This window comes from Halogeometricum sp. S3BR5-2 (assembly GCF_031624635.1).
Taxonomy (GTDB): domain Archaea; phylum Halobacteriota; class Halobacteria; order Halobacteriales; family Haloferacaceae; genus Halogeometricum; species Halogeometricum luteum.
On the sequence record NZ_JAMQOQ010000001.1, the window covers coordinates 446,726 to 502,123 of the forward strand.

58 protein-coding genes and 1 tRNA gene (2 of these 59 only partly in view) are annotated in these 55,398 nt (G+C 67.9%); 30 read left to right on the forward strand and 29 right to left on the reverse strand.

All coding sequences use genetic code 11. From position 1 onward, the window contains the following. Both NDI79_RS02230 and NDI79_RS02235 read left to right on the forward strand, forming a co-directional pair. A protein-coding gene (locus tag NDI79_RS02230) for an SDR family oxidoreductase (protein ID WP_310926820.1) crosses the window boundary here: on the forward strand, positions 1-237 show its 3' end. It extends 609 nt beyond the left edge of the window; 237 of the gene's 846 nt are visible here — the last part of the coding sequence; the start codon falls outside the window, past its left edge; it ends in the stop codon at positions 235-237. A gap of 266 nt (positions 238-503) precedes the next feature. Continuing rightward, a complete protein-coding gene (locus NDI79_RS02235; RefSeq protein ID WP_310926821.1) occupies positions 504-1,016 on the forward strand; it encodes a hypothetical protein in 513 nt (170 codons plus the stop codon). Positions 1,017-1,046: 30 nt separating this feature from the next. On the opposite strand, the gene NDI79_RS02240 is transcribed toward NDI79_RS02235, so the two are convergent. Further along, a complete protein-coding gene (locus NDI79_RS02240; RefSeq protein WP_310926822.1) occupies positions 1,047-2,219 on the reverse strand; it encodes a M24 family metallopeptidase in 1,173 nt (390 codons plus the stop codon). A gap of 138 nt (positions 2,220-2,357) precedes the next feature. Here NDI79_RS02240 and aroA point away from each other — a divergent pair, with 138 nt between their 5' ends. Next, complete coding sequence (aroA, locus tag NDI79_RS02245; protein ID WP_310926823.1) at positions 2,358-3,659, forward strand: 3-phosphoshikimate 1-carboxyvinyltransferase; 1,302 nt, start codon at positions 2,358-2,360, stop codon at positions 3,657-3,659. A 3-nt stretch (positions 3,660-3,662) separates the two neighbouring features. Here aroA and NDI79_RS02250 read toward each other — a convergent pair whose 3' ends face one another. Continuing rightward, entirely contained in the window at positions 3,663-4,145 is a 483-nt protein-coding gene (locus NDI79_RS02250; RefSeq protein ID WP_310926824.1) for a DUF6653 family protein, read from the reverse strand. A gap of 144 nt (positions 4,146-4,289) precedes the next feature. On the opposite strand from NDI79_RS02250, the gene NDI79_RS02255 reads away from it, so the two are divergent. From NDI79_RS02255 to NDI79_RS02285, 7 genes are all read left to right on the forward strand, one after another. Next, positions 4,290-4,757 (forward strand): hypothetical protein, encoded by a 468-nt coding sequence (locus tag NDI79_RS02255; RefSeq protein ID WP_310926825.1) that lies wholly within the window; start codon positions 4,290-4,292, stop codon positions 4,755-4,757. Between the two features lie 99 nt (positions 4,758-4,856). Further along, positions 4,857-6,008, forward strand: coding sequence for a chorismate synthase (gene aroC, locus NDI79_RS02260; protein WP_310926826.1), 1,152 nt, complete (start codon positions 4,857-4,859; stop codon positions 6,006-6,008). Positions 6,009-6,215: 207 nt separating this feature from the next. Continuing rightward, the gene (locus NDI79_RS02265; protein ID WP_310926827.1) at positions 6,216-8,114 is read left to right on the forward strand and encodes a 2-oxoacid:acceptor oxidoreductase subunit alpha; all 1,899 of its coding nucleotides are present in this window, start codon (positions 6,216-6,218) and stop codon (positions 8,112-8,114) included. Positions 8,115-8,117: 3 nt separating this feature from the next. Next, positions 8,118-9,056: a thiamine pyrophosphate-dependent enzyme gene (locus NDI79_RS02270; protein WP_310926828.1), complete on the forward strand. Its 939-nt coding sequence runs from the start codon at positions 8,118-8,120 to the stop codon at positions 9,054-9,056. A 95-nt stretch (positions 9,057-9,151) separates the two neighbouring features. Further along, positions 9,152-9,580 (forward strand): HTH-type transcriptional regulator LrpA1, encoded by a 429-nt coding sequence (gene lrpA1 / locus NDI79_RS02275; RefSeq protein ID WP_310923428.1) that lies wholly within the window; start codon positions 9,152-9,154, stop codon positions 9,578-9,580. Between the two features lie 168 nt (positions 9,581-9,748). Continuing rightward, positions 9,749-11,068 (forward strand): DNA polymerase IV, encoded by a 1,320-nt coding sequence (gene dinB / locus NDI79_RS02280; RefSeq protein WP_310926829.1) that lies wholly within the window; start codon positions 9,749-9,751, stop codon positions 11,066-11,068. Positions 11,069-11,179: 111 nt separating this feature from the next. Further along, positions 11,180-12,997: a helicase HerA domain-containing protein gene (locus NDI79_RS02285; protein WP_310926830.1), complete on the forward strand. Its 1,818-nt coding sequence runs from the start codon at positions 11,180-11,182 to the stop codon at positions 12,995-12,997. A gap of 25 nt (positions 12,998-13,022) precedes the next feature. Here NDI79_RS02285 and tpiA read toward each other — a convergent pair whose 3' ends face one another. After that, positions 13,023-13,667, reverse strand: coding sequence for a triose-phosphate isomerase (tpiA, locus tag NDI79_RS02290; RefSeq protein WP_310926831.1), 645 nt, complete (start codon positions 13,665-13,667; stop codon positions 13,023-13,025). Positions 13,668-13,745: 78 nt separating this feature from the next. Between tpiA and NDI79_RS02295 the strand changes: the two genes are divergently transcribed. Then, entirely contained in the window at positions 13,746-14,192 is a 447-nt protein-coding gene (locus NDI79_RS02295; protein ID WP_310926832.1) for a hypothetical protein, read from the forward strand. 27 nt (positions 14,193-14,219) lie between these two features. Here NDI79_RS02295 and NDI79_RS02300 read toward each other — a convergent pair whose 3' ends face one another. The 6 genes from NDI79_RS02300 to NDI79_RS02325 all read right to left on the reverse strand — a co-directional run bounded on the left by NDI79_RS02300 (position 14,220) and on the right by NDI79_RS02325 (position 18,970). Further along, entirely contained in the window at positions 14,220-14,750 is a 531-nt protein-coding gene (locus NDI79_RS02300; RefSeq protein ID WP_310926833.1) for a multiprotein bridging factor aMBF1, read from the reverse strand. Between the two features lie 93 nt (positions 14,751-14,843). Beyond that, complete coding sequence (locus NDI79_RS02305) at positions 14,844-15,446, reverse strand: CDP-alcohol phosphatidyltransferase family protein (protein ID WP_310926834.1); 603 nt, start codon at positions 15,444-15,446, stop codon at positions 14,844-14,846. A 10-nt stretch (positions 15,447-15,456) separates the two neighbouring features. Next, positions 15,457-15,972 carry an adenylate kinase family protein gene (locus NDI79_RS02310; RefSeq protein ID WP_310926835.1) on the reverse strand — a complete coding sequence of 172 codons (516 nt, stop codon included), beginning with the start codon at positions 15,970-15,972 and terminating at the stop codon, positions 15,457-15,459. Next, on the reverse strand, positions 15,969-17,066 hold the full coding sequence (hisC, locus tag NDI79_RS02315) for a histidinol-phosphate transaminase (protein WP_310926836.1): 1,098 nt from the start codon (positions 17,064-17,066) through the stop codon (positions 15,969-15,971). Before hisC ends, NDI79_RS02310 begins: the two co-directional genes overlap by 4 nt. 419 nt (positions 17,067-17,485) lie before the next feature. Further along, positions 17,486-18,217 (reverse strand): fumarylacetoacetate hydrolase family protein, encoded by a 732-nt coding sequence (locus NDI79_RS02320; RefSeq protein ID WP_310926837.1) that lies wholly within the window; start codon positions 18,215-18,217, stop codon positions 17,486-17,488. Positions 18,218-18,289: 72 nt separating this feature from the next. Beyond that, complete coding sequence (locus NDI79_RS02325) at positions 18,290-18,970, reverse strand: TIGR00266 family protein (RefSeq protein WP_310926838.1); 681 nt, start codon at positions 18,968-18,970, stop codon at positions 18,290-18,292. A gap of 154 nt (positions 18,971-19,124) precedes the next feature. Between NDI79_RS02325 and NDI79_RS02330 the strand changes: the two genes are divergently transcribed. Together NDI79_RS02330 and NDI79_RS02335 are read left to right on the forward strand one after the other, a co-directional pair. Next, entirely contained in the window at positions 19,125-19,841 is a 717-nt protein-coding gene (locus NDI79_RS02330; protein WP_310926839.1) for a metal-dependent hydrolase, read from the forward strand. A 146-nt stretch (positions 19,842-19,987) separates the two neighbouring features. Continuing rightward, complete coding sequence (locus NDI79_RS02335) at positions 19,988-21,670, forward strand: sensor histidine kinase (protein ID WP_310926840.1); 1,683 nt, start codon at positions 19,988-19,990, stop codon at positions 21,668-21,670. A gap of 224 nt (positions 21,671-21,894) precedes the next feature. On the opposite strand, the gene NDI79_RS02340 is transcribed toward NDI79_RS02335, so the two are convergent. Continuing rightward, positions 21,895-23,598, reverse strand: a complete 1,704-nt coding sequence (locus NDI79_RS02340) for a PGF-pre-PGF domain-containing protein (RefSeq protein ID WP_310926841.1) — start codon at positions 23,596-23,598, stop codon at positions 21,895-21,897. Positions 23,599-23,743: 145 nt separating this feature from the next. On the opposite strand from NDI79_RS02340, the gene NDI79_RS02345 reads away from it, so the two are divergent. Continuing rightward, on the forward strand, positions 23,744-24,142 hold the full coding sequence (locus tag NDI79_RS02345) for an OsmC family protein (protein WP_310926842.1): 399 nt from the start codon (positions 23,744-23,746) through the stop codon (positions 24,140-24,142). Between the two features lie 134 nt (positions 24,143-24,276). On the opposite strand, the gene NDI79_RS02350 is transcribed toward NDI79_RS02345, so the two are convergent. From NDI79_RS02350 to NDI79_RS02360, 3 genes are all read right to left on the reverse strand, one after another. Next, positions 24,277-24,447 (reverse strand): hypothetical protein, encoded by a 171-nt coding sequence (locus NDI79_RS02350; RefSeq protein ID WP_310926843.1) that lies wholly within the window; start codon positions 24,445-24,447, stop codon positions 24,277-24,279. Positions 24,448-24,580: 133 nt separating this feature from the next. Continuing rightward, positions 24,581-25,171, reverse strand: a complete 591-nt coding sequence (locus tag NDI79_RS02355; protein WP_310926844.1) for a DJ-1/PfpI family protein — start codon at positions 25,169-25,171, stop codon at positions 24,581-24,583. A 62-nt stretch (positions 25,172-25,233) separates the two neighbouring features. Beyond that, positions 25,234-26,025, reverse strand: coding sequence for an HAD-IIA family hydrolase (locus tag NDI79_RS02360; protein ID WP_310926845.1), 792 nt, complete (start codon positions 26,023-26,025; stop codon positions 25,234-25,236). A 114-nt stretch (positions 26,026-26,139) separates the two neighbouring features. On the opposite strand from NDI79_RS02360, the gene NDI79_RS02365 reads away from it, so the two are divergent. Next, a complete protein-coding gene (locus NDI79_RS02365; protein WP_310926846.1) occupies positions 26,140-26,418 on the forward strand; it encodes a hypothetical protein in 279 nt (92 codons plus the stop codon). Between the two features lie 83 nt (positions 26,419-26,501). Next, complete coding sequence (locus NDI79_RS02370) at positions 26,502-27,284, forward strand: GTP cyclohydrolase III (protein ID WP_310926847.1); 783 nt, start codon at positions 26,502-26,504, stop codon at positions 27,282-27,284. 36 nt (positions 27,285-27,320) lie between these two features. Here NDI79_RS02370 and NDI79_RS02375 read toward each other — a convergent pair whose 3' ends face one another. The 5 genes from NDI79_RS02375 to NDI79_RS02395 all read right to left on the reverse strand — a co-directional run bounded on the left by NDI79_RS02375 (position 27,321) and on the right by NDI79_RS02395 (position 29,503). Further along, positions 27,321-27,620: a HalOD1 output domain-containing protein gene (locus NDI79_RS02375; protein WP_310926848.1), complete on the reverse strand. Its 300-nt coding sequence runs from the start codon at positions 27,618-27,620 to the stop codon at positions 27,321-27,323. A 126-nt stretch (positions 27,621-27,746) separates the two neighbouring features. Then, positions 27,747-27,925: transfer RNA gene (locus NDI79_RS02380), tRNA-Trp, on the reverse strand. A 57-nt stretch (positions 27,926-27,982) separates the two neighbouring features. Then, complete coding sequence (locus NDI79_RS02385; protein WP_310926849.1) at positions 27,983-28,207, reverse strand: DUF5795 family protein; 225 nt, start codon at positions 28,205-28,207, stop codon at positions 27,983-27,985. 132 nt (positions 28,208-28,339) lie between these two features. Then, a complete protein-coding gene (locus NDI79_RS02390) occupies positions 28,340-29,284 on the reverse strand; it encodes a DUF5794 domain-containing protein (RefSeq protein WP_310926850.1) in 945 nt (314 codons plus the stop codon). Positions 29,285-29,290: 6 nt separating this feature from the next. Then, on the reverse strand, positions 29,291-29,503 hold the full coding sequence (locus NDI79_RS02395; RefSeq protein ID WP_310926851.1) for a DUF8099 family protein: 213 nt from the start codon (positions 29,501-29,503) through the stop codon (positions 29,291-29,293). A gap of 329 nt (positions 29,504-29,832) precedes the next feature. Here NDI79_RS02395 and guaB point away from each other — a divergent pair, with 329 nt between their 5' ends. From guaB to NDI79_RS02415, 4 genes are all read left to right on the forward strand, one after another. Beyond that, entirely contained in the window at positions 29,833-31,332 is a 1,500-nt protein-coding gene (gene guaB, locus NDI79_RS02400) for an IMP dehydrogenase (protein ID WP_310926852.1), read from the forward strand. Positions 31,333-31,548: 216 nt separating this feature from the next. Next, positions 31,549-32,625 carry a TrmB family transcriptional regulator gene (locus tag NDI79_RS02405; protein ID WP_310926853.1) on the forward strand — a complete coding sequence of 359 codons (1,077 nt, stop codon included), beginning with the start codon at positions 31,549-31,551 and terminating at the stop codon, positions 32,623-32,625. Positions 32,626-32,819: 194 nt separating this feature from the next. Next, complete coding sequence (locus tag NDI79_RS02410; RefSeq protein ID WP_310926854.1) at positions 32,820-33,422, forward strand: HalX domain-containing protein; 603 nt, start codon at positions 32,820-32,822, stop codon at positions 33,420-33,422. 210 nt (positions 33,423-33,632) lie between these two features. After that, positions 33,633-33,776, forward strand: coding sequence for a DUF7503 family protein (locus NDI79_RS02415; protein WP_310926855.1), 144 nt, complete (start codon positions 33,633-33,635; stop codon positions 33,774-33,776). On the opposite strand, the gene NDI79_RS02420 is transcribed toward NDI79_RS02415, so the two are convergent. The 3 genes from NDI79_RS02420 to NDI79_RS02430 all read right to left on the reverse strand — a co-directional run bounded on the left by NDI79_RS02420 (position 33,777) and on the right by NDI79_RS02430 (position 37,355). Continuing rightward, entirely contained in the window at positions 33,777-35,942 is a 2,166-nt protein-coding gene (locus tag NDI79_RS02420) for a hypothetical protein (protein WP_310927617.1), read from the reverse strand. A 67-nt stretch (positions 35,943-36,009) separates the two neighbouring features. Continuing rightward, positions 36,010-36,801, reverse strand: coding sequence for a DUF7504 family protein (locus NDI79_RS02425; RefSeq protein WP_310926856.1), 792 nt, complete (start codon positions 36,799-36,801; stop codon positions 36,010-36,012). Positions 36,802-36,908: 107 nt separating this feature from the next. After that, complete coding sequence (locus NDI79_RS02430; protein WP_310926857.1) at positions 36,909-37,355, reverse strand: universal stress protein; 447 nt, start codon at positions 37,353-37,355, stop codon at positions 36,909-36,911. 167 nt (positions 37,356-37,522) lie between these two features. Between NDI79_RS02430 and NDI79_RS02435 the strand changes: the two genes are divergently transcribed. The 3 genes from NDI79_RS02435 to NDI79_RS02445 are packed head-to-tail and all read left to right on the forward strand — an operon-like array spanning position 37,523 to position 39,831. After that, positions 37,523-38,917, forward strand: a complete 1,395-nt coding sequence (locus NDI79_RS02435) for a GntP family permease (RefSeq protein ID WP_310926858.1) — start codon at positions 37,523-37,525, stop codon at positions 38,915-38,917. Positions 38,918-38,962: 45 nt separating this feature from the next. Continuing rightward, on the forward strand, positions 38,963-39,250 hold the full coding sequence (locus NDI79_RS02440) for a DUF211 domain-containing protein (protein ID WP_310926859.1): 288 nt from the start codon (positions 38,963-38,965) through the stop codon (positions 39,248-39,250). 2 nt (positions 39,251-39,252) lie between these two features. Further along, positions 39,253-39,831, forward strand: coding sequence for a VIT1/CCC1 transporter family protein (locus NDI79_RS02445; RefSeq protein WP_425499561.1), 579 nt, complete (start codon positions 39,253-39,255; stop codon positions 39,829-39,831). 33 nt (positions 39,832-39,864) lie between these two features. Here the strand turns inward: NDI79_RS02445 and NDI79_RS02450 are convergent, their stop codons facing one another. The 4 genes from NDI79_RS02450 to NDI79_RS02465 form a co-directional block, all read right to left on the reverse strand. Next, positions 39,865-40,365, reverse strand: coding sequence for an MOSC domain-containing protein (locus tag NDI79_RS02450; protein ID WP_310926860.1), 501 nt, complete (start codon positions 40,363-40,365; stop codon positions 39,865-39,867). A gap of 104 nt (positions 40,366-40,469) precedes the next feature. Continuing rightward, positions 40,470-41,621, reverse strand: coding sequence for a pyridoxal phosphate-dependent aminotransferase (locus NDI79_RS02455; protein WP_310926861.1), 1,152 nt, complete (start codon positions 41,619-41,621; stop codon positions 40,470-40,472). Then, the gene (locus tag NDI79_RS02460; protein ID WP_343218160.1) at positions 41,618-42,106 is read right to left on the reverse strand and encodes an Lrp/AsnC family transcriptional regulator; all 489 of its coding nucleotides are present in this window, start codon (positions 42,104-42,106) and stop codon (positions 41,618-41,620) included. Before NDI79_RS02460 ends, NDI79_RS02455 begins: the two co-directional genes overlap by 4 nt. Before the next feature lie 219 nt (positions 42,107-42,325). Further along, a complete protein-coding gene (locus tag NDI79_RS02465; RefSeq protein WP_310926863.1) occupies positions 42,326-42,748 on the reverse strand; it encodes a CoA-binding protein in 423 nt (140 codons plus the stop codon). 117 nt (positions 42,749-42,865) lie between these two features. Between NDI79_RS02465 and NDI79_RS02470 the strand changes: the two genes are divergently transcribed. From NDI79_RS02470 to NDI79_RS02480, 3 genes are all read left to right on the forward strand, one after another. Continuing rightward, a complete protein-coding gene (locus tag NDI79_RS02470) occupies positions 42,866-43,915 on the forward strand; it encodes an enolase-like domain-containing protein (RefSeq protein ID WP_310926864.1) in 1,050 nt (349 codons plus the stop codon). A 517-nt stretch (positions 43,916-44,432) separates the two neighbouring features. Then, positions 44,433-45,839: an arylsulfotransferase family protein gene (locus NDI79_RS02475; protein WP_310926865.1), complete on the forward strand. Its 1,407-nt coding sequence runs from the start codon at positions 44,433-44,435 to the stop codon at positions 45,837-45,839. A gap of 286 nt (positions 45,840-46,125) precedes the next feature. Continuing rightward, a complete protein-coding gene (locus NDI79_RS02480; protein WP_310926866.1) occupies positions 46,126-47,376 on the forward strand; it encodes a glycoside hydrolase 5 family protein in 1,251 nt (416 codons plus the stop codon). A 128-nt stretch (positions 47,377-47,504) separates the two neighbouring features. On the opposite strand, the gene NDI79_RS02485 is transcribed toward NDI79_RS02480, so the two are convergent. The 4 genes from NDI79_RS02485 to NDI79_RS02500 all read right to left on the reverse strand — a co-directional run bounded on the left by NDI79_RS02485 (position 47,505) and on the right by NDI79_RS02500 (position 49,873). Continuing rightward, a complete protein-coding gene (locus tag NDI79_RS02485; protein ID WP_310926867.1) occupies positions 47,505-48,188 on the reverse strand; it encodes a NosD domain-containing protein in 684 nt (227 codons plus the stop codon). A 131-nt stretch (positions 48,189-48,319) separates the two neighbouring features. Next, a complete protein-coding gene (locus tag NDI79_RS02490; RefSeq protein WP_310926868.1) occupies positions 48,320-48,736 on the reverse strand; it encodes a methylated-DNA--[protein]-cysteine S-methyltransferase in 417 nt (138 codons plus the stop codon). Positions 48,737-48,798: 62 nt separating this feature from the next. Beyond that, positions 48,799-49,296 carry a pyridoxamine 5'-phosphate oxidase family protein gene (locus NDI79_RS02495; RefSeq protein WP_310926869.1) on the reverse strand — a complete coding sequence of 166 codons (498 nt, stop codon included), beginning with the start codon at positions 49,294-49,296 and terminating at the stop codon, positions 48,799-48,801. Between the two features lie 67 nt (positions 49,297-49,363). Continuing rightward, positions 49,364-49,873, reverse strand: a complete 510-nt coding sequence (locus tag NDI79_RS02500) for a cupin domain-containing protein (RefSeq protein ID WP_310926870.1) — start codon at positions 49,871-49,873, stop codon at positions 49,364-49,366. Between the two features lie 139 nt (positions 49,874-50,012). On the opposite strand from NDI79_RS02500, the gene NDI79_RS02505 reads away from it, so the two are divergent. The 4 genes in view from NDI79_RS02505 to NDI79_RS02520 are tightly spaced (each overlapping or abutting the next) and all read left to right on the forward strand, a layout consistent with a single transcriptional unit that may run on beyond the window. Next, positions 50,013-51,809, forward strand: a complete 1,797-nt coding sequence (locus NDI79_RS02505) for a BatA and WFA domain-containing protein (protein WP_310926871.1) — start codon at positions 50,013-50,015, stop codon at positions 51,807-51,809. After that, positions 51,809-54,163: a VWA domain-containing protein gene (locus tag NDI79_RS02510; protein WP_310926872.1), complete on the forward strand. Its 2,355-nt coding sequence runs from the start codon at positions 51,809-51,811 to the stop codon at positions 54,161-54,163. Before NDI79_RS02505 ends, NDI79_RS02510 begins: the two co-directional genes overlap by 1 nt. Next, positions 54,160-54,762 carry a hypothetical protein gene (locus NDI79_RS02515; RefSeq protein ID WP_310926873.1) on the forward strand — a complete coding sequence of 201 codons (603 nt, stop codon included), beginning with the start codon at positions 54,160-54,162 and terminating at the stop codon, positions 54,760-54,762. Before NDI79_RS02510 ends, NDI79_RS02515 begins: the two co-directional genes overlap by 4 nt. Continuing rightward, positions 54,762-55,398: the 5' portion of a DUF7502 family protein gene (locus tag NDI79_RS02520; RefSeq protein ID WP_310926874.1), read on the forward strand. Its footprint extends 395 nt past the window's final position; the window shows 637 of its 1,032 coding nt (coding positions 1-637); the start codon lies at positions 54,762-54,764; its stop codon lies off the right edge, out of view. Before NDI79_RS02515 ends, NDI79_RS02520 begins: the two co-directional genes overlap by 1 nt.

The following is a 55,398-nucleotide window of genomic DNA, read 5'->3' on the forward strand; positions in this document are numbered from 1 at the left end:
CGGCACTTCGGCATGGGGTCGCCCGAGGACTGGCGGACGCCGCAGATAGTCTGCGACGCCGTCGTCGAGATTCTGCGCCGCGACCCGTCCGAGTGCACGGGCAACGCGTTCTACGACGAGGAACTCCTCCGGGAGGCGGGCGTCGAGGAGTTCGACCGGTACAACGTCGTGGAGGGGTCCTCGCCCGGCCCGATGTCCGCGCACCTGTTCGACCCCGAGTACGAGCGTCCCGACTGAGCCGAAAAGAGAGTATCGAATCTGATTTTCGGAACCGTACGCTTATGTGGTATCGTCGAGACACGGCCGCCGCGGAGTGCCGGTCGGATTCGACGAGAGACTGGTACGGGCTCGATATCTCGGAAACTCTCCGGAGTTCACGTACGGCCGACGGGAACGGCCGTTCTCGGGAATCGACCGGGAAGGCGGGCTGACGGGCGTCAGACTAGTTCTCTACTTTTGATAATTGCGTAGGTTTATACGGTCTCGATTTGATGTTCTCAGTGATGAAATTCCCCTCGGTCCCCGGGCGAACCAGCGACGGTCGGCGAGTCCACCTCCCCGTCGACTTCGAGGGGGAGCAGACGCTCGTCGTTCTGAGTTTCCACAACCGACAGCAGACGTTGGTGGACTCCTGGCGCGGGTTCGCCAACCAACTCCGCGAGGAGTACGACCACTTCGACTACTACGAACTGTTCGTCACGGGCGGTCGGGGCGGGATGCTTCCCCCCTCGGTGATGGGCGGCCTCTCCCCGGACAACGCGCGCCGGAAACTGGCCGACAACACGGTGTTCGTTCCGGTCGACAAGCAGGCCTTCCAGCGCCGACTCGGCATCCTCGGCGAGCAGACCATCTACGCCTTCCTCGTCGAGGACGGCGAGGTGGTCAGACAGGCGGCGGGCGTTCTCACCTCGACGACGGCCGAAGCCCTCGAATCGCTCCTCTCGGAGTACGAGAGCGCGCAGAGCCAGTGGTCGCAGGCGAACGGCGAGGCCGCAGAAGAGTCCTCCGGCGGCTGATTCTCCCGTCTCTCTCGCGTCTCACCGTCCTCAGACGACCAACTCGACCGGGTAGGACGTGAGGTTCTCGTAGCCGTCCTCGGTGACGACGGCGATGTCCTCGATGCGCACGCCGCCGACCGACGGGTCGTACAGCCCCGGTTCGACGGTGATGACGTGACCCGGCTTCAGTTCCTCGCCGGACGGCGACAGACTCGGGAGTTCGTGCACGTCGAGGCCGACGCCGTGGCCCGTCGAGTGGATGAACCCCGTCTCGGCCATCGCGTTCGACCGGAGGGTGTCGTGGCCGGCCTCCTCGTAGACGTCGCAGACCACGTTGTGGACGTCCGCGCCGGTGACGCCGGGTTCGACGGCGTCGAAGGCGGCGTCCAGCGCCTCGTGGGTCAGGTCGTACCACTCGCGTAGCGTCTCGGAGGGCTCTCCCTTCAGGAACGTCCGCGTCATATCGGCGTGGTAGCCCGTCGTCTTCGACCGCGGGAAGATGTCGATGATAATCGGCTCGTCGGCGCGGAGCGGGCCGCTCCCCTGGTCGTGCGGGTCGGCGGCGTCGGCGCCGCAGGCGACGATGGTGTCGTCGAGTCCGCAGCCGTGTCGGAGCAGCGTCACCTCTATCTCCTCTTTGACGCGTTCGCTCGTCAGCGGTTCGCCGTCGCGGACGAGGCGGCCGTCCTCGACGTCGGCGTCGGCGATGAGTTCCTCCGCGGCGCGCATCGACGCCTCGTTGGCCTCCTGGGCCGCGCGGACGTGCTCGATTTCCTCGTCGGTCTTCGTCGCGCGAATCTCGGTCACCCGGTCGCTGTGGTCGGGGGTCACGGACACCTCGCGGTCGCGGAGGCCGTCGGCGGGGCCGAGGGGGAACCGCTCGGGAGTCAGGACGTCCGAGACGCCGTAGTCGTCGAGGAACGACGCGTGGACGCGCGCCTTCGCCTCGGCGGGGCCGTGTTCGGCGACGACGTCGCGGTAGTCGTACTCGGCGAGGCGGCGCACCTCGTCGGCGCGGCTCTGTTTCTTCGCGCGCCCGAACTCCAGCGTGGAGACGAGTAGCACCGTCGCCTCGGGGGTGTACAGCGTCACGAACGGGTCGTGCGCCTCGAACCCCGAGAGGTACTGCTGCGTCGAGTTGTGGCTCGTGTCGTCGACGAGGTAGCCGTCGGCGTCCTCCTCGTCGAGGAGGGCGTCGAGCGACGAGAGGTCCGGATCCATGGGGCCGGCTTCGGCGCGGCGACGCATAAGCGCACGCGTCCCGGAACGGTGCGGAGAGCGCGGGCGCCGGCCGGAGCGGGGACGGGAATCCTCGCCGCCTCCGGTACCCTCATACGGGCCCCCGCGCCATCGGAGGGCATGGACGTCACCATCTCGCCGTCTCGCGTCGAGGGGCGCGCGCGCGCCCCGCCGTCGAAGAGTTACACCCACCGGGCGATTCTCGCCGCGGGCTACGGCGCCGACGCGACGGTTCGGAACCCCCTCGTCAGCGCCGACACGAAGGCGACGATGCGGTTCGTGGACGCCTCCGGCGGCGAGACCGAACTGTCCGAGGACGAATCTTCGCTCTCCGTCTCCGGGTTCGGCGGCCGACCCGAGACGCCGGACGACGTGGTGAACTGCGAGAACTCGGGGACGACGACGCGTCTCGTCACCGCCTGCGCCGCCCTCGGCGACGGACTGACCGTCCTCACCGGGGACGACTCGCTCCGCTCGCGCCCGCAGGGTCCGCTCCTCGACGCCGTCGAGTCGCTGGGCGCCCGCGGGGAGTCCACCCGCGGCAACGGGCAGGCGCCCCTCGTCCTCGGCGGGGGTATGACCGGCGGGAGCGTCTCCATTCCCGGCGACGTCTCCTCGCAGTACATCTCCGCGCTCCTCATGGCCGGGGCCGTCACCGAGGAGGGAATCGATATCGAACTGGAGACGGAGCTCAAATCGGCGCCGTACGTCGATATCACGCTGGAACTCTTAGGCGAATACGGCGTCGACGCGGAACGGACCGAATCGGGCTTCGCCGTCGCCGGCGGGCAGTCTTACGACCCGGCGGGCGGCGAGTACGAGGTGCCCGGCGACTTCTCCTCCATCTCCTACCTCCTCGCGGCGGGCGCGGCGGCCGGCGCGGAGGGGGAATCAGTGGTCGTCGAGGGCGCCCGACCCAGCGCGCAGGGCGACGCCGCAATCGTGGACATCGTCCGCGAGATGGGCTCGGAGGTGAAGTGGGACCGCGACGCGGGAGAACTCACCGTCTCCGGCGCCGACCTCTCGGGGACGACGGTGGACGTGGGCGACACGCCGGACCTCCTGCCGACAGTCGCCGTCCTCGGCGCCGTCGCGGACGGCGATACCGTGATAGAGAACTGCGAGCACGTTCGCTACAAGGAGACCGACCGCGTGCGCGCGATGGCCGAGGAGTTGGAGAAGATGGGCGCCTCTGTCACCGAGGAGACGGACCGACTCACGATTCACGGCGGCGAGACGGACCTGACGGGCGCGACGGTCGACGGGAGGGGCGACCACCGAATCGTGATGTCGCTGGCCGTGGCCGGCCTCGTCGCCGACGGCGAGACGACGGTGACCGGCGCCGAACACGTCGACGTGTCGTTTCCGAACTTCTTCGAGGCGCTCGAATCGCTCGGCGCGTCGGTTCGGCGGGACGAGTAGGCGCTACTCGCCGCTCGACTGTGCCGGCCCGTCCGCCGACCCCTCGCCGGTCACGCCCGTCTCCCGGACGACGGCGTCGACCCACCAGAGTTTGAACGCCATCGCGCAGAGCGTCCCGAGGACGGTACCCCGGCGGTCGCGGCGCAGGGCCGAGACGAGGGCGTACAGCGTCGCCGCGGCGTTGAGAACGTTGAGGACGTTCGGGTAGTCCGTTCCCATCGTTCCCCCGTCCTCGCGCAACCACTCGCGTTCGGCGAGGACGATGCGGCTGAGGTACGAGTCCGTCCGCTCCGGCGGCGGGAACAACACCGGGTTGACGGCGACGAACGCCAGCGTCGCGAGGAGGAGTCGTCGGTCGCGGCGGTAGACGGCCGTCATCAGCGCCGGAAGCGCGAGAAAACGCGTCCCCGCGCTCCACGGGTTCGCGTGGCGCGCCCAGAACGTCTCTTCGAGTCGGTCGCGGAGCGTTCCATCGAAAGGTGTCATGCCGGTACGAGAACCTCGGGGGAGTTATAGCATCGGCGAGAGCGCCGCCGACCGGTTTCGTATCGTCCGGGAGCGGCATCCGGCGAGCGGAGGCGCGAGCCGACACCCACAGCACTATGTAACTGTTCGGCGACACTCCGGCGTATGCTCTCCAGACGTGCGCTTCTCGGAGGAATCGCCGGCGGTTCGGGTCTCGTTGCCGGCTGTCTCGGAACGGAGGAGATCGCTCACTGTTCCAGCGAGGGCCTCGGAAGCGGCTCTGAACATCTCCGTCGAGTCGCCCCGATAGAGGGCGACGAGCAGGTCGCTCTCGGGGTGTTAGTCTCCGAGGAGGCCGCGGCCGGGGGCGCTGGTCGCGCGGTCAGGGTACGAAACACCGACGGCGACCTCGTCGCCTCGATTCCGCTGTCGGACAACCGCGACATGAGCGACCTCGACCCCGAGGACTACTCGATATTCACCTCCGAGGAGGGCGAACTGTACGCGGTCCCGCTCGGTCGCCCCCCGGTTCACGGCGAGTACACGGTCGCCTTAATCGCCCCGGACGGCGAGGAACGCGCGACCGTGCGCCTTCGATTCAACTGCTACGCCGCCGACGGAACGCTCCCGTAAGTCGGCGCTCGTCGAGGGCGGCGCCCGGTCTCCCGAGTCGACCGCCGCGTTTGCGCCTTTCTACAAAGCCTAAATGCCCGCGTCACAGAGCGACGGGTAATGAACGGCAACCGCTTCGGCCGACTCTTCCAGGTGACGACCTACGGCGAGAGCCACGGCGACGCGATGGGCGTCACCGTCTCGGGGTGTCCGGCCGGTCTCGAACTCGACGAGGACGACGTGCAGGCGGAACTCGACAGGCGAAAGCCCGGACAGTCGATGATAACCACCTCCCGGGGCGAACCCGACGCCGTCGCCATCAACTCGGGGACGCAGGACGGCTACACGACGGGCACGCCCATCGGGATGGTCATCGAGAACAAGGACGCCCGGTCGGGCAAGTACGAACCGTACGTGACGGCGCCGCGACCCTCGCACGGCGATTTCACTTACTCCGCGAAGTTCGGCACGCGCAACTGGGGCGGCGGCGGCCGGTCCTCCGCGCGCGAGACGGTGAACTGGGTGGCCGCCGGTGCGGTGGCCAAGAAGATTCTCGAAGAAGAGGGGGTCGAGGCGAAAGCGCACGTGAACCAGATCGGCGACGTGGAGGCGCCGCCGGTGACGTTCGAGGAGATGGTCGAGCACACCGAGGAGAACGAGGTGCGCTGTGCGCACCCCGAGACGGCCGAGGAGATGCTGGAGAAGATAGAGCAGTACCAGCAGGAGGGCGACTCCATCGGGGGGTCCATCTACTTCGAGACGCGCGGCGTCCCCCGCGGCCTCGGCGCGCCGCGATTCGACGCCTTCCCCGCCCGCCTCGGGCAGGCGATGATGGCCATCCCGGCGACGACGGGATTCGAGTTCGGCCTCGGCCGCGAGGCGCGCGAGTGGACCGGCAAGGACAGAAACGAGGACTGGGAGTTCGACGGGGACGGCGACCCGACGCCCGTCGGCAACAAACACGGCGGCATTCAAGGTGGAATCACGACGGGGCAGCCGATATTCGGCGAGGTGACGTGGCACGCGCCCACCTCGATACCCAAAGAGCAGAAGACGGTCGACTGGGAGACGGGCGAGGAGAAGGACATCCAGGTCGTCGGCCGACACGACCCGGTGCTCCCGCCGCGGGCCGTCCCCGTCGTCGAGGCGATGCTGTATCTGACCATCGTCGACTTCATGCTCCTCGGCGGGCGCGTCAACCCCGACCGGATGGACGGGAATCCGGGCGAGTACGACACCGACTACCACCCCCGAAGTCCCGACAACGAGTAACGTCCCCCGAGGGGAACCGACGCGGAGACGATTCTTGCGCCTCCTCGCGCCGAAAACTGGTCACCCGTCCAAAACCTGACCGATTTCACGGGGCGTACTATGAATATTAGGTCTATCATCATCTTTCCTTGTTAACTCATAGCAAAGCCTTTAATCGCTTCCTCACGAAATTTGAGTCAGTGGCCCTCGCGGGCCTGAGTGGAAGATATGACTGACGATGAACTTATCTGGCGAATTGCAGGCGGTTCTGGGGACGGTATCGCCTCGACGAGCCAGAACTTCGCAAAGGCCCTGATGCGCTCGGGGCTTCACGTATTCACACACCGTCACTACCCGTCGCGGATTCGCGGCGGCCACACGTACACGGAGATTCGCGCCTCCGCCGACCCCGTCAAGTCCCGCGGGGACGGTTACAACTTCCTGCTGGCGCTGGGCGACTCGTTCGCCCGCAACCCGCAGGAGAACGCGTACTACGGTAACGAGGAGGTCAAGCCCCTCTCGGAGAACCTCGACGAACTCCGCGAAGGCGGGGTCATCGTCTACGACTCCGGACTGCTCGACACGAGCGAGATAGAGGACTTCGACGAGCGAGTCGAGGAGAACGGCTGGCACGTCTACGACATCGACCTCCGTACGATGGCGCGCGAACACGGCCGCGAGGTCATGCGCAACACGGCCGGCGTCGGCGTCACGTGCGCCATCGCCGGCATCGACACCGAGTGGATCGAGAACCTCATGCGCGATGCGATGCCCGAGAAGATTCTCGACCCCAACCTCGAAATCCTGCAGGCGGCGTACGACCTCGTTCAGGAGGAGTACGACGTCGATGCCCCGGACATCTCGGTGCCCGAGGGCGAACACGACGAGGAGCAGGTGCTTCTCTCGGGGTCCGACGCCATCGCCTACGGCGCCCTCGACGAGGGCTGCCGGTTCATCGCGGGCTACCCGATGACCCCGTGGACCGAGGTCTTCACCATCATGTCCCAGAACCTGCCCGAGGTCGGCGGTATCTCCGAGCAGGTCGAGGACGAAATCGCGGCGGCGGCGCTGGCCATCGGCGCCTCCCACGCCGGCACGAAGGCGATGTCCGGTTCCTCCGGCGGCGGGTTCGCGCTGATGTCCGAACCGCTCGGCCTCGCGGAGATGACCGAGACGCCGGTCGTCCTCGTCGAAGCCATGCGCGCCGGCCCCTCGACGGGCATGCCGACGAAGCCCGAACAGGGCGACCTCGAACACGTCCTGTACACTTCGCAGGGTGACTCCCACCGCGTCGTCTTCGCGCCCGCGGGCGCCGAGGAGGCGTACCACCAGACGCGTAAGGCGTTCCAGATCGCCTACGAGTACCAGATTCCGAGCATCGTCCTCTACGACCAGAAGAACGGCGGGGAGCTTCAGAACGTCCCGGCCAGCGTCTTCGACGAGGAGCCGAACGGCGACATCGGCTCGGTCATCTCCGAGGAGGACCTCGCGGACGCGCCGCACGACCCCTCCGGGAAGTACAACCGCTTCCAGTACGAAGGCGAGAACGGCGTCAGTCAGCGGTCCATCCCCGGTCAGAAGGGCGGCCGCTATCTCGCGACCGGCAACGAGCACATGCCCGCCGGTCACATCGCGGAGGACCCGGACAACCGCGTCTACCAGGTCAACCGCCGGATGGAGAAACTCGAAGCCATCCGCGCCGAACTCGACGACGGCGAGGTGCCGAACAACACGCAGTACGGTCCCGAGGACGCCGAGTACGGCATCATGACGTTCGGCTCCCAGCAGGGGACCGTCGAGGAGGCCGTCGACCGCCTCAACGACGACGGCCACTCCGTGAAGGCCCTCGGCGTCAGCGAGATGGCGCCGTACCCGGTCGAGCAGGTGTCGGAGTTCCTCGAGAGCGTCGACGAGTGTCTCGTCGTCGAGATGAACGCCTCGGCGCAGTTCCGCGGCCTCACGCAGAAGGAGATCGGCAAGTACGGCGAGAAGCTCTCCAGTCTGCTCAAGTACAACGGCAACCCGTTCGAACCCGAGGAGATCACCGAGGGCTTCGTCACGAGCATCGTCGAGGGTGAGGAACTGCCCACCCACGAGACCAAATTCGTCCCCGCAGCGAGTGACTAACCAATGAGCGCATTCAACGCAATCGGCGAGAACGTCGAACGAGACCGCAACGAGTACACGCCCGGACTCGAACCCCAGCCCACCTGGTGTCCCGGCTGTGGCGACTTCGGGGTCCTCAAGGCCCTGAAGGGCGCCGCGGCGGAACTCGGTCTGTCCCCCGAGGAGATGCTCGTCGTCACGGGCATCGGCTGCTCGGGCAAACTGAACAGCTACTTCGATTCCTACGGCTTCCACACGATTCACGGCCGCTCGCTCCCCATCGCGCGCGCCGCGAAACTCGCGAACCCCGGCCTGACGGTCGTCGCCGCCGGCGGCGACGGCGACGGCTACGGCATCGGCGGAAACCACTTCATGCACTCCGCCCGCGAGAACCACGACATGACCTACATCGTGTTCAACAACGAGATCTTCGGCCTGACGAAGGGCCAGACCTCGCCCACGTCGCCGAAGGGTCACAAGTCGAAGACCCAGCCCCACGGCTCGGCCAAGCAGCCGCTTCGACCGCTGTCGATGTCCCTCAACGCGGGCGCGTCCTACGTCGCCCGCACCGCCGCCGTCAACCCGAACCAGGCGAAGGACATCATCGTCGAGGCCATCGAGCACGACGGGTTCAGCCACATCGACTTCCTGACGCAGTGCCCGACGTGGAACAAGGACGCCAAGCAGTACGTCCCCTACATCGACATCAACGACTCGGAGGACTACGACATCGACATCTCCGACCGCAAGTCCGCCGCCGACATGATGTACGAGACGGAGGATGCCCTCAACGAGGGTACCGTCCTCACCGGCCGGTACTACCACGACGAGGAGCGCCCGTCCTACCAGCAGGAAAAGCAGAACATCGGCGAGATGCCCGAGGAACCCCTCGCGGAGCGGTACTTCGACGAGGACTACGAGTGGGAGCGCTCGTACGACATGTTCCTCGACAAGCACAAGTAACGGCCCGAACGACGCCGGTTTCGCCGTCCCGCCCGACGGCCGCCGGCGTTTTCCGATTCGGAAGATATTTTTTCAGCGAAGCAAAACAGTTAGCCATGGAAGCAACCTCTACGGAGGGACGAATCCTCGCCGTCCTCGAACAGGACGCGCAGGCGTCCTACGCCGAAATCGCCGAACGGGCGGACGTCTCCAAGCCCACGGTCCGCAAGTACATCCAGAAGCTCGAATCCGACGGCGTCATCGTCGGCTACTCCGCGGACGTGGACCCGAAGAAACTCTCCGGGCAGTCCATCGCGTTCGTCGGCATCGACATCGCCTCCGAGCGGTACGTGGAGGCGACGCGCGCGCTGAAGGCGTTAGAGGACGTGGAATCGCTGTACTCCTCGTCGGGCGACCACATGCTGATGGCCGAGGTGCGCGCCGCCGACGGCGACGCCCTCGGCGACGTCATCGCCGAGCAGATACTCTCCATCGACGGCGTCACCGCCGCGCATCCCTCGTTCCTCCAAGAGCGTCTGAAGTGAGGTAGGCCGCGTCCCGCGGGGCCGACCGGACCGCCGTCCCTCCGTTTCCGTTCTGCCACGTCGACCAGCGTCGGCGTCGCCCGCGCCCTCGCCGCCGGGACGCGCGGGCCCGTTCAGTTTCGCTCCGCTTTGCGAACACTAACGAGTCCGGAGGACCCACCGTCTCCCATGGCGGGCGAGACGCTCCCCGGCGTGACGCGCGAGGAGAGTTCCGACGCGCGCGTCGTCCTCCACGTCGACATGGACTGCTTTTACGCCTCCTGCGAACGCCTGCGCGAACCCGCACTCCGCGGGGAACCCCTCGTCGTCGGCATGGGCTACGAGGACGGCGAGTCGTTCGGCGCCGTCGCCACCGCGAGTTACGAGGCCCGGGAGTTCGGCGTCGAGAGCGCCCAACCCATCTCGCAGGCCCTCGAACGCCTCCCGCCGGTCGGGGACGCGGAGTCCGACGACGAACCCGCCGGCCACTACCGCCCGGTCGACCTCGATTTCTACGAGTCCGTCGCCGAGGAGGTGCGCGAGATTCTACACGACTGTGCCGACGTGGTGCGCGAGGTGAGCATCGACGAGGCGTATCTCGACGTGACCGACACGACGGCGTGGCGAACCGTCGGCGGCGGTGAGGAGGGAGGAGGAAGAGAGCGAATGCTCGCGGAGGGCGTCGGGCGCCACCTCGGACAGCGCATCGCCCGCGAGGTGGGCGTCCCGGCCAGCGTCGGCGTCGCGCCCAACATGTCGGCCGCGAAGGTGGCCTCCGACCACGACAAGCCGGACGGCCTCGTCGTCGTCCCGCCGGGGTCGGTCCGCGACTTCCTCGCCCCCCTCCCCGTCACCGAGGTGCACGGCGTCGGCCCCGTCACGGCGCGGGAGATGGGCGAGATGGGAATCGAAACCGCGGGCGACCTCGCCGCGGCGGACCCCGACCGACTGGAGAGTCGGTTCGGGTCGCGGGGCCGCGAACTCCACGACCGGGCGCGCGGCGTCGACGACCGGGAGGTGACGCCGACGGGGCGGCCCAAGAGCCTCTCCCGCGAGTCGGCGTTCGCCGAGGCGACCGACGACGTCGAGGAGAAGGCGGAGGTCGTCACCGGCCTCGCCGCGGACGTGGCCGACCGTGCACGGCGGCGCGGCGCGATGTACCGAACCATCGGCATCAAGGCCGTCCGCCCGCCGTACGACGTGAACACGCGGGCGCGGTCGCTGTCGGGTCCCGTCGACGACCCCGAACTCGTGCGAGAGGTGGCGCTGGACCTCCTCTCAGAGTTCGACGGCGACGCGGTCCGGAAGGTGGGCGTCCGCGTCTCGAACCTCTCCTTCGCCGACGCCGACCAGTCCCGACTGGACGGTTGGGAGGGGTCGGCCGCGGTGTCGACGGACGGGGCCGGCGGGGCGTCGGCGGGCGCGGAGGAGACGGAGGAGACGGAGGGGGGAGACGACGAAGCGAGCGACGCGACGGACGGACAGGTCTCTCTCGGCGAGTTCGACTGAGTCCCTTCTCTCCGTCAGACTCCCGTGCCGCGTCGCACCGTCCCGCCTGCGTCCGACGCGCGGCCGACGCGAGGGGAGGAACTATGAGGACGCGCGCGGACGAATCGGTAGATGAGCGAGGAAACCGAGACTATCACCGTCGCCGACGTGCGCGACGGCGTGGGGGGAGACGCGGGCGCGGACCCGGGGTCGCCGGTGGACCTGCCGGTGGTCGACATCCTGACCGGCCGGGGGTTCATCACCGGCAAGTCGGGGTCCGGCAAGTCCAACACCGCGTCGGTGGTCATCGAGAAACTGCTGTCGAACAACTTCCCGGTGCTCATCGTCGACACCGACGGCGAGTACTACGGACTAAAAGAGCAGTTCGAACTCCTGCACGCGGGCGCCGACGACGAGTGCGACATCCAGGTCAGCCCCGAACACGCGGAGAAACTCGCGCACCTCGCCTTAGAGCAGAACGTCCCCATCATCCTCGACGTGTCGGGCTATCTCGACGAGGGCGACGCGCAGAAACTGCTCACCGAGGTGGCCAAGAACCTCTTCGCCAAGGAGAAGAAGCTGAAGAAGCCGTTTCTCATGCTCGTCGAGGAGTGTCACGAGTACATCCCCGAGGGCGGCGGCATGGACGAAGCGGGCAAGATGCTCATCAAGATAGGCAAGCGGGGTCGGAAACACGGCCTCGGCATCGTGGGCATCTCCCAGCGACCCGCCGACGTGAAGAAGGACTTCATCACCCAGTGCGACTGGCTCTGCTGGCACCGCCTCACGTGGAACAACGACACGAAGGTGGTCGGCCGCATCCTGGGCAGCGAGTACGCCGACGCCATCGAGGACATGCGCAACGGCGAGGCGTTCCTCGTCACCGACTGGTCCGAATCCATCCGCCGGGTGCAGTTCAGAAAGAAGAACACGTTCGACGCGGGCGCGACGCCCGGCCTCGACGACTTCGAGCGTCCGGACCTCAAGTCCGTCGACGGCGACTTGGTTTCCGAGTTGCAGGGCATCTCCGACGAGAAGGCCCGCCGCGAGTCCGAGATAGCCGACCTGCGCCAGCAACTGGAGCGCAAGGAGGCGCGGATACGCGACCTGGAGCGAGAACTGGAGGAGGCCCGCGACCTCTCGCGGATGGCCGACCAGTTCGCGCAGGCGATGTTCCGGAAGGCCGAGTCGCCCTACCGCGGCGGAGCGGGACGGAACCTCGGCCGCCCTGAGGACCAGCAGTCGGCGCTGGCCGAGTACGAGGCGTCGCGCGACGGAACGGTCGAGGACGGCGCAGGGACGGACGATGCGGCCGCCGATGGCGCGGTAACCGACGAGAGCGCGGCCGACGCTTCCGAGGGGGGGTCGGAGGTGGACGCGAACTCGGAGACGACCGCCGCCGCGGACGACGACGCGGAGGAGGAGGCGGTGACGTCGGCCGCGGCGGGCGCCTACCCCGGACTCGACGACGCCGTGGGCGCGTTCGTCGGCGGCGGCGATGATACGGGTACAGATACGGATGCGGACGTCGACGAGTCTTCGGTCGCGCCCGAACGCGCCCACAGCGGCGTTGCCGGCCTCACGGGTCGCGAGGACGTGGTCGAGCGACTGACGGACGTGCTCGCGGGACTGCCCGACGCGTCCCGCCGGATGCTCGCCGTCTACCGCGAGTCGGACGCCTGCGACCCGGTGGACGCGCACGTCGCGGCGGGCGAAGTCGGCGACAAACAGTTGGCCTACAGCCGAAACGGGCCGCTGCGACGCGCCGGGTTCGTCGAGCACGTCGGCCGGGGACGCTACGCCTACGCCGTCCCCGAACTCGTCCGCGAGACGTTCGCCGACCGATTGGACGAGGAAGAACTGGCGGCGGTCGTCTCGGCCGTCGAGTCGGCGTTCGTGTCGGACACTGCCGAGCGAATCGAGGACGGGGCGGCCGAGGCCGACGACTGATTCTTCTCTCCGCTTCTCTTCTCTCTTACAGCGGTTCGACGAGGTCCTCCAGCGCCGCGCGGGGGTCGTCGGCCTTGGCGACGCCCGAGGCCAGCAGGATGCCCGTCGCGCCCAGGTCGCCCGCCGCCTCGACGTCGTCGCCGGTGGAGATACCGGCGCCGCAGAACACTTCGACGTCCTCGTCGACGTTCGCGGCCGCCTCGACGGCGTCGCGGACGATGTCGGGGTCGGCCGAAGCGACGGAGTCGTCGCCGCCGATGAGTTCCGGCGGTTCGACGGCGACGGAGTCGGGACCGAGGGCGGCGACGGCGCCGATCTGCGCCGGGTTGTTCGCGCAGACGCACGTCTCCAGTCCGGCCCGTTCGGCGGCCCGGACGGAGCCGTCGATGTCGGCGAGTTTCATGCGCTTCTCGGAGTGGTTGACGAGCGTCCCCTCGGCGCCCGCCTCCGAGACGGCCTCCGCGAGGGTGCTGCCGGTGTGACTCCCGTAGTCGTTCGGGTCGACGTGCTGGGCCCACGTCTCGACGCCGGTGTCGGCCACGCGGCGCAGGTCCGCCGCCTGCGGCGAGACGGCGATGCGGACGTCCGACTCCTCGGCCACGTCGCGGGCCGCGGTCGCTACTTCGACGGGGTCGCACGGGTACGCCTTGAGGTTGACGAGGATGAACACGAGTGGGAGTAAACGGCGGGGCGCAAAATAGGTTGAGCATCCCGCTCTCTTTTGGGGGCGGAGCGCGAGTGGTCCCGCATGGACGACCCGGACGATTCGGGGCCGGTCGCCGGCGACCCCGCGACGGTGGCCGAGACCCTCCAGCGACACCTCGAAGACGAGTCGGACACCGAGCGCGTCGGCGCGCTCCAGCCCGTGGTCGAAGCCGTCGCCGGGTGGCGCGACGCCGATTCGGTCGCCCCCGACGACTGGCTGGCGGCGCTGGAGACGACGCCGGACGTGCTCTACCTCCGCACCGACGAGGGTGTCCTCCGCCACCGGCCGACGGTATCGGGCGACCGGGTCGACCCCGAGCCGTTCCGGTTCGCCGCCGGTCCCGTCGGGGAGGATGACGCTTGCGCCGACCGCGCGGAACCGCTCTCGTACGCCGAGGCGTCGTCGATTTTGGAGAACGCGTCGGTGACCATCGGCGTCGTCGCGGACCTGTCGCTCGACGTTCGAGCGCGGTTCCTCACAGAAGAGTGAGCGTCGAATGAGACGCGAGCGGAGGGTCTAGTCCTTCCGCTTCACCACGTCGCCGAGCGTGGTCGTCGTCGACGACCCGCCGGACCACTCGCTCTCCTCGTCGTCGCCGCCCTCCACGAGCGAGATTTCGAGCTTCCGTTCCAGTTTCTTCCGGACGTTGTCCGGCGGGAGGATGTCGGCGCGTTCGAGCTTGCGGATGAGACTCGCCTTCTCGTTGAGCGAGTTCGCGAGGTCCTCCTGGCTCATGCCGCGCTCCTCGCGGGCGTCGCGGATGCGGTCGTCGTAGTCGCCCGCTATCTCGTCCATGTCGTCGAACATGTCGCGCCGGCGCCGGGAGGACCCGCCGCCCGAGGAGGACCCGGAGCCCGACGAGTCGGACGACGAGGACGTCCCCGACGAACTCGACGTGGAGTACTTCGTCGAGCCGGAGGAACTCGACTCGGTGCGGACCTCGGTTCCGAACTGCGAACAGTCGTCACAGAGTTCGAGTTCGGCCCCTTCGACTTTGACCGTCGTGAGCGACGGTCGCTCCTTGCCGCACATTTCGCACTGGGGCATGGTGCGTGATAGTCGGAGGCGACTTATAAAACGTGCGACGACGGCGATTCGGCGCTCGCCGAATCCGAATCTCGAACCCGACGTTCGTTTGCGTCAGGAGAGGTCCGACCACGCGCCCCAGAATCGCTGGAGCGCGGTGAAGTGGCCGATGACCGCGAAGAACGCCAACAGCCACCCGACTGGGGTGAGTCCGAGCACCGGCCGGGAAAAGGCCGCGGCGACGAACGCGACGAGGCCGATGAGGGCCAGACGGTCCGCGCGGCCGACGAGGCCGCCGTACTGGCGGCCGAGGCCGACCGCTTGAATCTGCGTGCCGAGGTAGGAGGTCATCAGCACGCCCGTGACGGCGGCGAGGCCGAGGCCGTAGGAGTCGATGCCGGCGGCGAGGCCGACGAGCATGGCGATGTCGGCGTAGCGGTCGAGCACGTGGTCTAACAGGTCGCCGCCGTCGGAGGAGACGCCCTGCGCGCGGGCGAGGGCGCCGTCGACGAGGTCTAACCAGCCGTTCAGGAAGACGAAGACGCCGCCGAGGGCGTACCACAGCGGCGTCCCGAGGTAGAACGCGACGCCGGCGGCGACGGCGAACGCGAAGGCGACGACGCTCACGCCGTCGGGCGAGAGGCCGAGTCGGTCCGCCGCGCCGACGAACGGGTCGAGCAGGCGGTCCGCGACGGAGCGGTACCGGTCGAGCGTCATCGGGTTCGCCTCATAGGTAGTCGATGAAGTTCACGGCGCCCGCGCGGGGTTCCATCTCGCCCTCGATAGCGGCGACGACGTCGTCGGCGACGGCCTCGGGCGTCCGGTCGGTCGTGTCTATCTCGTACACCGCCTCGGTCCCGAAGCGGTCGACCGCCTCGGAGAGAACGACGTCCAGCGCCTCGCTCTCGGCGTTCTCTCTCGCCTTGGCCTCGGACTCGCCGCGCTCTCGGAGGCGCGCTTCCAGCTCTTCGGGGTGACAGCGCAGGACGACGGCCTCGTCGGCGTCCAGCAGGTGCGAGAGGTGCGACTCCACGATGCCGTCCCACTCGCCCAGCCACGACTCTATCGCCTCCACGTCGGCGACGAGCGAGTCGCGTTCGGCGTCGCGTTCGGTGTACAGTTTCTCGTCGCGTATCTCGTCGTTGAGGTGGACCACGTCGAGGCCGGTTCGCTCGGCGACGAGTTCGGAGACGGTGGTCTTGCCCGTGCCGGGCGTGCCGGTGAGGACGATGCGGCGCGTCACGCCTCGGGGACCCCTGCATCTAGGTCGGCGATGACCTCGTTCAGCACCTCGACGGCGCGCCGCGTCTCCTCGCGCGTCCCGCAGGAGACGCGGACGCACTCGGGCAGACCGAAACTGCTCGTGTCGCGGACGATGACGCCCCGCTTCTGGGCCGCCTCGGCGACGGCGGACGCGTCGCCCACCTCCGCGAGGACGAAGTTGGCCCCGGAGGGCCACGTCTCTGCCTCGAGGTTAGCGCGGTAGTGCTCGCGGGCCCACTTCGCCGTCTCCACGGATTTCTCGACGTGTTCCTCGTCGCCGAGGGCGGCGAGGGCGGCCCGACAGGCCACCTCGCTCGCCGCGAACGGCGTGTTCACGCGGGCGTAGGCGTCGGCCCACTCCTCGGGGACGGCGGCGTAGCCGATGCGGAGGCCGGCGAGGCCGAACGCCTTCGAGAACGTGCGCGTGACCGCGAGGTTGTCGTGTTCGGCGAGCAGTTCGATAGACGAGGGCTCGTCGCTGTACTCGCCGTACGCCTCGTCGACGACGACCAGCGTCTCGTCGTCGACCGATTCGAGGAGTTCGACGATATCGTCGCGCGGCATCTCCGACCCCGTCGGGTTGTGCGGCGTCGTGACGTAGACGATGCGCTCGCCGTCGTAGGCGTCGAGCACTACTTCCGAGGTCTGCGCGAAGTCGTCGGCCTTCGAGAGGTCGTACTCGGCCACCTCGCCGTGGTGGTAGCGCGCGGACATGGGGTAGTAGGCGAAGCCCGGTTCCGGCGTGAGCACGCGGTCGCCCGGTTCGAGGAACGCCCGGGAGAGGTAGTCGAGGGCGCCGTCGGCGCCGGCGCTGACCCACACCTGCTCGGAGGCGAGGTCCCACCGCTCGGCCAACGCATCGGTGAGGTCCGTGTGCGAGGACTTCGGGTAGACGTGCACCTCCGGGGCGGCGTCCTCGATGGCGGCCACCGCGTCGGGACTCGGCCCGTGCGGGTTCTCGTTCGAGGACAGTTTCGTCAACTCGTCGGGGTCCATCCCGAGTTCGCGGGCCACCTCTTCGGCGCCGCGTCCGGGTACGTACGCTTGGTGCGCGGAGAGGTCCCTCGGTCGCATGGTCGAACGATGCCGCCGGCGGTTCTTAAGGGTGCTTACACCGGACGGCGACTCGAACGAACACGAGAGCGGACGAATCGCTCCCGCGGTCGAGCAATCCTCGAAAGCCCCCTCCCGCTCGACGGCTGCGACTCGCTGCGGTCCTCGTCGCTCACTCGCTGCGCTCGTTCGCTCCTGCGGTCCTTACTTCGTCTCGCTCGTCGAGCGCTCGGCCCCTTTCAGCCCCGCCCGCGGCGGTTCCACGTCGAGCCGTCGTCGAACGAACGACACCGAGTGTCACGTCCAGTGGTTCGGTCGACAACAGACGCGTCGCACGCGTGAACCGCCGGCCACGCCGAAGCAAGAGGGCTGTGATATCTCTGACTTGATAGTCGGGGCGGTCAGAGCGCGGTTCGCGGGACGCCGAATGCGAGCGTCGCTTACGGCACGCGCACGTCGTGTTCGAGGACGCCGACGCCCTCGACTTCGACTTCGACGCTGTCGCCGTCCGAGAGGGCGCCCACGCCCGCGGGCGTGCCCGTCGATATCACGTCGCCGGGTTCCAGCGTCACGTACGCCGTTATCTCCTCGATGAGTTCGGGAATCGAGAAAATCATGTGCTCGATGGTCGAGGACTGCTTCGTCTCGCCGTTGACGCGGAGTTCGACGGCGGCGTCGTCGGGCACCTCGTCGGGCGTCGCGAGGACGGGGCCGAGGGGCGCGGAGTTGTCGAACGCCTTCCCGCGCACCCAGTTCTGCTCCTCGTTCTGGTCGTCGCGGTTCGAGATGTCGTTCATGCAGGTGTAGCCGGCGACGTAGTCCATCGCGTCCTCGGCGTCGACGTCGCGGGCCTGCGCCCCGATGACGACGGCGAGTTCGGCCTCCCAGTCGATTCGCTCCTTCCCCTCCGGAACGGTCACGGTGTCGCCGTGGGACGCCAGCGCGTTCGGCGGTTTGAGAAAGAGCAGCGGTCGGTCCGGCAGGTCGTTGTCCATCTCGTCGGCGTGCTCGGCGTAGTTGCGGCCGATGCAGACCAGTTTCGTCGGTTCGCAGGGGGGAAGGACGTCCACCTCGTCGAGCGAGTACGTCCGGTCTGCGAAGGAGACGCCGTCGTCGTGCCACTGGCCGTCGCGGACCGAACCCGCCGGGTCGCGGAAGCGCACGCGGTGCATGGACGCCGTGTCACCCCGCGGCGGTTTCGTTCTTTCCTTCGCGGAAAATCGTCCGGTTTCCCCTCGGCCCGTTCACTGCGTGCTCGGCGACGGTTGCGGGAGTTGAGGGATGAGCCACGCGAGGAAGGCGTCCTGACTCCGCGACTGCACCCACACCGTGCCGCTGCCGCCGAACTCGCAGACGAGGCCCTCGCCGCTGGTCAGCGTCGAGCGGATGCCGCCGACGCGCCGGACGGTGAACTCGGCGGTGTCCTCGAAGGCGACGACGTGGCCCGTGTCGACGACGAAGGAGTCCCGGTCGTCCAGCGATATCTCCTCGATGGCGCCGTAACTCGATAGGAACAGCGGACCCGTCCCGGTCACCTTGAGGAGGAAGAGCCCCTCGCCGCCGAAGAACGTCCGCGCGCCGCCGAACTCCGTGTCCACGTCGAGGCCCGCGTCGCCCGCGAGATACGACCCCGACTGGACGTACAGCGTCTCGCCGCCGAGTTCGACGTGGGAGATATCGCCCGGCAACGGCGGGGCGAACTGGACGTCGCCCGGCGCCGCCGCGCGGAACGTGTTCTGAAAGAAGCTCTCGCCGCCGAAGGCGCGCCTGATGGACTTCAGAAACCCGCCCGTGGCGTTCGTCTCCATCTCGATGCCGGTGTCGTGGCTCACCATCGCGCCCGACTCCGCGCGGAGCGACTCGCCCTCCTCCAAGGAGACGGTCAAGAGGGCGAACGACGGTCTGGCGGATACCTCGTGTCCCATACCGCACCGGTGGACGTGTCAGCTGAAGAATCTACTTTCGGTCCACCGGAGTGTCGGCCGGCGGCGACTGTCCGCCTCCGGTGAAACGGGAAGACCCTTCGTCGGCCATTTGGATTTATGCGCCCCACGGCGCAACTACCGGACGACTATGACGATGGAACTCACCTGGCACGGTCACTCCACCTGGCACGTCGACGTCGACGGCACGACGTTCCTCATCGACCCGTTCTTCGACAACCCGTTCACGGACCTCTCGCCGTCGGACGTGGAGGACCCCGACTACCTCCTGTTGACGCACAGCCACGCCGACCACATCTCCGACGCCGGCGCGTTCACCGACGCGACGGTGGTGGGCGTCCCCGAACTCACCGGCTACATGGAGGACGAGGAGGGCTTCACCGACAGCATCGGCATGAACATGGGCGGCACCGTCGAGTGCGGCGACGCGTTCGTCACGATGCACCGCGCCGACCACACGAACGGCCTCAACACGAGTTACGAGAACGACTTCGGGGTGCCCGTCGGCTTCCTCCTCAGCGACAAGAAGCCGACGCAGGAGTCCGACGCCGACGCGACGACGTTCTACCACGCCGGCGACACCGGTCTGATGTCCGAGATGAAAGACGTCATCGGCCCGTACCTCGAACCCGACGCGGCCGCCCTGCCGTGCGGCGACCACTTCACGATGGGGCCGGTGCAGGCCGCCATCGCCGTCGACTGGTTGGACGTCGACCACGCGTTCCCGATGCACTACGACACGTTCCCGCCGGTCGAAATCGACGTCGACGACTTCGAGCGCGAGGTCAAAGCGACCGGTTCGAGCGCCGAGGTGCACGTCCTCGACGGCGACGAGGCGTTCACGCTGGAGTAACCGGCGCGACGCCTCCCGACCCGATTTCTTTAGCGACGCAGCGTCCGAGCGGCGCATCTATCACTTTAGACAGAAAGTAATTATATTCGATAAGTATACGTGAGCCGGAATCGAACTCCCCGAGAAGAAGGGGGAGACGCAGTCGGGTGAAACTACAGACGAAGCTGGCCGTCGTGCTCGTGGCGGTCACGCTGATACTGAGCGGCGCCACCTACGGCGGGTTGGAACTGTACAAACAGGAGGAGCTTCAGCGCAGCGAGTCGGCCGTCGAGGAGTCCGCTTCGCTCGGCGCCTCGCAGGTCGCCTCCTCGCTCGACGAGCGCGCCGATTACATCGGGTACGTCGCCTCCCAGCCGGAGGTGTCGAACTTCTCGGACAACGCGGCGGTGATAGACGGTATCGTCGACAACAGCCGCTTCTCGGCGGTGCAGGTGGTCGACGCGAACGGCACCGTTCTCGCGTTCGACGGGCAGATAGACAGGTCGGTCCGCGAGGCGACCATCGGCGCCGACGTGAGCGACGAGGACTACTTCACCGCCGCCCGCTACCGCGGGTCGGCCGTCTCCGACCCGGAGTACGTCCCCGCGCGCGACCAACATCTCGTCGTCGTCAGCGCGCCGATACTGCGCGAGGGGCGCGTCGTCGGCGTGCTGGCGGCCTCGACGTACGTCTCGACGGACACGTTCCTCGAACCGGTCGCGCCGCTGGCGCGCCACGACCAGCGCGTCACCGTCACCGCCGGCGACGCGGTGCTGTACGAGAGCCGGGAGCCGTTCGAGCGCGCGATGACGGGGCGGGCCGCCGTCGAACCGTACGGGTGGACCGTCACCGTCGAACGCGACCGGGCGGGCCTCGACGCGCGGATTCGGACGCTCGGCGTCGCGCAGGGCGTGGGGCTGCTGTCGGTGCTGTTGCTCGTCGGACTGCTCGGGTGGACCGAACACCGCACGACGCTGGGGCAGACCCGACGGCTGCTCGACGGGTTCGAGGCGCTCCGGGCGGGCGAGTACGACCGCACGCTCGACCTCCGGTCGGCCGAGGAGTGGGTGCAGATCAGCGACGGGTTCAACGCGCTCTCGGCCGGTCTCGACGAGCGCGAGACGGCGGTTCGAGAGCGCGAGCAGCGACTCGGCGTCCTGAACCGCGTCCTCCGGCACAACGTCAGAAACGAGATGAACGTCGTCCTCGGCTACGCCGACGTCGTCGCCTCGCGGGCGGAGGACCCCGAGACGGTGCGGGCGGCCGAGACGATACTCCGACGCGGGGAGCGCCTCGTCGCGGTCAGCGAGAAGGCGCGCGTGTTCGACCGGCGCCTCGACGAGACCGACCCCGTCGCGCTGGACCTCGTGGCCGTCGTGGAGAGCGTCCTCGCGGACGCGGCGTCGGAGCACCCCGAAGCCGACCTGACGGCGACGGCCCCCGAGTCGCTCGGCGTCCGCGCCGTCCCCGGCATCGAGGACGCGGTCCGAAACGTCGTCGAGAACGCGTGTCTCCACCACGACGGCGTCCCGTCCGTCGGCGTCGGCATCGGCGTCGACGGCGGGGAGGCGACGGTGACCGTCGCGGACGACGGGCCGGGCATCCCCGAGCACGAGCGGTCGGTGCTCGCCGAGGGGGAGGAGACGGCGCTGGACCACGGTAGCGGCATCGGCCTCTGGGTGACGAAGTGGCTCGTCGGTCGCTCCGGCGGGTCCGTCGCGTTCGCGGAGAACGACCCCCGCGGGAGCGTCGTCACGCTCCGACTACCGCTCGCGGACCGAGCGGACGGAACGGAGGACGCGGACGGCGGCGACGAGACGGACGACGCGGGCGGGTCGGAGCGGCGGTAGTCTCGTCTCGCGCGCGGGACGACGGGGGGCGCCGCCGAGAACTCGTCTCCGCCGTCGGATTCGGTTCGGGACCCGAACGACCGGGCCGCCGACTAAAGATTTCTACCGTCCGGAAACGCGCCCTCTCGAACGTCGAACGTCGAGCGCGCTCCGCGCACTTTTGCTTCGGGACTGCGAGCCGAGAAACCGTAGCCGAAGAGAAAGAGATGCGAGGCGGCGCCGACTCAGCGGCGGCGGCGGACCCGAGCCACGACGGCCGCGAGTACCACGAAGACGAGCGCCGTCGGGTGGAACAGGGGGCTGGCGACGTCGGTGCCCGTCACCGTCGGCGCGGCCGTCTCCGCATCGGTTGCCGGGGGTTCGGTCGCCGACCCGGTCGCCTCCGCTCCCGTCGACTCCGCCCCGCCCGACCGACGGACGATGACGGACCCGGCGACGACGTCGTTCACCCGGACCTCGTACTCGCCGGCGTCGGCGACGGCGTGGTCGAACAGCGTCTGTCGCTGCCCGCCGGCCGCGATGGTGAGCGAGCGCTCCTCGACGGCCCTGCCGTCGAGGATGAGTTGCGCGAGGAACTCGCCGTCGGCGCCTCCGCCGTTGCCGACCGTGACGTGGACCCGCACGCCGTCGCCGACGGTTATCTCCGAGACGGCCACGTCGACCGTCTCGACGGTGAACCGCGCGCGCTTCGCGCCGGCGGCGAACTCCGAGAGGCCGGGCGACGCCGCGCGGAAGCGGACCGTCTCGTTCGTCTCGCCGACGACGTCGGTCGGGAGTTCGGTCCACGACCCGTTCTCGTAGCGGTAGAGAGCGACGTTCTCGGGCGCGACGCTGTCGTTGGCGAGGCGCGCCTTCGACACCTCGAAGCCGATGTCGACGGTGCCGTTCACCTCGGCGTTCGAGATGGAGTGGTCGACGCGGATGTGCGACAGCGTCTCCGTCCCGTCGTCGGTCTCGAACTCGGGGGAGCCCTCGATTCGCTCGGCCGTGGTGAGGTTCATCGTGAACGACCCGTTCCGCGTCGGCGTCAGGTCGATGTTCGAGATGGCCACGTCCGAGGCGTTCGAGCGGTTCAGGAGGGCGTTCCGCCGCGCGTCGAGGTCGATGCTGACGCGCTGGTTCCGCCGGACCTCGCCGACGGACGCGTTCACGACCGTCTCGTCGCGGCCCTTCGAGTTCCCGCGGGCCGTGAGGTTCACCGCCGCGGGGACGGCCGCGGGCGGGCCGCGGCCGCCGCCGCTGGCGGTGGCGGTGCCGTTTCGCCCCGGCGCGTCGCCGCTCCGTCCGGGGGCATCACCGTCTCTACCGGGTGCATCGCCGCTTCGGCCGGGAGCGTCGTCACTCCGACCGGGGGCGCCCCCGTCCTCCTCGGATGCGCCGGATGCACCGCCGCTGTTGCCGGGGGCGTCCCCGCTCGGAGGAGCACCGCCCCGACCGGGCGCCTCTCCGCTGTTGCCGGGCGCGTCGGAGTCCGGTCCGTTCGAGTCCTCCGACTCGTCTCCCTCTTCGTCCCCCTCATCGCCGTCGTCGGGTGCGCCGTCTCTCTTACCGGGAGCGTCTCCGCTGTTTCCCGGTGCGCTGTCGCCCTCTTCTTCTTCGTCGCCTCCGTCGTCGCTTTCGTCGCCTCCGTCGTCGTCATCGTTTTCCTCGTCGTCGCCGCGTCGTCCCGGCGGTCCGTCTCCGTCCGGCCCCTTTCCTCTCGGCGGCGCGCCGACGAGCGCCGTCGGCCCGCCCAGCGACGTCGCCTCCAGAACCGGCTCGACGGCGGCCGCACCGCCGTCGGCGAGTCGGCCGTCGGCCGCGTCTGCGGCCGGATAGACGGCGGCGGTCGCGGACGCGATTCCGCCGGTGACGACCGTCACCAAGACGAGGAGGACGACCGCGCCCCCGCCGCCCGGAATCGTCGCCCGGTCCCTGTCTGCAGACATAGTATGATGTAAGATATTCTCTATATACGATATATACCTATGTGCTTCGGACTTCACGTTCGAGGAGCGGACGCGACGGGTCGCTCCGGAACCGCGTGCCCGGTTGAGCAACATTTAGGAACGGGGCGCCCGACCGTCGAAACGCATGAGCGATATCGAAACTTCCACCGTCAGCGAAGAGGGCTTCACCTCGACGAGTCAGGTCGGCGACTTCGAACTCACCATCGACGCCACGGGCGAGGAGGGTCCCGACCCGAACCAGGTACTCGTCGCGGACTACGCGTCGTGCTTCCTCCCGGCCTTCCGCGTCGGCGCCAACAAGACGGGCCACGAGGACATCGGCAAGGTCCAGATCGATGCCGACGCCGACATCAACGACGACGACGACCTGGAGGCCGTCCGCTTCTCCATCCACGTGGAGGAGGACGTCGGCGACGACGACCTCGAAGAGATCGTCTCCCGCGCCGAGGACATCTGCCACGTCCACGCGGCGCTTCGCGAGGGACTGCACGCCGAGATCGAAGCCCACGGCGACGCCTTCTAAGCGCTACGCACCCGCGCGCCTCCGACCTCGCTCTTCTTTACGGCCGCCGCTCCGCGGAGCGACGGCGTCGAAAACGGATTCGGACCGAAGTCGGAACCGAAACTGGGGACGGTCCGCTCGCCCGAGGCGGGCGGTCAGCGTCGGTGATACGCCCGGTAACTCATGGCCTGCCCCTCCACGATGACGACCTCCCGTTCCTCGGGGTCGTCGATAGGGGTCTCTTCCACCTCGTCGCGCGAGACGTACGGTCCGTGTAGTTCTCCGTCGTCGTCGAAGACGTACGGGCTGTTCGGCTGCCCTTCCATGCTACTCTATACCGCACCTGTGGTTATAAAGCTTCGTCAGACATTCACAACCACGAAAAGGTGACGCACCCCGTGCGTCCGATCGTCGGGCGGACCGTCCGTCCTCGGACGTTCGCGCCCGTCAGTCACCGCTTCAGTCGTCGGCGGGAGCGGTTTCTCGGTCCGTCACCTCGGTTCCGAGGAGGTCGAAGAACTTCGCCAGCCACTCGGGGTGGTCGGGCCACGCCTGCGCGGTGACGAGGTTGCCGTCGACGGTCACCTCGTCGGTCCACGCGCACCCGGCCGCCTCGACTTCGGCGCGGACGGCGGGGTAGGCCGTCATCTCGTAGCCGTCGAGGACGCCCGCGGCGGCGAGAATCTGCGGTCCGTGACAGAGCGACGCCACCGGCTTGTCCTCCTCGAAGAAGTGCCGGACGATATCGAGCACTCGGTCGTAGGTTCGGAGGTACTCGGGCGCGCGGCCGCCGGGAACGACGAGGGCGTCGTAGTCGGCGGGGTCCACGTCGTCGAACGTCGCCGTCACCTCGAAGTCGTGGCCGCGCTCTTCGAGGTAGGTCTGGTCGCCCCGGAAGTCGTGAATGGCCGTCTTCACCGTCTCGCCGGCTTCCTTCTCGGGACAGACCGCGTCCACCTCGTGACCCACCGCCTGGAGCGCCTGAAACGGTACCATCGTCTCGTAGTCCTCGCCGAAGTCGCCGACGAGCATCAGAATCTTCTTGCCCATTGGTGTCACTCCGCTGAGGGTACGGTCGCCGCAGGCTTAACCGTTCGTCCGACCCCGCTCGCCTACGTCTCCTCCTCCAGCAGGCGGCCGACCTCCCCGAGAGAGTCGAGGACGTAGTCGGGGGTTATCGACGACGCGGCGAGGGTGTCGTCGTCGGTGACGCCGGTCTTCACGAGCGCCGTCGTCATGCCCGCGCGTTCGCCGAGAGCGATGTCGGTGTCGAGTCTGTCGCCGACGACCAGGACGGACTCGGCCGGGACGCCGAGGCGTTCGAGCGCCATCTCGCGCGCCGTCTCGGAGGGCTTGCCGAGCACCGCGTCGGGTTCGCGTTCGGCGACGCCCGCGATGGCGTTGATGACCGCGCCCGACCCCGGCACGTCGCGTCCGACGGCGGGGATGACCACGTCCGGGTCGGTGCCGACGAATCCCACGTCGTCGTCCGACAGCGTCCAGAGCGCCTGACACATCGCGTCGTAGTCGAACTCGTGGTCGATGGACGCCACCAACGCGTCGGGGTCGTCGTCCGCGTCGACGACGGAGAGGCCGGCGTCGGTCAGGATGTCGACCAGACCGGGCGCCCCGACGACGAACAGGTCGTCGTCGGGGCGTTCCTCGCGGAGGTACCGGGCCGTCACCGACCCGGCGGTGATCACTTCTTCCGGAGATACCTCCAGGCCGACGCCGGCGAATCGGTCGACGTACGCCTCGGGCGGTTTCGTCGGATTGTTCGAGACGAACACGCGCGTCACTCCGGCGGCCGCGAGGGCGTCCAACCCCTCTCGGGCGCCCGGAATCGGTTCGTCCCCGCGCACCACCGTGCCGTCCACGTCGAGGACGACGCCTCGGAAGTTCATCGCTCCCACTTGGGCGGCGCCCGGGTTTAATCGATGGGAAACTCCCATCTCGTCGGAGTCGCGACCTCCATGTGGTTCGGTAACAATTATGTGCGTCCGGGTAGATTATTAATTATGAATGTATTCGTGGCGCGGGCGGAGGAGGGAACGTCGACGGGACCGCACACGCCGGGAGCGCGGAGCCACTACGCCTTCGGCGCCGTCGGCCTCGGCATCGCGGTGCTGTCGGTGTTCCTCACCTACTCCGTGCTGGTCGGCATCGCGAGCCTCCTCCCCCTGCTCTCGACGACGGTGGTCACGTTCGTCGGCATCGTCACCTGGGTGGTAGTCTGGATAACGCTCGACGTCGCGCACGACAGGTACACCCGCAGGCGGCGCGCGGCCGCGAAGTGAGCGGCGGCGGCGGGAACGTCGGGTAGCGGCGCGTTCGCGCGCATAACCAAAGAACGATATGCTCGAACTTCCTGTTTCCGAACGTGACGAACACGCAGCTCTCGCTCGTTCAAATAGACAACTACGGTCCGTGGACCGTCACCCCGGAGCCGCGCCGAGAGATGGACCTCCAGACGCTCCAGTCGCGGCTGTTCGCGGACCTCGCGCAGTTCGTCGGGAGTCGGAACGGCTACGTCTTCTTCACCCGGTTCGACAACATGGTAGCCGTCACGAACGGCCTCGACGACGCGGACCACGAACTGCTGCAGGAGTCAATCGGGAACCGCTACCCGGTGACCATCAGCCTCGGAACCGGGGTCGACCCCTCGCCCATCGAGGCGCTCGAAGCGAGCACCGCCGGCCTCCAGACGGCCGGCAGCGCGCAGGACGGCGACCGCCGCGAGGTGCTCTCGGGGAGCACCCTCTCGGACGCCGAACGCACGGTCGAGGACCTTCAGATCGCCCACTTCGACGTGAACGACGCGACCGGCAAGTACACCGACCGGCTCAACGAGTTCGACTCGTTCATCCAGATCGAGCAGGGCTACGCGACGCTGATGCGCTACCTCCGCGAGGAGAACGGCGCGCTCTCCTTCTTCGTCGGCGGCGACAACATCATCTCCGTCTGTCCGGCCATGACCGAGGCGGACTACCACGACGCCATCCGCCACGTCGGCGAGGAGGCTGGCGTCGAACTCAAAGTGGGCGTCGGCACCGGGGCCACCGCGCACGACGCCGGGTTCGCGGCGAAGCACGCTCTCGAAGTCTGCCGCGAGGACGGCACCGACGTGGAGTTCGACCGCCCGCACGCCGAACTGGCCGACTGACCCCACTTTTATCCGAGCGCTGACCCCCGCTCCGCTCTACGCCCGTTCCCCGCCGAGTCGCGGGACCGAAACCGAGACGCGTCCGTCGTCCCCGACGACCACCGCGCAGTCGCAGACCTCGAAGCCGACCGACGTTCCCGGAATCGCTCCGAGCGTGGCGACCGCTTCGAGGTCGACCTCTCTCGACAGCGGCGGAAGATCCATCGGAGTCGACCCGAGCGCCGCGGCCACCCCTTCGACGACGGCCTCGACGAGCGACGCCTCGTCGGCGCGCCGGTCGAACCCGCCGATGGCTCCCTCGCCTGCATCCGCGCTCTCGACTCCGGTGTCTGTCATTGCCGTGGCGAGGTGCCGGGGAGGGATGACCCTTGAGCGTGTTCTCGTTCGGCGGGAATCAACCGCAGTCACTCTGTCTGACGGGAGAGCGCAGATGCTCACAGTGGTAAAGAGTTAAGATAGTAGTGGGGTCGGAGGGATTTGAACCCCCGATCGACTGATATCTCCGGTGTGCGCCTCGGAACTCCAGAGGGTCGTCAACGCGAACCGATGATCAGTCGGTCGCTCGGTATATCAGTCTGGAGTTTCGTCCCGGGCGCGTCGCCTCTGGAGTCAGTCGCCATGCCGGGCTTGGCCACGACCCCGCTGTCTGCGTCTTTCCGTATGGCGATTCCACGTAAAGGAATTTCGATTGGCGCGCGTCAGTCCCGGTCGGTTTCGGACCACTCGCATTCCTGACATTTGTACGCCGTCACGAACTCCGTCACGCTCGGCATGTACCCCACCGAGATGACGTTACTCCCGCAGTCGGGACACTCTCTGTCAGCGTCCTCGATAGGCTCGGCTTCGAGCGGTTTCTCCCCCTCGACGAGTTCTGCGAGTCGTTCGGGCGTTACCATCCGTCCTTCGACGACGCGGTTACTCATACCGGCCGGACGAACGGGACGGTGGTAAGTCCTCCGCGTGCGGACGGCTGTCGGGATGCGAGGAGTCGGGCGGGAAGAGAGCGACGACCCACGGCGAAAGCGAAGCCGAAGAGTCCGGCGTCGGCCGTCAGCTCAGAGCCACGGCGCGCGCGAGTCGCTGTCGCTTGGGTAGCCGTAGCCGGCGTCAGACGCGGTGTCGCCGGAGTCGTCGCGGGTCGGGTCCGGACGACCGTGGTCGCCGCCGTCGGCGACGGTGGCGGCGGAGGAGGGTGCGGCGGGCGCGTCCTCGGCGGCGGACGGGCCGTCGTCGTCCGTCCCCGTCGCCGACTCGTCGCTTCCCGCCGAGCGGTCGTAGGCGAACAGCGCCGTCACGGCGAGGACGCCCAGCGCGATGGGACGCTGCGTCGGGAGCACCCCGAGCACGTCCAGCGCCAGCATCCCGAGCGCGACGGAGCTTCCGAAGCGGAAGCGGTCGATGTCGACCGCGCCGCGGAGACGGGGGGCGAGCAGCGCGACGGCGAGCGCGAAGGCGATGCCCGTCCCGGCCGCCGCGACGGCGTGCGTGACGGTCGTCAGCATCTCCCCGTCGAGGTTCAGTATCAGCTGCGGGTTCGAGGGGTCGAAGCTCGCGACCAACCCGAGGCCGATGATGACGCTCGGGGACGGGAGCTTCTCGCCGATCTCCGAGGAGGCCGTCTTCGCTGCGACGGCGAGGATAACCAGTCCCGCGAAGCGGTGGAACACGTCGAAGTTCAACACCGTCTGCAGCGTCCTCGCGAACACCGCCTCCAACCCGGCGACGGGGAGCAGGACCGCGGCGAGGAGCAGTATCGAGGTGACCTGCTCGCGGCGGGTCCCCTCCATCTCCGCGAGGATAACCGCGACGGTGGCCGACCCGCCGAAGATGAGCAGTCCGGTCTGGAGGATGCCGACGGGAGTGCTCATCGCGCCCGCGATGACGAGCGCCGGGAAGATACCGTCGACGAGGGGCAGCGCCATGACCGTCGCGAGCAGGCGCGTCGCGCCGCCGACCTGCTGCTCCAAGCGGAGCGCGACGGGATGCTGTGAGACGCTCATCCGGCGCTAGCGGCCGTCACCATCGGCCAAGCGGCGATACGAACGCAAGCCAGTCGACCCGTCGTCGGTGGCCGCGAGTCCTCCGAGCGCCGTGAGGTCCGGGAAGGCCGATTTCCCGAATGTAAATGTCCGCCACATCGCCGCGAAATTGAAGAGGATGCCGGAGTCGAAGCTCGTCAGACCGGCGATACGCGGTGCAGCGGGACACTCGAAGTCCATGTCTACAAACAATCGTACTGAACTATTAAAATTTGTGTGAGACCGAGCGGCACGGGAATACGTTCCTCTCTTCCACGTACTTAAATGGACCTACGATTCGTCGGATATAGTCTTCTAAACCAACTATCTATCGGCACGACGTGGCGGTTCGGGTGATTCTTGCGAGAGGGGGGCCCGTTCGCTGGTGTCGGCCACCGCGAGTGCGCTTCGCGTCTCGATTTCGTCGACAGATATCCTCGAACGTGTGTATCTGACTCGGTAGAATGGCAATACACTGCATGCCCGTGCCGTCTCGCAACCCTTTTGTCGCAGGAGTCTGGACGATTTACATGGCGAACGACGTTCCGGACCGGGATTCATTCTCCGAGAAACTGCGCGTACCAGAGGCACTGACGTTCGACGACGTACTGCTCCGTCCGATGGAGAGTCGGGTCGAACCCGACGAGGCGGACGTGTCCACGAGCGTCTCGAAGAACGTCGAACTGAACCTTCCGGTGCTCTCGGCGGCGATGGACACCGTCACCGAGAGCGAAATGGCCATCGGGATGGCCCGCGAGGGCGGCCTCGGCGTCCTCCACCAGAACATGGACGTCGAGGCGATGGTGACGGAGATAGAGCGCGTGAAACGCGCCGACGAACTCGTCATCCGCCGCGAGAACGTCGTGACGGCCGAACCCTCCCAGACCATCCGCGAGGTGGACGAGATGATGGAGCGACAGGGCGTCTCCGGCGCCCCCGTCGTCGACGAGGACGACGAGGTACTCGGCATCATCTCCGGCACCGACATCCGCCCGTACCTCGAAGTCGGCGAGTCCGACGCCGTCCGCGAGGCGATGACGGACGAGGTCATCACGGCCGGCCGCGACCTGAACGCCCGCGACGCCCTCGAACTCATGTACGACCACAAGATAGAGCGCGTCCCCGTCGTCGACGAGGAGGGGTGCCTCGTCGGCCTGGTGACGATGCAGGGCATCCTCCAGCGACGCGAGCACGAGAACGCCGCCCGCGACGACGACGGCCGCCTCGTCTGCGGCGTCGCCGTCGGCCCGTTCGAGTCCGACCGCGCGGCCGCGGCCGACGAGGCCGGCGCCGACGTGCTGTTCATCGACTGCGCGCACGCGCACAATCTGAACGTCCTCGACAGCGCCCGCGAGATAAAGCAGTCCGTGGAGGCGGACGTCGTCGTCGGCAACGTCGGCACCCGCGAGGCCGCCGAGGCGGCCGTCGACTTCGCCGACGGCCTCAAAGTCGGCATCGGTCCCGGTTCCATCTGCACCACCCGCGTCGTCTCCGGCGCCGGGATGCCGCAGATAACGGCCGTCGCCGAAGTCGCGGACGTGGCCGCCCCCGAGGGCGTGCCGGTCATCGCCGACGGCGGCATCCGCTACTCCGGCGACGCCATCAAGGCCGTCGCCGCCGGCGCCGACGCCGTCATGCTCGGGTCGTACTTCGCCGGCACCGAGGAGGCGCCCGGCCGCGTCATCACGATGAACGGGAAGAAGTACAAGCAGTATCGAGGAATGGGTTCCGTCGGCGCGATGAAGTCCGGCGGCGGCGACCGCTACCTCAAGGACGCCGACGAGGACGAGGAGTTCGTTCCCGAGGGCGTCGAGGCGGCGACGCCGTACAAGGGAACCCTCGCCTCCGAACTCCACCAACTCGTCGGCGGCATGCGCTCGGGCATGGGCTACGTCGGCGCCGAGACGCTCCCCGGGTTCAAAGAGCGCGCCGAGTTCGTCCGCGTCTCCAGCGCCGGACAGACCGAGGGTCACCCGCACGACGTGATGATCACCGACGAGGCGCCGAACTACAGCCCGCAGAACGAGTAACGCTACACCAAACCGCTCTCGGCTCTCGGTTCTCGACTCCCGTCTTCAGTTCTCTCAGCTTCGACCACACCGGTGGTGTCTTCGTCACCGAACGGGCCGTTCGGACCGCGAGGGCAGCGTTCGTCCCTCCCAAGGGTTTACGCCGACCGTGTTACACCTCCTGTAGTGGTCTTCCGGAACAATGATGATTAATGCGGTTCAATCACGACGAAGCACATGAACTCCACGGAGTTGCGTGACGCCCTCGAAGACGCGGGGCTCTCGCAGTACCAAGCGGAGGCGTACAACACCCTCCTGCGGTTGGGAACCGCCAGCGCAACGGAGTTGGCCGACGCCTGCTCGGTCCCCACCGCGCGCATCTACGACGTGCTCAGGGACTTGGAGGCGAAGGGGTACATCGAGACGTACGAGCAGGACAGTCTCCACGCGCGGGCGTGTGACCCGGAAACCGTCCTCGAAGACCTGCGCGGCCGGGCGACGATGCTGGAGACGGCGGCCGACGAGATAGAGGACCGCTGGGAGGCTCCGGAGGTCGACCGGCACATGCTGAGTATCGTCAAGCGGTTCGACACGGTGCTCCAGCGCGCCGCGTCGTTCATCCGCGAGGCGGAGAACGAGGTGCAACTGTCGGCGACGCCCGAACAGTACGAGAAACTCCGACCCGCCCTCCAAGAGGCGCACCGGAGCGACGCCATCGTGAAGGTGTCGCTGCACACCGACCCCGACGCCGACCCGTCGGCGTTCGACGTCGCCGACTTCGAGGGCGTCGTCACCGAGGCCCGCCACCGGACGCTCCCGACGCCGTTCGTCCTCCTCGTCGACCGGACCGGGACCTGTTTCGCGCCGCACGCGAACTCGCTGAACCAGTACGGGGTGTTGGTCGACGACTACACGCTCACGTACGTCTTCCACTGGTACTTCCAGACCTGTCTGTGGGAGGTGTGGGACACCGTCTACGCCGAGGGGGACGACGACCCGCCGTTCGTCTTCGCCGACATCCGGCGGTGCGTCCGTACCATCGAACCCTACTTTTCGGAGGGCACGACCGTCCGCGCGTCGGTGGCGGGGTTCGACACCGAAACCGGCGAAGCCGTCGACCTGTCGGGTGAAATCGTCGAACTCCGCTACTCGGGCGCGGCGGAGACGGACGGAACGCCCGCCCTCTCGCAGTTGGCCGGACAGGTGTGTTTCACCCTCCGAACCGACGAGGGGTCCTACAGCGTCGGGGGATGGGGGGCCGTCCTCGAAGAGGTGGAGGCGACGCGCGTGACCATCACCGACGTGGCGAAGTGAGCGGCCTGCGCCCGCGTCTCACGCCGTGCGAACCTCGCCGAAACATATAAATCTGAGTAGTTACGAACTTCTGACTGAAGATACATGTGGACCGGAACCAACACGTTCACGTCAGACAGAATAAGGGGTATATTGATATACCCGCGCGTTTCATTCGGTGACGTGCGTGTTCCGGGAACACCACGGACATACAAATGAGTGCTGACCAGCCGCTCGTGCTCATCGTAGAAGATGAGCCGGACCTCGCCGACCTGTACGCAACGTGGCTCAGAGAGAACTGTCGTGTCCGCGTCGCCTACGGCGGTCACGAGGCGCTCGACCAACTCGACGGAGACGTCGACGTCGTCCTCCTCGACCGTCGCATGCCGGACCTCTCCGGGGACGAGGCCCTCGCGGAGATACGGAACCGCGGCTTCGAGTGCCGCGTGGCAATGGTGACGGCCGTCGAACCGGACTTCGACATCGTCGCCATGGGCTTCGACGACTACCTCGTCAAACCCGTCTCGAAGGAGGCCCTCGAGGAGACGGTGGACAACCTCCTCCTCAGGAACTCCTACAACGACGGCGTGCAGGAACTGTTCTCGCTCGCCTCGAAGAAGGCCCTCCTCGAATCGGAGAAGGAGGCGGCCACCTTGGAGGAGAACGACGAGTACCGCGAACTCGACGCGCGCCTCTCGGAACTCCGCGCGAACCTCGACGAGACGCTCCGCCAGTTCGACGAGGAACGCGACATCGCGGCCGTCTACCGCGACCTCGGCGACAACTCCGCCTTCGAGGACCTCGAAAGCGAGAACTGACGGACCCCGGTCGGCACTCTCTTCGCGGATTTCGGGACCTCTTCCTCCGAGTGACGACGTTCTTCCGCCGAGAACGGTCGTACAACGATTATATTCTCTCTGAACACGTCTCCGCGTTTATTCATAAAACTGAGAGTTTAAATTGAGTTAATTTCATATCAGAACTTCTCGAAAATATTCATTTAGCGCCGGGTCCACGAATCATACGTCATGTCCGACAATGACGCGAACGCTGTCGCACAGTACCTGACCGACCACCCCCGCATGATGGGCGTCCTGTTCACGGCGCTGCTGCTGCTGTCGCAGGCGGGCTCCGTCGCGGCGGGGAACCACGTCGGTATCTCGGGTCCGTAATCAGAACAGATCGAAACTTAGATCGTCGCTCCAGTAGAGCGAATCGTTGACAACGACTGGAATCGTTTCCATATCAAGGAACTCTTGTAACTCCGTTTCGGTGAGATAGAAGACATCCGCGATACCCGAAGAGAGATAGTACGGAACGTCTCCGGGCATAAACGGTTGAACCATCGAGCCCATGCCGAACTCCGCCGCGGGGTAGGTGTGAAATTCGACCTCGAACGAGTTGTCGGCCATTTTCTCGATTTCCACCGAGTTAGGAAAAGCCGCCTGAACCTGCGCAATCGGGTGTCCACCGTCACCGATCACGAGGTAATCGCTGCCGATGATGCTGTCTTTGCTCACTAAGTTGAGCGACGTCCGAATCGGAAACCCCCTGTTCAACAACCGCGCCAGCATCGACCCGACTTCGACGGCGTTACTGTTCACCACGTCGTCGAGCGTCACGATACCGGCGATGGCGCCCGCGTCGATGAGGTGCATCCCCTGCTCGTACGACCGGCAGGCGTTGAGCAGGAACGCGTCGGTGCCCACCTCCGAGAGCGTCGCGGCGTCCAGCGTCCCGTCGGAACAGTGGAAGCCGCCGTCGTCGATGTGACCGATGTAGTGGAAGAAGTCGGTCTCGCTCGCGAGCGCGTCGCGGAGTTCCTCCCGCGTCAACTCGTACTGCACCTGCACGTCGAACGGGAGCGCGTCGCGCGAGCCGTACACCGTCTCCACGTCCTCCCGTTCGTCCGCCATCTTCGGGTCGTTGCAGACGACGGTGATACCGATGTCGCCCTCCGTCGGCGACCGATACAGTCGGTTGCGGTACGCCTGCAGCGAGGCCTTGCTCGCGCCGACGGGAGTGCCCTCCCCGACCCACGCCTGTTCGAGCGAGTCGGTCTCCTCGGGCTGGACGTACGTCCGCTCCGGGAGCGGGGTCGTCCTGCTCGCGCTTCGGGTGAAGTCCTCACCCGAGGCGCCGCCGCCGGCGACGGGTGACGAGGACCGCAGGAAGGCGCCGACGGCCGCCGCCTGCGTCTCGGAACTCGCGGTCGGTTTCGCCCGCGGCGTCCGGACGACGGCGAGGTCGTTCGCCACGAACGGTAGCAGTTCGACGTTGTCGGCCGTCGGCGTCACGTGCGTCGTGAGCTTCCACTCCGGGATGTGGTCGGCGACGGCGTCGTACGGCACCCGCAGGTAGGCTTCGACCCGTTCGGCCAGCGACCGACCGTACAGGTCGGCGAAATCGAGGTCGACCCGCTCCTCGACCGCCCGGCGTTCGTGGAGGTCCACCTGGTAGTAGCCCTCGGTGCGGGTGAGGCAGTCGAGGAAGAACGTCTGCTTGAGGGCGCGTTCGACGGCCCGTTCGTAGCCCGCCGCCGTATCGAGGTCGTAGGTAAAACCGTTCTCCGTCCGAAGCCGCGGCGTCTCCCCCTCGACGACGGTGGCGCCGAGGTAGTACGCCAGCGGCGCCGCCACGTACACGTGTCGGTACGTCGCCGGGAGTTCCAGCGTGACGCCCGTCTCGGGCGCGGTCATGGTCGGCGGCGCGCGGAACGCGTCCCCGCGTTCGATGAGGGGCGGATGCCCCCGGAGCGTCGGGTACGAGCGTTCGGGCGAGGTGGTCTTCAGCGCCGACCCGAGCAGCGACACCGCTCGCATCATCGACCGCGGGTCGTCGGGGGTCGTGATGGTCGCCGCGGGGCGCTCGTGGTGCGAGCGCGCGCCGACGAGTACCTCCGCCTCCTCGCCGAACGAGAGCGTCGTCCGCTCGGCGTCGGAACTGATAGTTAGGGGCGCGGTGACTCGGACGTACGTCTTGACCGGCGCGAACAGCTCCAAACTGTACGTCGCGCGGGGGAACGACTCCGAGGCGTAGTGTTCGGTCTGACCGAGCATCCGCCCCTCGTCGTCGCGGACGCAGACCGAGACGACCGACCCGAGGTCGAGCCTGTCGGTGCGGAAGCGCACGGCGGCGTCGGCCGGAAACCAGAACGCGTCCGGGTCGGCCGGTTCGGGGGCGAGCACCGACGGCGTCGACAGCGCGAACTGGTGACGCTCTATCGGGTCGGTGACGAGTATCCCGTCGCCGCCGGGGACCGGTTCGAGCGAGAGTTCCAAGTGGGTCCCGGGGGTCTCTCCCGACCGACCCTCTGGATTCTCGAACCGTTCCATCATCTTCTCTGTCATCGTTTTAGAGTAAAAGCGTGTTGGTCGGTCACACTCGGCGCACCGAACCCCGCGGTCATTCGAGAACGAGCCAGTCCGACGAGAGGTTGCGGTCGCGGAAGTGCCAGCGCTGGCACAACTGGGTTCCGTCGAGGCGGAGTTCGACCGTCGCGTCGAACAGCGGTTCGAGCACGCGGACCGCCTCGTCGTCCCGCTCGCGCGGGAGCCAGAAGTGCGCCATCCCGTCGACGGCGCGGACGTGGTTCGCGAGGACGTGCGCGAACCGGAAGCCGGTTTCGAGGTCGTACTCGGCGACGAGGGTCGGCAGACAGTCGAAGGCGACCCGGAGTTCGGCCGGCGCCAGTCCGCCGGCGATGGCGTCGAACTGCTCGACCGTTTTGGTCACCTCCGCGCCCAATTCGGTCACGCCGCCGTCGACGCAGTGGGCGATGGGGTCGCCTGCGGCGTCGGCGTCGCTGTCGGCGTTCGATTCGGGCTCCGAGTTCGAATCCGAATTCGGCGCCCCCGGTTCCATCGGCGAGACGGTCGACCCCGGTCCGTTCGACGCGGCCGCGGACCCCCGCGACGGGGCGGCGAACTGGACGATGCGGGTCCACTCGGGCGTCCGGCGCTCGACGGTTTCCAGCCGCGAGTCCCGTCCGTCGTCGGTCGCGTTCGTCACGAGGAGCCGACGTCTGGGCGCCGCGTCACCGTCGCCGAGCATCCGCACGGATACCTTCCGGTAGACGTCCGCTGGCACCGAACCGACGACCAGAAGCGCGCTTCCGCGCTGCTTCAGTCCGTCGAGCGCAGCGGCGAGTCCCGGCGCATCTCCGGGAGCGCCGCCGGCTCCACCTCCCTGATCCATTCGTCTTGACCCACGCAACCGCGACAAATAATACTTTGTGTATTTGATGAGTCTCTGAACGCGAGTGTCTCTCCGTGCGTGTCACCCGCACGGGGCGGGAACGCCGGTCAGGCCGTGAGAACGGTCACCGGTCCCTCGAAGTCGAGGATGACCCGCTGAGTCGCGTCGCCGAACAGCGCCTTTCCGGTCGGCGAGCGCTGCCGTCCGGCGAAGAAGACGTGGTCGCAGTCGTACTCCTCGGCGGCGTCGAGAACCGCGTCGGCTTTGTCTCCGACCGCGCTGGTGACCTCGTACTCGACGTCGAACGAGGCGAGTATCTCCCGACCCAAGTCGCGCGCGAACTCCTCCGCGCCCGCCCGGGCCTCTCCCGGCGTGTACTTCGTCGAGGCGTTCGAGAGCGATTCCATGGCTTTCCGGCGAGCGCTGTACTCCTCGTCCGTGGTCGCGTGGACGAGAACCAGTTCGGCGTCGACGCCTTCGGCGAGGCTTCCGGCCTCCCGGAGTAGGTCCTTCGATGCGTCGGTCGGTTCGACGACGGCGAGTGCTCGGTTCACGTTCGTCCGTTCACGTCGAGAGTGATAAACGCGGGGTCGTTTCGGGCCGCTCACTCGGCGGGTAATTAAACTCATCATCGAAATATAAAATAAAATACGAAAATTATTGCTACATATTTTGTAATGGAAAATATTTTCAACGAACGTGGGTGATACCCGGTGTCTCTATGGTAGTCGAATTCGCTCATAGCCCGCTTCTGACGTTCGTCGTCGGGCTCGTCGTGGTCGTATTGCTGCTCGTCGTCTGGGACCTCCCGGCGTTCGTCGGGCTGACCATCGCCGCGTTCACGGTCGGACTCGTCAACGCCGCGTTCGTTCCGGACTTCGGACTGGCCGACGCCGCTACGAGAACGGCCACAGCGTTCGGGAACGGGATGGCGGGCATCGGTATACCCATCCTGATGGCCGCCGTCATCGGCAAGGCGATGCTGGAGGCCGGGTCCGCACAGCGAATCGTGCGGGGCTTTCAGTCGGCCCTCGGCAAGGACAACTCCGACATCGCGCTGTGGGGAAGCAGTACCGTGCTCGCCATCCCCGTCTTCTTCGACAGCGTGTTCTACCTGCTCGCGCCGCTGGCCCGGTCGATGCGGGCGCGCCGCGGGAAGGACTACGCGCTGTACATCGTCGCCGTCGGCGCCGGCGGAGCGACGGCCCACGTGTTCATCCCCCCGACGCCCGGTCCGCTGGCCGTCGCCAGCGAAATCGGCGTGAACCTCGGGATGACCATCGCCGTCGGCGTCGCCGTCGCCCTCCCGGCGGCGACGATGGCCGGACTCGTCTACGGTCGCTGGATAAACAACCGAATCGACATCCCGCTCCGCGATGCGATGGGAACCTCGACTGAGGAGTTGATGGAGCGCGCGAACCGTTCCTCCGAGAACATCCCGGGCGTCTTCGAGTCGGCGCTTCCCATCCTCCTCGCCGTCGTCCTCGTCGCCTCGTACACCGTCGTCGACACGCTCCAGTCCACGTACCCGGTGCTCCAGAGCATCAGGCCTATCGTGGCGTTCATCGGCGACAAGAACGTGGCGCTGACCATCGCGGCCATCGCGGCGGCGCTGACGTACCTCCGCTGGTCCGAACTGACGCGCTCGCAGTGGGAGGACGAACTCACCGAGGCGCTGAAGAGCGGCGGGAACATCGCGGCCATCACGGCGATGGGCGGCGCGTTCGGCGCGCTGTTGGCCGCCTCGGGCATCGGCTCGTACATCGCCGGCAGCCTGGAAGGTATCGGTATCCCGCTCATCGTGACCGCGTGGCTCATCGCCGCCATCGTCCGCATCGCGCAGGGCTCCGCGACGGCCGCGATGCTCACCACCGCGGGCATCATGGCGCCGCTGACCGGCCAACTCGCCGTGCACCCGGCGTACCTCGTCATGGCCATCGGCGCGGGCGGAAACATCTGCTCGTGGTACAACGACTCGGGATTCTGGCTCGTCAAGGAGATCGGCGGCCTCACGCAGGCGGAGACGCTGAAGACGTGGACCGTCCTCACGACCATCATCTCCATTACCGGTATCGTCGCGGTGCTCGCCTACTCGTCGGTGCTCCCCCTCGCGTAGGCGGCCGACCGCTCATTTTTGTGGACGCGCCGCCCACTCGGGCGTATGGCTCCCGTCCGCCGTCTCGTGTTGGACGTGCTGAAACCGCACGACCCCCCGTTGGTCGAGTTCACGGAACGGGTCGCCGACCTCGACGCCGTCGAGGGGGCGACGTCGTCGCTCGTCGAACTCGACCGCGAGGTGCAGAACGCCAAACTCACCGTCGAGGGGTCGGCGCTCGACCTGCCGACGCTCGAAGACCGCGTCGAGTCGCTCGGCGGCACGGTCCACTCCGTCGACCAAGTGTCCTGCGGTGACCGCGTCGTCGAGGACCGCGAGACCCCGCAGGACTGACCGTGGCGTCCATCGGAGCGGAACTGCGGCGCCTCCTCGGCCGGGGGGACGTGCTGTCCATCGCGCGCCGCTACTTCGTCTCGAACGGCTTCGACGGCACGCTCACCTGTATCGGCGTCGTCGTCGGCGCCGTCCTCTCGGGCGTCCCCGACGGTCTCACCGTCGTCAAGATAGGCGCCGGGGCGGCCGTGGGGCTCTGTACGTCCGCGGTCTGGAGCGTCTGGGAGATAGAGCGGGCCGAGACGAGGGCGGACATCAGGCGCATCGAGCGCGCGATGCTCACCGACCTCGACGACACCCGCGTCGAACGGGAGCGACGCGGCGCCCGCCTCCTCCACGCCGTCGCCTCGGGGCTCGGCCCCCTCATCGGCGTCCTCGTTCCGCTGAGCCCGTTCGTCCTCGAAGGCTCGCTCCTCGCCATGCGGGAGGCTGCGCTCGTCTCCATCGCCCTCGGCGTCGGCGTCCTCTGCGCGTTCGGCGCGTACATGGGCTCTATCTCCGGGCAGCGCTGGTACGTCGCCGCCGCCCGGATGGGCCTCGCCGGCCTCGTCGTCGCCGGCATCAACTACTTCCTGCCGTGACCCCGGTCGGACGCTCCCGGCGACCGACGCCGCTCACCAGCGCACGTCGTCGCCGACGGCGACCCGCCCCGACTCGACGATTCGGGCGTCGAGGCCGCCGCGGTGTCTGAGCGCCTCCACCGCGTCGTCCTCCCCCGAGAGCGACCGCATGTGCCCGCAGGGTTCACAGAGGCCGGTCCCCTCGAAGACGGCCTCGCCGACGCGGAACCGCACGCCGACGAGGTGGTTCAGCGCGACGCCCCGTGTCGTGATGTTTCGGCGATGTCCTCCGGACTCGAACTCGACGCCGTAGTCCGACTCGGCGGCCTCCAGCGCCTCGGCCTCGATGAGCGTCACGTCGCTCGGTTCGAGGTTCGGGTTCTCGTTGTAGACGCCCTCCCCCTCGTAGTATCTGTCTCCGGTTATCCCGCGGCCGGCGACGGCCTCGACGGACTCGCGGGGTTCGGCCTCGCCGCTCGCCGCCGGGACGACGTGGATGCGGTCGACGGTGCCGGTACGCGCCCCGAACTCGGCGTCCTCGCTCGTGCGACTCATGAGTGCAGGTGTGGGAGGCCGCTCCGAGCGCATAAGTGCGCCGTCGGCTCAGACCGATAGTTCGGCGTCGGTAGAATCGGTATCGCGACGGGCGGTTTAGCGGGCTACTCCCGCAGGAACGACTCGATGCGGTTCAGCGCCGCCTTCAACTCGTTCATCCCCGTCGCGTAGGAGACGCGGAGGTGCCCCTCGCCGCTCTCGCCGAAGACGCGGCCGGGGACGAGAGCGACCTGCTCCTCTTGGAGGAGCGCTTCGGCGAACGCCTCGTCGTCCTCCCACCCGGGCGGGCACTTCGGGAAGACGTAGAAGGCGCCCTTCGCCTCGAAGCAGTCCATCCCGAGTTCGTTGAACCGCGAGATGACGAACCGGCGCCGCCGGTCGTAGGCGCGACGCATCTCCTCGACGGCGTCGTCGCACGCCTCGATGGCCTCGATGGCGGCGTACTGCGCCGTCGTCGGCGCCGACAGCATCGTGTACTGGTGGATGCGGTTCATCGCGCCGACGACGTCCGAGGGACCGAGCGCGTAGCCGAGGCGGAACCCCGTCATCGCGTAGGCCTTCGAGAAGCCGTTGAACACGACGGTTCGCTCGCGCATCCCCGGTAGCGTGGCGATGGAGGTGTGCTCGTCCTCGTATCTGAGCGCCGCGTATATCTCGTCCGAAAGGACGAACAGGTCGTGTTCCTCGACGAACTCCGCCACCTCGGCGAGGCCGCCCTCGGACATCACCGCGCCCGTCGGGTTGTTCGGGTAGCAGAGCACGAGGGCCTCGGCGTCGGCCGCGCCCGCGCGTTCGAGGTCCTCGTACCGGAGGGCGAACTCCTCTTCGGCGCGCGTCCGCACGGGTAGGGGTTCCCCGCCGGCGAACGACACCGTGGGCGTGTAGGAGATGTAGGAGGGTTCCGGCACCGCGACGGCGTCGCCGGGGTCGACGAGGGCGCGCATCGCCAGGTCGACGGCCTCGCTCGCGCCCGCGGTGACGAGCACCTCCTCGTCCGGGTCGTAGTGCTGGTCGTAGCGCTCGACCCGGTCGGCGATGGCCTCCCGTAGGTCGCGGCGCCCGCGGTTCGACGTGTAGGAGGTCCGACCCCGCTCTAAGGAGTCGATGGCGGCGGTCCGGGCGGCCCACGGCGCGGAGAAGTCGGGTTCGCCGACGCCGAGGGAGATGACGTCGTCCATCTCCTCGGCCACCTCGAAGAAGCGCCGGATACCCGACGGCGGCGTCTCCCGCGCGCGCGTCGAGAGGTGGCGGTTCATGGCGAGAACGTGAGGCGGTCGTCCTCGTCCGTATCGCCCATCTCGATGCCGCGTTCCTTGTACGTCTCCATGACGAAGTGCGTCACCGTCTGGGTCACCTCCGGGATGGGAGCGATGCGCTCGGAGACGAACTGGGAGACGTCGTGCATCGACTTGCCCTCCACGTCGACGGCGAAGTCGAAGTCCCCGGAGACTAATCGGAGCGAGGACACCTCGGGGAACTTGGCGATGCGGCGGGCTATCTCCTCGTACCCCGTCTCGCGGTCGAGTTCCACGTTGAGTTCCAACTGCGCCTGCACGTGTTCTTCGTCCACGCGGTCCCAGTCCACGACGGCCTGGTACCCGCGGACGACGCCCTCCTCCTCCAACTCCGCGATGAGCGTTTCGACCGCTGCCGCGTCGAGTCCAGTCTGCCGGGCGATGTCTTCTGGGCTCTCGCGAGCGTCTCGCAGCAACAGGTCGAGCAGTTCCCGCTTGTCGTCCATACTACGGGGTTGCGGTCCCCCGTGAAATGGTTTGCTCACGGCGCAAGCTTGGGGCCGAGGACGAGCTAAACTGAATACTGCGATACGAAAACGGATGTCGCGGCCGTGCGGCTCCGGGGCGGTGGCACCGCTCCGGGGCGGTGGCACTGACCCGTCGAAACCGCGGGGCTGACAACCGTATTCCGGACGCGGACGCTGGTGGGACTTTTCGTCCTCGGTTCAATCCATCGGGTGACGGACGAGCCGGCCGTGCTCGACTTTCATGCAGTGGTCCTGGACGACGTCCAATCCAGCCGTCTCCGCCGTTCGTGCGGCGTCGTCGTTCCGTATGCCCTGTTGCATCCAGATCGCCCGCACGTCGCCGCGAGTCACCGCCTGCTCGACGATTTCCGGAACCTCCTCGCTGGGCCGAAATATCTCGACGATGTCGACCGGCTCGGTAACGTCGGCCAGGGAATCGTAGGCTTGCTCACCGAGTATCTCGTTCGCCGTCGGATTGACCGGGGTGATTTCGTAGCCGTGACGCTGTAGATAGGCCGGTACGATGTGGGCCGCCTTCTCGTACGACGTCGACGCGCCGATGACCGCAACACGCTGGTAGCCTAGAATCCGCCGGAGGTTGTCGTCGTCTTCGATCGGCATACGCGAACTACTGGCGGCCGGAAAATCAGCGTATCGCCGGCGGGTGTTCGCACTCGTGCGGGTCGGAGGGCGGCCGTCCTACCTTTTACTGAACGGAATCCGTAGTGTGACGCAGCTATGCTCTACGATCGCGTCGCGAGTCTCGATCTCGAAATAGAGGGGTACGACCTCGAACGGCACGAACGGGAGACCTCCAGCGGCTTCACCCGAGCGACCACCGTCGTCTCGTTGCGCGGCGATGGCGAAACCGGACGGGGAGAAGACGTCACGTACGATAACGACGCTCACGACGTTCTTCGGGACTCCTCGGAGGAGTTCTCCCTTTCCGGAGAGTACACCGTCGACGAGTTCTCCGAACGACTCTCCGAGATCGACCTCTTTCTCGGAGACGAGCCGAATCAGACGATCTTCCGAAACTACCGGCGGTGGGCGCTCGAAAGCGCCGCACTGGACCTCGCGTTGAAACAGGCCGATACGAACCTCGCCGACCGACTCGAACGCGAGTACGACCCGGTTCGGTTCGTCGTGAGTACGCGTCTGGAGGACCCACCGACCGGCGACCGCGTCCTCGATTGGCTCGAGCGAAATCCCGAGTTAGAGTTCAAACTCGACCCGACGTCGGACTGGACCGACGACGTCGTCAACCGATTGGCCGGCACCGACGCCGTCCTGACGCTCGACCTGAAAGGACAGTACCACGGAACGACCGTCGACCAGCCGGCCGATCCGGCACTCTACGAACGGGTCATCGAGGGCTTCCCGGACGCGCTCATCGAGGATCCGGAGTTGAACGAGGAGACTCGGCCGCTGTTCGAGGGGCAGGAGCGCCGCGTGACCTGGGACTACCCCATCCGCAGCGTCGAGACGGTCCGAGAACTCCCCTGGGAACCCGAGTGGCTCAACATCAAGCCGTCGCGGTTCGGGTCGGTGCGGTCGCTGCTGGATACGGTTGACTACTGTCAGGACCACGAGATTCGGATGTTCGGCGGCGGTCAGTTCGAACTCGATATCGGCCGCGAACACATCCACGCGATCGCATCGCTGTTCTACCCGGACGCGCCGAACGACGTCGCTCCGAAAGCGTACAACGACCCGAATCCGAGCGGTAGTCTTCCGTCGAGTCCGCTTTCGCCGCCGCCCGCTCCCCGGGGGTTCGAGTGGGGGTGAGATAGAAGAGAGAAACGAGGGAAATGGAACCATCGGGTTCCACTCCTCACAACCGCCGTTCCGCCTCGGGGGCGTCTCCGAACGTCCGTAGCGGTGGTTCTCTGCGAGGACCGCGGGTCGCCGACCGTACACGTCGGCGTCTCAACCGTTCCGCCGCCGGCCGACCGAAGCGAACCCCTCTCACCGACTGAACACCCGCTACGTTCAGCGTACCGGTCCTATCGGTATCGGGACACTCGAACGGAGCTCGTTTATCCCCAACCCGTACGGCGATGCGAGGCTCTCTCGGCGGAAACTGTCAACGCTGCGGACCGCCCGACGCGTGTCGAAAAAGTATTTCGGGCGGAGCGCTCCCGACCACACGTGATACGAAAGAGCGCGGCGCGCGGCCGTCCGCGGTCCGGGAACCCGCCGGACCCGGCCGAGGCGCCGCCGTCCCCTCCGATTCGACCGTCGGACCAGCGAGGTAGCCCGACGGCCGTGACGCATATGAGTGTCGACCGCAGTCTGTACGCACATGGTCTCTAAGCGGGCCGTCCGCGCACTCTTCGTCGCGGTCCTCTGTCTGTCCACCGCCGGAGTCGCATACGGATACGCCGCCGGGTCGTCGGGCAGCACCTTCGAGAGTCACATCTCGGGAGGGACCGTCGACGGGAGCGAGCAGGTAGTCCCGCCGCGGGACGGTATCACCGTGGTCGCCACCGACTCGAACTCCTGGCGCGGCCGGGCCAGCGAGGGACCGCGGGCGAGAGCGGAACTCGTCGCGTTCGCGCCGAACGGGACGACGATGTACTACAACGACACCCACACGCGCTACTGGGACGTCGACCCCGTGCCGGGGACCGAGGCGACGGTCGAATACATGTACGCCGACCACCTCGAACCCGGCGAGTGTCCCACCGAGTGGAACCTCTCGAAGCGAGGGGTGAGCCAGGAGAAGTGGGACCGCTATCAGGCCGGGCGCTCCTCGGACGCCTGCACGCGGAACGGGTTCGAGCGCGTCAACCTCTCCACCGGCGAGACGACCGAGGTGTGGGACCGCGTGACGCCGGGTAAGGAGGCGACGCGCTACCACGACGCCGACCGACTGAACGAGACGCACCTCGTCGTCGCGGACATCTACCTCGACCGCGTGTTCGTCGTGGACACGCGCGACGGGCAGACCGAGTGGACCTGGAACGCCAGCGAGTCGTTCGACCCCGACAGCGGCGACGACTCCCCGGGCGACTGGACCCACATCAACGACGTGGAGATACTCGACGACGGCCGAATCATGGTCAGCGCGCGGAACCAGGACCGCGTCGTCTTCGTCGACGAGAACGGTCTGGACGAGAACTGGACGCTCGGCGCCGAGGACGACACGAGCATCCTCTACGAGCAGCACAACCCCGACTTCATCCCCGCCGAACGCGGCGGGCCGGCGGTGCTGGTGGCCGACTCGGAGAACAACCGCGTGATCGAATATCAGCGGACCAACGGCACGTGGGAGCAGTCGTGGCACTGGCGCGACGGCCGCATGCAGTGGCCGCGCGACGCCGACCGACTGCCGAACGGTCACACCCTCATCAGCGACTCGAACGCCAACCGCGTCTTCGAGGTGAACGAGGACGGCGAAATCGTCTGGCGCGTCGACATCGCCTTCCCCTACGAGTCCGAGCGACTGGGGACGGGCGACGAGAGCGCCGGCGGCCCGAGCGCGGCGTCGGGCGACCTCCAGTCGAAGGACCCGAGCCTCGCCGATCAGGCCTCGATCCTCGTCAAACAGATCGTTCCCGGGCGGTACCTGAACGGGCTGATGTACATCACGCCGGTCTGGATGGGCCTGCCGGAGATACTGGCGACGCTGCTCGCCGTCGGGACCCTGTTCGCCTGGGGCGGGGCCGAGGCGACGTGGCGGTGGCGGGGTGGTGCGCGACGCGAGTAGCCTCGGATAGCGGGAACTGAGGACGACCGACAGCGACTGCGGCCGGAGACAACGCATAACGGACGGCGGCACGATACGATGACAACGACGATGACCGAACGAGAACGACGATGACGGGCGGCGACGGAGACGGAGGCGCGGGCGGACGCGGCGGCGAACACTGGAGCACGCAATGACACGGAACACGCGACGGAGGTTTCTCCGATGGTGCGCGGCGAGTGGTATAGCCGGCCTCGCGGGTTGTTCGTCCCTCGGGTTCGACGGCCCGGAGGGGGACGACAACTCCGTGACCGAACTGAGCGACCAGGTGGAGACGGCGACGGCGACCGACGGGGACTCGGCGACCCCCCCGGAGACGGCCACGCGGGACGTTACGGTCGCCCCCGATACCGACGCCCCCGTCGACGTTCGCGGGGCCATCTACATCCCCGCTCGGGCGTTCAACTTCTACCAGATGTGGCGGGACTACGACCACGAGATAATCGACCGCGACCTCGGGTACGCCGAGCAGGTGAACCTCAACGCGATTCGGACGTGGGGGAGTTACGAACTCTGGCAGGAGGACCCCGAGGGGTTCTTCGAGTCGTTCGAGGACTTCGTCTCGACGGCCGACGACCACGACATCCGGGTCCTCATCGGTCTCTTCGAGGGCATCGGTAACCAGCCGACGCGGCAGAACCTCGAGGACGAAAATCTGATGACCGCCACCGGCGTCGCCTCGCCGTCGAATCAGGTCCTGAACAACCGGGACCGCTGGGAGGACACCCGCGAGTTCACCCGGCAGTTCATGGACCGCTACGCCGACGACGACCGGTTGCTGGCCATCGAGGTGATGAACGAACCCGGGTGGAACTCTCGCCGGGTGACGTTCTCGAGGGAGATGTACCGGACGATGTGGGAGATGCGCGGGTCCGTCCCGCTGACCATCGGGTCGACCAGCATGGCGAAGAACGCGAAGTACGCCGACTGGAACCTCGACCTGTTCCAGTTCCACTACAACTTCCCCACGAGTCAGGCGGAGTTCCGCGACGCCCTCCGGCAGGTGGTGACGCTCGACGAGAACATGGACGAACCGGTGATGCTCACCGAGTGGCAGCGCGTGCGCTCGGGAGCGGGGTTCCACACGGCGCCGCCGCGCGAGCAGCGCACGCCGGACTACGCCTCGATGGCGCCGATAATCACCGAGATGGGCGTCGGCAACTTCTTCTGGTCGCTGATGATCCAGCCCGCGTACTTCTCCTCGCAGCGCGAGGTCGGCATCCTCAACGGCCTGTTCCACGAGGACGGCGCGGTCTGGAGCCTCGAAGACGCCCGGGCCATCAAAGCGATGTCCGGCGAGGACTCCGTCGAGGAGTTGGAGGAACGACAGCTCTGGCCGCAGTGGACCGAACCGATAAAGCAGGAGGTGTACGGCGAGTCCGTCGGCACCGAGACGCCCGACGAGACGGAAACCGAGGCCGAGAACGCGACGGAGGACGAGACGCTCGGAAACGAGTCCCAGTCCGAGTCAGAGCCCACCGAATCGCCCGAACCGTAACCGCCCCGCCGCTCTCTGTCTCCGTTCTGCGTCCAGTCCGCTGTCCCTTCGTCGCTCGGAATCCGAACGGAGGGACGTCGAAAAATCGCGTTCGCGTACGGCGCTCGGCGTTCAGCGCGCCGTTCGCCTCAGTAGTCCTCTTCGGTCGGCGTGGGTGTCGGCGTGGGCGTCGCGGTGGGAGTCGCCGTCGGCGTCTCCACCGACTCGTCACCCTCGTCCGTTCCGTTCTCGACGACGTGGTCGCCGGCGTAGTTGCTGGCGTAGCGGATGTTCGAGAGTTCCGTGTCGGTGGTGTCGTTCTCGTAGATGCCGAGGAGGTTGTTGACGACCATGGCGTCGACCACCCGCACGTCCTCGGAGTGCTCGATGGACATCCCGTAGGCGCTGGCGCGGAGGGCCGACCCGCGGACGGCGCCGTTCTCGACGTGCCGGAAGTAGACGGCGCGGTTCCAGTCGGTGAAGGTGACGTTCGACACCGTCACGTTCTCGACGGGGTCCGACTCGGTCCCGGCGACTTCGACGCCCGTCGTGTCGCTGTTGCCGAGGGCGTCGACGCGGTGGCCGTTACCCTGAATGTGCACGTCGTCGCTCTCGACGACGATGCAGGACTGGGAGGCGTAGGTGAAGCCGTCGCCGCTCCCGCCGTTCGTGATGTCGGAGGTCAGTACGTAGCGTCCCGGTTCCGAGATGACGCCGCAGTTGTCTATCTCCCGTACGGGTTCCGATTGGCTCGACGCCGTCGTTCCGAACGCCGCCGGCGTGAGGAGGAGGACGGCGACGACCACGACGAGACCGGTCGAAGTGCGAGTCACGTTGTTCGACCATTTCCGGAGAGGGTGTTATATTCGTCGGCCGACGGCTGAAATGTTGTCTTGATTGACGTGTCGGATGAATGTTATAGATGGCGTCCGCGATTCCGCGCGTCCCTCGGTCAACGAAAGCCTCACTCGAACGACGCGAGCCTCGTCTGCCGGTTCGCCGCCTCCCCGTCGAGCAGTCGGCGCTTCAGTTCGACGCCGCCCTCGGCCGAGAAGCCGACGAGTCGGCCGTCCGCGCCGACGACGCGGTGGCAGGGGACGACCAGCGGAACGGGGTTCCGCCCGCACGCCTGCCCGACGGCGACCGGACTCGTGTCCAACTCGGCCGCGAGTTCGCCGTACGTCCGCGTCTCGCCGTAGGGAATCGCGCGCATCGCCCGCATCACGCGGCCGGTGAACGTGTCGGGGTAGGCCACCTCGACGTCGAACGCCGTCCGGTCGCCGCGCTCGTACTCCCGCGCCTGTTCACGGACCGCGTCCGGGTCCGCGTCGAGGTACGACTCGTCCAGTTCCAGCGTCGCCCCGTGAATCTCCGCGCGCATGCGCGCCACTACGCCGCGCGGGGTGATAACTCCGGGCGTCGTCGCCCGCGGCCGAACTCCCCTCACTCCCCGCCGTCCCCGAACGTCCACCGCGTCGCGTCCGCCGGGTAGTCGGCCCACGCCAGCACCCGCGTCGGCCGAATCGAGAACACGGGCGTCCCGTGGCGGAGTCCGTACTTCGCCTCGTAGGCGTCGTCGATGCGCTCCAGTCGCCGCGGGTCGGCGTCCCCGTCCAGTCGCTCCGCGACGCCGTCGAGAATCACCACCTCCTCGCCGCTCTCCCGGTGGACGACCACGCGCGGGTCGCGCGAGGCGTTCCGCACCCACCGCGTCCCCGCGCCGCCGCCGCAGTGCAGTCGGCCGTCGACCCAGACGCCCCAGACGGGGCGGGCGTGCGGTCGCCCGTCCGGGAGCGTCGTCGACACCCAGAACGTCCGGTCGGCGGCCAGTCGCTCGGTCACGAACGACCACGGGAGCACCCCTTCCTCGGAGTCGGGGATACCGTAGCTCTCCTCGGTCTCCGGTCTGTCGCGGCGGGCGTCGGGTGCGTCGTCGACCATGTCATACCGGAGGCGCCCGACGACGATGAACGTCGCGCGCGGGCCGAACCGACGGTCCGACGCGACGTTACGCGTCCGCCTCGTCCCCACCCTCGGGTCCGGCGCCGAACCGGTCCGTCTCGGTGCCGCAGGCCGCACAGGAGAGCACGTACACCGGCCGGCCGTCCGACTCGACAGACTCGTACGTCCGGTCGGTCACCGCGCCGCAGGCGGGACACTCCTCCTCGATGACCGCGCCGTCGCCGTCCTTCGGCGCCCCGACGGCGACGACCTCTGCAACCTCCTCGCCGTCGTTGCGCGCGCGGTTCTTTTCGCCGGGTTCGACGAAGATGGCGTCGCCCGCCGCCGCGCGGACCGGCCCGTCCTCGGTGTCGACGACTATCTCGCCGGAGACGACGTAGAACAGTTCCTCGTGCTCGGGGTGGGAGTGGTAGCCCCACGGCACCCGCTCGCCGGGCCGCACCTCGTAGACGTTGAACCCGAACGCCGACGCGCCCACCGCCTCGTCGACCTCCTTCTTGCGACTCGTCGGGTTCGGCGCGTCGGGCAGGTCCGGCGCTGAGACTCGCTTCACCATGTCGTCCCTTCGGGCGGTCGGGCGATAAGTTCGGTGCCGGCGCGCCGTTCGGTGGTCGACTCGTCACCGTCCCGGGGGTTTCGTGCGCCGCAGTGACATTGGAAAAGACCCATTAGGGGTGCGAACGCCTTCTCTGTCGATGGCCCTCTCCGACGCCTTTCTCACTCCGCTCGGGTTCGCCGCCCTGTTGGCGGCGGTTCCGATACTCATCCTGTATCTCGTCCGGCCGGACCCGAGGCGCGTCCGACTGCCGACGTACCGGTTTCTCTCGGAGGACCGCCGCGACGTCACCTCCCACCCGCTCTTCGAACGGCTCAAGCGCAGCACGCTGTTGCTCCTCCAACTGCTCGCCATCCTGCTGTTCGCGACGGCGCTGGCGTCGCCGTACGTCCCCGTCTCGGAGTCATCGACGGTCGAGGAGACGGTGCTCGTCGTCGACACCAGCGCCAGCATGACCGTCGAGTCGGGCGGGCAGACGCGGTTCGCCCGCGCGGTCGGTAGCGCGGACGGAGCCGTCACCGGCACCACCTCGGTCGTCCTCAGCGGGTCGGACCCGACCGTCGCCCTCCGGAGCGGCGGCCCCGACGAGGCGCGGTCGGTCCTGTCTGAACTCTCGGCCACGACGGCTCCGGGCGACCTCCGCTCGGCCGTCTCGACGGCGGCGTCCATCGCGGGCGACGGCTCCCGCATCGTCGTCGTGAGCGACTTCGCCGACGAGAGCGCGTGGGAGGACGCCGTCCGCGTCGCCCGCGCCCGCGGCCTGTCGGTCGAACTCCGGCAGTTCGCCGACGGCGGCGCGAGCAACGTCGGCATCGTCGAGCGGTCGTTCTCCGGCGACGAGGTGACGCTGTCGCTGAAGAACTACGGCGAGGAGTCGGTCACGCGGTCGGTGTCGCTCGGCGGCCGGGAGCAGTCGCTGTCGCTCGGACCGGGCGACGTGCGCACGGTGACGCTCGGGATTCCCGCCGGCGGCGGCACCGCACGGCTCTCGCCGGGCGACGACTTCGCCGCCGACGACGCCTCCTACGTCGCCGCCCCCTCCGACGCCGTCGTCGACGTGCTCGTCCTGACGAACGACGAGAACCGCTATCTGACGACGGCGCTGTCCGTCGTCGACAGCGTCGAGGTGACGGTGAAGGAGCCGCCCACCTCGGTGACGGAGGAGTACGACGCCATCGTCTACTCGAACGTGGACGGCGGGCGACTGCTCCGGACGAACGTCGAGGAGGGACGCGAGACGCTCGAACGCGGCGGCGGCGTCGCGATACAGGCGCAGGAGCCGATGCCGGACAGTTACGGCGACCTGCTGCTCCTCGAACCGAACGGGACGGGGACGAACCCGACGCTGCGGACGCCCGCGGAGGCGGAACTGACGCGCGACATCGAGTTCCCGCCGCCGGAGGTGTACCTGACGGGGAGCCTCCGCGAGGGACGCGCGCTGGTGTCGACGGCCGACGGGTCGCCGCTCGTCGCCACCGCCCAGCGCGGGAACGGCCGAATCCTCTACTACGGCTACATCGAGGAGGAGTCGGCGTTCAAGTACGACTATCAGTACCCCGTGTTCTGGAAGCGCGCCGTCTACGACCTCGCCGGGCGGCCGCCGCTGACCGAACTGAACGCCGAGACGGGCGGACGGCTCTCGTTCGGTAACGAGACGACCGTCGAGACGCCGTCGGGAACCGTCACCGCGGCGTCCGTCCCCCTCGACGGCGCCGGCTTCTACGAGGCGGGCGGGACCCGCTACAGCGCGTCGCTCCTGAGCGAGTCGGAGTCCTCGGTCGCCGCGACCGACCTCGACGCGGCGGGTAACGGGAGCGTGCCGGCGCGCGAGGAGGAGCGGACCGTCCCCGACCCGCTGACCGAGTGGGTCGCCCTCGCGGTCTTGGGGGGCGTCGTCCTCGAAGTCGCCTACCTGCGGCGACGGGGGGACCTCTGATGGTCGGCGTCGAACTCGGGGGACTGACACTCGGACTCGAACGACCGCGGTTCCTCCTCGCGGGCGTCGGCGCCGTCGCCGTCCTCTGGGCGCTCATCTGGTACAACGCCCGCGGCACCGCCTCCGGGCGGAGCAGACGGCTGTTCTTCGCCGCCCGCGTCCTCACCGTCGCCCTCGTCGTCTTCGGCGCGGCGGGACCCTACACCGTCCAGTCGACGGAGACGCTCGGCGACCCGCGCGTGAACCTCCTCGTGGACCGCTCGGACAGCACGAACGTCTCGCCCCAACGGGCCGACCAGTTGGCGACGGCCATCGAAGACACCGGCCTACCGGTGACGACGACGACTATCGCCAACGACGATTCCTCGCCCATCGGGGAGGGCATCGCGGCGAACCTCGAAGAGAACGGGAGCCTCGTCGTCGTCTCCGACGGGCGGGTGACGGAGGGGCGGTCGCTGCAGGAGACGAGCGAACTCGCCCGCTCGCTGAACGCCAGCGTCTCCGTCGTCTCCCCGGAACCGGCCGAGACGGAGCGGTACGTCACGCTCAACGGCCCCTCGAAGACGAGCGTCGGCGTCGAGAGCGCCTTCCTCGTCAGCGTCGGCGGCGTCGAGGTGGACTCGCCGGCGACGGTGACCGTCGAAGTCGACGGCGAGCAGGTGTTAGAGGAGACGGTGGCGAACGCCTCCGACGCCCGCGAGTTCTCCTACACGTTCGAGGAGACGGGCACCCACCGCGTCACCGCGCGCGTCGAGAGCGACGACGAGTTCGAGCAGAACGACGTGTTCTACAAGACGGTCCGCGCCGTCGAGCGACCGCAGATACTGTACGTCTCGCAGCGCTCGTACCCGTTCGAGGACTACCTCGAACAGGTGTACGACGTGGAGACGGCCTCGGAGGTGCCCTCGGACCTCTCGCCGTATTACGCCGTCGTGATGCAGGACATGCCGGCCTCGCAGGCGGGCGACGTCGACGCCCTGCAGGAGTTCGTCATCGACGGCAACGGACTGCTCACCGTCGGCGGGCCGAACTCCTTCGAGAACGGCGGGTACGAGGGCTCGTCGCTGGCGTCGATGCTGCCGGTCACCACCGGCGAGGGGGCGGGCCAGTCGACGAACATCGTCCTCGCCGTCGACGTCTCCGGGAGCGCCGACAGCGGCATGCGCGTGCAGAAGGCCGTGGCGCTCTCGGCGCTCGAACAGCTCGGCGACCAGAACGACGTCGGCATCGTCGGCTTCAACTACCGCGCCTACAGCGTCGCCGACCTGCAACCGCTCGGGCCGAACCGCGAGGAACTCTCCGACAGGGTCCGCCGCCTGCAGGCCGGCGGGGCGACGGACATCGCGGTCGGACTGCGCGGCGCGGGCGAGATGCTCGGCGACGACCCCGGAACGATAATCCTCATCAGCGACGGGCAGGACAGGCCCGACGCGGCCGTCAGCTACGCGAGTCAGCTCCGAGCGGAGGGCCAGCGCGTCATCACCATCGGCGCCGGCCAGCGGGTCAACGAGAACACCCTCCGCTCCATCGCGCAGGCCTCCGGCGGGAGCTACTTCCGCGCGACGCAGACGAACCGGCTCAACATCCTGTTCGGCGGCGCGCAGTCCTACGAGGGCGAGGGGCTGGTCATCGTCGACCCGAACAACTTCGTCACCTCGGGCGTCGAACTGACCGCGAATCCCGGGTCGACGAACGACGTCTCCATCCGGCGCGGCGCGAACTTCCTCGTCGCCAGCGACGACGGGACGCCCGCCGTCGCCACGTGGCGCTACGGGCTGGGCCGCGTCGGCACCATCACGACGTACGCCGCCGACGGCAGCCTCGGCGGCCTGCTCTCCCGGCCCGACTCGCTGCTGTTGACGAAGTCGACGAACTACGTCATCGGCGACCCCGAGCGGAAGGCGACGGGCATCGTCGGCATCGCGGACACGCGCGTCGGGTCGCCGACGACGGTGACCTACCGCGGGGGCGAGCGGCCGGCCGCCGCGGACGTCTCGTTCCGGCAGGTGGGCGAGGAGACGTACCGCGCGACGGCGACGCCCGACGAGGCGGGTTACCACGAGGTGCTGGACGCCGCCTACGCGGCGAACTATCAGGAGGAGTACGCCGCCTTCGGTCCCGACCCGGCGCTGGAGACGCTGGCGGAGGCGACCGGCGGCCGGGAGTTCTCCGCGACGCAGGCCGCCGAAATAGCCGAGTTCACGCGCGAGGAGTCCCGCCGGGTGCGCTCGGTCCGCACCGACTGGACGTGGCTGGCGATGGCGCTCGCCTTGGCGCTGTTCACCCTCGACGTCGTCTATCGGCGGGTTCAAGTCCGTCGGAGCAGTAGCGCGGGTGAAGGAGGCCTGACATGAGCTTCATCGGCCGCCCCATCAACCTCGCCCTCGTCGCCGTCGTCGCCCTCCTCCTCACCGGAACGGTGGGCGCGACGGTCGTCTATCAGTCGTCGGCGGGCGACCTGGAGGCGCAGAACGAACAGCTGAGAGCGCAGAACGAGGAGCTTCAAGCAGAGCTGACCGAGACCCGAACGGAGCTCCGGTCGCTGCGGGAGCGTCTCGACGACCTGAACCAGAGCGTCGAGCGCTCGGAGGGCGACGTGGGACAGGTCTCCACCGAACTTCAGCGGACCGAGCAACTGCTCAATCAGACCCAAGAGGAGTTAGCGGACACGGAGTCCTCGCTCGAAGAGCGCACCGAACAGCTCGGAATCGTCCGCGACAACCTCGAAGAGGCGCAGGCGGAGATAGACGACCTCGAAGAGCAGACGGACGCGCTCGAAGCGGAGAACCGCGAACTGACCGACGAGGTGGAGGACCTCGAAAACCAGAACGAGCAGTTACAGGAGGAGGCCGACGACCTGCGGGCCGAGCGCAACGAGTTCGAGGACGACCTCGAAGCCGTCTGCAACCAGTGGAACACGAGCGCGGACGACAGACCGCCGGAGTGTTCCTGATGAGCGGCGACGACAACCGCGACCGAACTGACGGCGACGACGGCCGCGAGTTCGACGCCGACTCCGGGTTCGGCCCGGGTCTCGACGCGACCGGGTCGGGCGACGGCGACAGCGCCGATGGGAGAGCCGACGCCGACGAACCGACCGCCGGGGACGACACCTCCTCGCGGATGCGCGCGGCGCTCTCGGAGGTCCGCGAGGAGGCGCGGAAGGTCGCGTTCCTCCACGCCGCCCTCGACGCCGGCCTCGTCGCCCTCGTCGTGAACGTGCTCCTCCGACTGTTCCGCCCGGCCGCCCTCGGCGACGCCGTCGGCCTCCCCGGGTTCCTCGCGGGCGTGGGCGGCGTCGTCCCGACCACGATTCACACCGCCTCGGTCGTCGGCCTCCTCCTCGGTGCCGTCGCGTTCGTCGCCGAGTACCTCCTCCGGACGCGGCGCCCGCTTGTCGAACAGTTCGAGGCGGGCAACCCGAGCGTCGCCGAGGCGCTCCGGACCGCCCGCGACAGCGTCGAGGACGGCGCGAACACCGAGATGGCGCGACGGCTCTACGAGCGCGTCCTCCTCGACCTGCGCGGGACGTCCAGCTTCGAACTCGTCGGGACGCGCCGGGTCGTCGTGACGACGCTCCTCATCGTGC

Coding starts and splice junctions, on each gene's coding strand:
- NDI79_RS02250 (WP_310926824.1), bottom strand. CDS start 4,145: ATGACACCTTTCGATGGAACGCTCCGCGACCGACTCGAAGAGACGTTC.
- aroA (WP_310926823.1), top strand. CDS start 2,358: ATGGACGTCACCATCTCGCCGTCTCGCGTCGAGGGGCGCGCGCGCGCC.
- NDI79_RS02440 (WP_310926859.1), top strand. CDS start 38,963: ATGGCTCCCGTCCGCCGTCTCGTGTTGGACGTGCTGAAACCGCACGAC.
- NDI79_RS02305 (WP_310926834.1), bottom strand. CDS start 15,446: ATGACGCTCGACCGGTACCGCTCCGTCGCGGACCGCCTGCTCGACCCG.
- lrpA1 (WP_310923428.1), top strand. CDS start 9,152: ATGGAAGCAACCTCTACGGAGGGACGAATCCTCGCCGTCCTCGAACAG.
- NDI79_RS02365 (WP_310926846.1), top strand. CDS start 26,140: ATGAATGTATTCGTGGCGCGGGCGGAGGAGGGAACGTCGACGGGACCG.
- NDI79_RS02405 (WP_310926853.1), top strand. CDS start 31,549: ATGAACTCCACGGAGTTGCGTGACGCCCTCGAAGACGCGGGGCTCTCG.
- NDI79_RS02295 (WP_310926832.1), top strand. CDS start 13,746: ATGGACGACCCGGACGATTCGGGGCCGGTCGCCGGCGACCCCGCGACG.
- hisC (WP_310926836.1), bottom strand. CDS start 17,066: ATGCGACCGAGGGACCTCTCCGCGCACCAAGCGTACGTACCCGGACGC.
- NDI79_RS02415 (WP_310926855.1), top strand. CDS start 33,633: ATGTCCGACAATGACGCGAACGCTGTCGCACAGTACCTGACCGACCAC.
- NDI79_RS02325 (WP_310926838.1), bottom strand. CDS start 18,970: ATGGGACACGAGGTATCCGCCAGACCGTCGTTCGCCCTCTTGACCGTC.
- NDI79_RS02490 (WP_310926868.1), bottom strand. CDS start 48,736: ATGCGCGCGGAGATTCACGGGGCGACGCTGGAACTGGACGAGTCGTAC.
- NDI79_RS02505 (WP_310926871.1), top strand. CDS start 50,013: ATGGCCCTCTCCGACGCCTTTCTCACTCCGCTCGGGTTCGCCGCCCTG.
- NDI79_RS02330 (WP_310926839.1), top strand. CDS start 19,125: ATGGAACTCACCTGGCACGGTCACTCCACCTGGCACGTCGACGTCGAC.
- NDI79_RS02395 (WP_310926851.1), bottom strand. CDS start 29,503: ATGGACTTCGAGTGTCCCGCTGCACCGCGTATCGCCGGTCTGACGAGC.
- NDI79_RS02320 (WP_310926837.1), bottom strand. CDS start 18,217: ATGCACCGCGTGCGCTTCCGCGACCCGGCGGGTTCGGTCCGCGACGGC.
- NDI79_RS02355 (WP_310926844.1), bottom strand. CDS start 25,171: ATGGGCAAGAAGATTCTGATGCTCGTCGGCGACTTCGGCGAGGACTAC.
- NDI79_RS02350 (WP_310926843.1), bottom strand. CDS start 24,447: ATGGAAGGGCAGCCGAACAGCCCGTACGTCTTCGACGACGACGGAGAA.
- NDI79_RS02515 (WP_310926873.1), top strand. CDS start 54,160: ATGAGCTTCATCGGCCGCCCCATCAACCTCGCCCTCGTCGCCGTCGTC.
- NDI79_RS02270 (WP_310926828.1), top strand. CDS start 8,118: ATGAGCGCATTCAACGCAATCGGCGAGAACGTCGAACGAGACCGCAAC.
- NDI79_RS02240 (WP_310926822.1), bottom strand. CDS start 2,219: ATGGATCCGGACCTCTCGTCGCTCGACGCCCTCCTCGACGAGGAGGAC.
- guaB (WP_310926852.1), top strand. CDS start 29,833: ATGGCGAACGACGTTCCGGACCGGGATTCATTCTCCGAGAAACTGCGC.
- NDI79_RS02420 (WP_310927617.1), bottom strand. CDS start 35,942: ATGATGGAACGGTTCGAGAATCCAGAGGGTCGGTCGGGAGAGACCCCC.
- NDI79_RS02460 (WP_343218160.1), bottom strand. CDS start 42,106: ATGGACGACAAGCGGGAACTGCTCGACCTGTTGCTGCGAGACGCTCGC.
- NDI79_RS02300 (WP_310926833.1), bottom strand. CDS start 14,750: ATGCCCCAGTGCGAAATGTGCGGCAAGGAGCGACCGTCGCTCACGACG.
- NDI79_RS02475 (WP_310926865.1), top strand. CDS start 44,433: ATGGTCTCTAAGCGGGCCGTCCGCGCACTCTTCGTCGCGGTCCTCTGT.
- NDI79_RS02385 (WP_310926849.1), bottom strand. CDS start 28,207: ATGAGTAACCGCGTCGTCGAAGGACGGATGGTAACGCCCGAACGACTC.
- aroC (WP_310926826.1), top strand. CDS start 4,857: ATGAACGGCAACCGCTTCGGCCGACTCTTCCAGGTGACGACCTACGGC.
- NDI79_RS02435 (WP_310926858.1), top strand. CDS start 37,523: ATGGTAGTCGAATTCGCTCATAGCCCGCTTCTGACGTTCGTCGTCGGG.
- NDI79_RS02265 (WP_310926827.1), top strand. CDS start 6,216: ATGACTGACGATGAACTTATCTGGCGAATTGCAGGCGGTTCTGGGGAC.
- NDI79_RS02255 (WP_310926825.1), top strand. CDS start 4,290: ATGCTCTCCAGACGTGCGCTTCTCGGAGGAATCGCCGGCGGTTCGGGT.
- NDI79_RS02470 (WP_310926864.1), top strand. CDS start 42,866: ATGCTCTACGATCGCGTCGCGAGTCTCGATCTCGAAATAGAGGGGTAC.
- NDI79_RS02465 (WP_310926863.1), bottom strand. CDS start 42,748: ATGCCGATCGAAGACGACGACAACCTCCGGCGGATTCTAGGCTACCAG.
- NDI79_RS02510 (WP_310926872.1), top strand. CDS start 51,809: ATGGTCGGCGTCGAACTCGGGGGACTGACACTCGGACTCGAACGACCG.
- NDI79_RS02340 (WP_310926841.1), bottom strand. CDS start 23,598: ATGTCTGCAGACAGGGACCGGGCGACGATTCCGGGCGGCGGGGGCGCG.
- NDI79_RS02345 (WP_310926842.1), top strand. CDS start 23,744: ATGAGCGATATCGAAACTTCCACCGTCAGCGAAGAGGGCTTCACCTCG.
- NDI79_RS02285 (WP_310926830.1), top strand. CDS start 11,180: ATGAGCGAGGAAACCGAGACTATCACCGTCGCCGACGTGCGCGACGGC.
- NDI79_RS02390 (WP_310926850.1), bottom strand. CDS start 29,284: ATGAGCGTCTCACAGCATCCCGTCGCGCTCCGCTTGGAGCAGCAGGTC.
- NDI79_RS02495 (WP_310926869.1), bottom strand. CDS start 49,296: ATGGTCGACGACGCACCCGACGCCCGCCGCGACAGACCGGAGACCGAG.
- NDI79_RS02450 (WP_310926860.1), bottom strand. CDS start 40,365: ATGAGTCGCACGAGCGAGGACGCCGAGTTCGGGGCGCGTACCGGCACC.
- NDI79_RS02375 (WP_310926848.1), bottom strand. CDS start 27,620: ATGACAGACACCGGAGTCGAGAGCGCGGATGCAGGCGAGGGAGCCATC.
- NDI79_RS02500 (WP_310926870.1), bottom strand. CDS start 49,873: ATGGTGAAGCGAGTCTCAGCGCCGGACCTGCCCGACGCGCCGAACCCG.
- NDI79_RS02455 (WP_310926861.1), bottom strand. CDS start 41,621: ATGAACCGCCACCTCTCGACGCGCGCGCGGGAGACGCCGCCGTCGGGT.
- NDI79_RS02360 (WP_310926845.1), bottom strand. CDS start 26,025: ATGAACTTCCGAGGCGTCGTCCTCGACGTGGACGGCACGGTGGTGCGC.
- dinB (WP_310926829.1), top strand. CDS start 9,749: ATGGCGGGCGAGACGCTCCCCGGCGTGACGCGCGAGGAGAGTTCCGAC.
- NDI79_RS02235 (WP_310926821.1), top strand. CDS start 504: ATGAAATTCCCCTCGGTCCCCGGGCGAACCAGCGACGGTCGGCGAGTC.
- NDI79_RS02425 (WP_310926856.1), bottom strand. CDS start 36,801: ATGGATCAGGGAGGTGGAGCCGGCGGCGCTCCCGGAGATGCGCCGGGA.
- NDI79_RS02410 (WP_310926854.1), top strand. CDS start 32,820: ATGAGTGCTGACCAGCCGCTCGTGCTCATCGTAGAAGATGAGCCGGAC.